Source organism: Paucihalobacter ruber (genome assembly GCF_006494535.1).
In the GTDB taxonomy this organism is placed as follows: domain Bacteria; phylum Bacteroidota; class Bacteroidia; order Flavobacteriales; family Flavobacteriaceae; genus Paucihalobacter; species Paucihalobacter ruber.
This window is the reverse complement of record NZ_VHIQ01000002.1, coordinates 519,045-576,715: the sequence shown is the minus strand read 5'-3', so window position 1 is coordinate 576,715 and position 57,671 is coordinate 519,045. Positions and strand designations below refer to the sequence as shown.

Genomic DNA, 57,671 nt, shown 5'->3' with positions numbered 1-57,671 from the left:
CGTTTTACATAAATGATTCTAAGGTAACCTATTGTACGCTTATTTCATGCTTTGATACGAGACTCAGCTATGACAGCCAAAAGATATGTATAGGAAACTTTGGGATTTGTAATTTTATTGACACAGAATAGACGCAGCGTCTCTACAATGTAACCGTTTGATAGCAGCAGTTACAGACCTCACAGGTTTTGAAAACCTGTGAGGTCTATTTGCCAAAGAAACGTTAGCCTGCTAATAAAACTTATGGTTGAAATTTAGGAATAAAAACCCGTAAAAAGTTATCAATTAACAATTTACGGTTTTAGTACTCAAGGTGGGAATCGAACCCACACTTCCGAAGAAACTGGATTTTGAATCCAGCGCGTCTACCAATTCCGCCACTTGAGCAATTTACGTGTCTACCTCCCGATATCTATCCGGATCCGCCACTTGAGCATTTTCAGTCCGCAAAAATAATAAATAATTTAGTGCTTACAACTAAATATGTAGAGAATATACTTTAACGCATCAAATAAATTGCTAAATTTGCACCTCCTTTTTAACAAGGTCATCTTATTTTTTTTAAAGGCATGTCTCAAGAACCCACTGAAGCCAAAATATTTGGTTGTACACAAAGCACCTATCTCGCTGAAAAGATTGCAGCGGCATACGGCGTGTCTTTGGGCAATGTTATTACCTCAAGATACAGCGATGGCGAGTTTCAGCCTTCGTATGAAGAATCTATTAGAGGCACCCGAATTTTCATTATTGGATCAACACATCCGGGACCTGAAAATTTAATGGAAATGCTATTAATGATTGATGCCGCCAAACGCGCTTCAGCCAGACACATTACAGCCGTTCTGCCTTATTTTGGATGGGCCCGACAAGACCGAAAAGACAAACCCAGAGTGCCTATTGCTGCCAAACTGGTGGCTAAAATGCTGGAAGCAGCCGGGGCAACCCGCATTATCACCATGGATTTGCACGCCGATCAAATTCAGGGCTTTTTTGAAAAACCGGTAGATCATTTATTTGCATCAACTATCTTTTTACCATATCTACAACATTTAAATTTAGAAAACCTTACTGTTGCTTCTCCTGATATGGGAGGCTCCAAACGTGCCTATGCCTATGCTAAAGCACTTGAAAGCGATGTGGTGATTTGTTACAAACAGCGCGCTAAAGCCAATGTTATTTCTCATATGGAATTAATTGGCGACGTAACGGGGAAAAATGTAGTGCTTGTAGACGATATGGTTGATACAGCAGGAACACTGGCCAAAGCAGCAGATGTAATGATGGAAAGAGGTGCGCTAAGTGTAAGAGCTATTTGTACACATCCTATATTGTCGGGAAGTGCTTATGACAGAATTGAAAATTCGCAATTAGCCGAGTTAATAGTAACAGACTCTATACCATTGAAAATTCAGAGTCCAAAAATAAAGGTATTGAGCTGTGCAGATTTATTTGCAGCGGTAATGTATAACGTACATTATAACCGATCAATCAGCTCAAAATTTATCATGTAAATTAATAATTAAATATATCAAATGAAATCAATTACAATCAACGGATCTAAAAGAGAAAGCGTGGGCAAGAAAGCAACTCAAGCCTTACGTAATGCTGGACAGGTTCCTTGCGTGCTATACGGAGGAGACAAGCCAGTACATTTTGCATCACCAGAACTGGCGTTCTCAAAACTGGTTTACACACCAGACGCGCACACAGTTGTGATTGCTTTAGAAGGTGGTGAAACTTTTAACGCAGTTATGCAAGATATTCAGTTTCATCCTGTAACAGACAAAATCTTACACGTAGATTTCTACCAGCTTTTCGAAGATAAAGAAATTACCATGGATATCCCTGTACATATTATAGGTGTTTCTCGAGGTGTTTTAAATGGTGGCGTGTTACGTAAAAACAAACGCACACTTAGAGTTAAGGCTTTACCTGCTAATTTACCAGATTATGTAGAAGCAGATATTACGCCTCTAAAAATTGGTAGTAAACTTTATATTACCGAGTTGAAAAACGATGCTTTCAAATTCTTGCACCCAGACAACACTGTTGTTTGCCAAGTAAGACGTTCTAGAGCTTCTATGAATGTTGCAGATGAAGAAGATGAAGAAGAAACTGTAGCAGCTGAAACGACCGAAGAAACTTCACAAGAATAAACAAATTTTTGGTTAAAGAAAAAGCATTCTGTTTTCCGTGGCTTCGGAATAGAATGCTTTTTTTATTTTTAGCAATTAAAAACCATGTTAAGTTTCTTTAAAAACATATTTAATACAGAATCTAACTCTAATTACGAGGCATCCTTAGACATGAAAAAATTCTTAATTGTTGGTTTAGGAAATATTGGCGAAAAATATCACAATACCAGGCATAATGTTGGATTTAAAATACTTGACACACTCGCTACAAAAGAAGAATTGAGTTTTGAAACACAAAAACTAGGTGATGTATGCACCTATAAATTTAAGGGTAGAAGTTTTATTTTATTAAAACCCAGCACTTATATGAACCTAAGTGGAAAAGCCGTAAAATACTGGATGACAAAAGAAAATATTCCCTTAGAAAATGTTTTAGTCCTAACAGATGATTTAAACCTGTCCTTTGGGCAAATTAGAATTAAAACCAAAGGAAGCGACGGTGGTCACAACGGATTAAAAGACATTCAAAACACCCTTCAAACTACCAATTACAACAGATTGCGTTTTGGCATTAGCGATGCATTTAACAAAGGCAATCAGGTAGACTACGTTTTGGGTAAATGGTCCCAAGAAGAAGAAGCGGCCTTGCCTGAGAGACTCACCTTAACAGCAGAGGCCATCAAGTCATTTGGGTTGGCCGGTATTAATACTACCATGAATCACTTTAACGGTAAATAAAAAAAGCAGTCATTTGCTGTCTCTTTTAATATTTCAAGATTTATCTTATTCAATAATCATCTTTTTTATAATGGTTTTAATTCCGTCGGTTAAATTAAGCAGATAAAATCCTCCTTGTACATTTCCTAAATCTATTGTATTTCCATGTTTTAAACTGGCATCAAAGCGGTTCCTATAAAGCTGTCTGACTCTCATATCAAAAACGCTTACATTCATTTTTTAAACGTTAGTTGAATTGATTATAATGTTAAATATCCCGTTATTTGGGTTTGGATAAATATTGAAATTTGTTTCGGAAAATTCATTACCCGACAAAGCGATTCAACCACAAATTTCCAGTTCATAGGGATTAATAGCACCACTAAATCCAAAAAAAATATTGTCAGAACATTGTAAAATATGCCAATAAAAAACAAATAGAGTAAAGCGCAAGCTGTTTCATGCCATAAATGAACCCCTAATAGATTGTATTAAAATTACAGAAATCTTGAAGAATTTGAGTAAAATTGGTAAATTATCTTGAATTCACGACCTTACTTTTGTATTTAATTTAAAATACTTTACCAATTATATGGCTATTTTTACGGCATAAATTTTTAATAATCTTTTAGCTTGTTTTATTCAAAAGGTTCGGTTATTACGGTTGGTACATTTGACGGAGTTCATGTTGGACATCAAAAAATATTGAGCAAATTGATGCAGCGCGCTAGGGAACATCATTTAAAAGCGGTCGTACTAACCTTATTTCCACATCCGCGAATGGTGCTGAACAAAGACAGCGACTTAAAATTGCTACTTACCATTGAAGAACGTAAAAATCAACTTAAAAAGTTAGGTATTGACGAAGTGGTGATCATGCCATTTACAAAAACCTTCTCTAATCTATCACCTCTAGAATATGTTGAAAATATCTTATTAAACGAACTAAACACTAAATACATCATTATAGGTTATGATCATAGATTTGGTAAAAACCGAAGTGCTAATATTTTAGATTTAAAACAATTTGGAGAACAGTTTGGTTTTGAAGTTGAAGAAATATCGGCCCTAGAGGTTGAAAGTGTTGCCGTTAGCAGCACCAAAATTAGAAAAGCCCTTGCAAATGGTGATATTGAAACAGCCAACACCTATTTGGGCTATCCCTATTTTTTAACAGGTAAAGTAGTAAAAGGCCGCGGTATAGGTCGTACAATTGATTTTCCAACCGCTAATATTTCTATTGATGAAAGTTATAAGCTGATTCCAAAAAACGGCGTTTACGTTGTTAAATCAGCAATAAATAACCGTGAAGTTTTTGGAATGATGAATATTGGCACCAAACCCACAGTTGACGGTACACAGCAATCTATAGAAGTGCATTGGTTTGGAGTCAACGAGAATTTATATGATATTGTTATCAAAATAGAACTGCTTGAAAGACTAAGAGATGAGCACAAATTCGAATCTCTTGATGCACTTAAAAATCAACTCAAAACAGATCAAAAAAATGCCCTGCATTATATAAAACAACATGTTTAATTTTCTTTTTAGACATATTGATAATTCAGCCCTGATAGTTTTCAGAATTATTTTCGGGTTTTTGTGCTTTGCCGAATCCATTGGCGCCATTTTAACGGGCTGGGTTAAAACAACCCTTATTGAGCCTCAATTTACCTTTACCTTCATAGGTTTTGAATGGCTACAACCACTGCCCGGTTACTGGATGTATGCCTACTACATCGTTATGGGTATTTTTGGTTTACTCATAATGATTGGCTACAAATATAGATGGAGTGCTTTTGCCTTTGCCATCATGTGGACCTGCACTTATTTGATGCAAAAATCTTCGTACAACAACCACTATTACTTATTGAGCTTTTTTAGTTTTTTAATGGTGTTACTTCCCGCGCATCATTATGCCTCTGTTGATGCCAAACAACATCCCGAAATTAAAAACACCTCAATGCCCTACTGGGTTTGGTTGATTATTATTTTGCAACTATTTATCGTTTACACTTACGGTGCTATTGCCAAAATTTATCCCGACTGGCTCAACACCTCAGTTATGGAAATTCTTATGAAGAGTAAACAACACTACTACATTGTAGGAGATTTACTTCAAGAAAAATGGATGCATTATTTTTTAGCCTACGGCGGCATCTTATTTGACGGTTTGGTTGTTCCGTTGTTATTATGGAAACCCACAAGAAAGTTGGCCTTTGCAGCATCCATTTTCTTTCACCTGTTTAATTCGTTTGTTTTTCAAGTTGGAATTTTCCCTTATTTATCGCTCGCGTTTTGCTTGTTTTTCTTTGACTCCAAAGTCATCAATAACTTATTTATTAAGCGTAAACCATATTACGATAGAGTCGAAATCATTATTCCCAAATACGCGCCAATTTTGGTTAGCGTTTTTTCTGTTTATTTCGCTTTTCAAATTTTGCTGCCATTAAGACATCATCTTATTGAAGACAATGTGCTTTGGACCGAAGAAGGTCACCGTATGTCCTGGCGAATGATGTTACGCACAAAAGGCGGCAGCACCATTTACAAAGTGGTAGATAAAGCTACTAATGAGGTCATACAAATCAATTTAAACGATTATCTCACCAAGAAACAACAGCGCGGTGCTACAACCAAACCCGATTTTATCTGGCAGTTTGCGCAACGATTAAAAAAAGAATACGCCAAACAAGGTAAAGATATTCAGGTATTTGTATCGGCTTATGTGAGTGTTAACGGTAGGCCCTATAAACAACTGGTTAATCCTGAAATAGACCTTGCATCGGTGCCGTGGTCTCATTTTAAGCATAGCGATTGGTTATTACCGTCAGATTTGTAATTGAGATATGTTTTTTGATTTGTTTTAATCTTTAAGCCTTCAAAATTTTGATTAGTTTTGCACTCTTAAATGCGTTAGGGGTTGCAGCGGCATCCTTTTTTGCGACGCCTGTTTATTAATGGTTTAAACAGGGTTATTGAGCAAAAAAGATACAGCGGAAAACCCGACGCTTTGCGGCCCCAAAAATCCGCAAAGCGTAACGCCCAAAAAAATATCAAACACTATGTTACAAATAGCTGCCATCAGAAATCAGAAAGAAGCCGTCATTAAGGCGCTTGCCAAACGCAATATAGACGCCACTGAAATGGTTGAAACCGCCTTATCTTTAGACGAAAAACGCCGTGCAACCCAAACCGAATTAGACGCTATTAAAGCAGAGTCTAACAATCTTTCAAAAGATATTGGTGCGCTATTTCAATCGAAGCAGCCACAAAAAGCCAATGTTTTAAAGGAAAAAACCACGCAGCTAAAAGAGCAGTCTAAAAATTTGGAACAGGTATTAAACGATACTATTGAAGCGCTCAATGAGTTGCTTTACAAAATACCCAATGTGCCAAACGACTTGGTTCCCGAAGGCAATTCTGAAACCGATAACGAAGAAGTTTACCTCGAAGGTGCCATTCCTGATTTGGGCGACAACGCACTACCGCATTGGGAATTGGCTAAAAAATACGACATTATTGATTTTGAATTGGGCAACAAAATTACCGGTGCCGGTTTTCCGGTTTATAAAGGTAAAGGCGCCAAGCTGCAGCGTGCTTTAATTAGTTATTTTTTAGACAAAAATACGGCTGCAGGTTATACAGAATATCAGTTACCACTTTTGGTAAATGAGGCTTCGGGATTTGGAACGGGTCAGCTGCCCGATAAAGAAGGTCAAATGTATCACGTTACCGAAGATAATTTATACCTCATTCCTACCGCCGAAGTTCCTGCAACTAATATTTATCGCGATAGTTTATTAAGCGAAAAAGATTTCCCAATAAAGCTTACGGGTTACACGCCTTGCTTTAGACGCGAAGCCGGAAGTTACGGTGCACACGTTAGAGGTTTAAACCGCTTGCACCAGTTTGACAAGGTAGAGATTTTAAGAATTGAACATCCTGATAACTCTTATAATGCTTTAAACGAAATGGTTGAACATGTAAAAGGCATTTTACAAGAATTACAATTACCCTACCGAATCTTGCGTTTGTGTGGTGGTGATTTAGGCTTTACCTCTGCACTCACTTACGATTTTGAAGTGTATTCTACAGCTCAGGAACGCTGGTTAGAAATTTCTTCGGTGTCTAATTTTGAAACCTTTCAGGCCAACCGATTAAAACTTAGGTTTAAAAATAGCTCCGGTAAAACTGAACTGGCACACACTTTAAACGGAAGCTCACTGGCATTACCTAGAGTACTGGCCGGAATTTTGGAAAATTACCAAACAGACAGCGGCATTAAAATACCGGAAGTATTAATTCCTTATACCGGATTTTCCGAAATTAAAATGTAAGTTTTTTCATAAAAAAGCACTACAAATGTTAAATTATAGTGCTTTTAATCGTTTTTTTGTGTTTTACATCGGTTTATTTGTGAGTTTTTATGATATTTAAACTCCCAAACCGACTTAACCTACGGTGTTATGAAAAATATTAAAAGACTTTTTTTGCTTGTTGCATTGGTAGTAATGGTGAGCAAGGTGTTCTTCTAAAAAATTTACAGCAAAATAATTTCATTATTTATAAATAATGATTGATAGCACATTTATTTTGGCTGATAAAAGGCCCAAACATAGATTTGGGCTTTTTTTATAAAAATATTCACACTCAGTGCAGCGTTGTTTATTTATATTTACGTGTTACACTCAATAAACTCCTATGTTACGCCATATAATATTGATACTTTTTACCCTATTCGGTTTGAGCACTGCTATGGCGCAGAGTGAAGCTTTGGCAGAAGATTATTTCAATCGCGGTGAATTTGAAAAAGCACTCATCACCTACGAAAAGCTGTACACCACAGAACGCGGTGCGTCAAAGTACTTATTTAAAATAGTAGAAACGCTTCAACAAATGGAGCGCTACGGCGAAGCTAAAGATAAATTAAACGAAATACTATCACGGTTTTACAGTCCAACCTACGCCATAGAAATGGGCTACAACTATCAACTTATGGATAGTTTGCAACTGGCCAACGAATATTATGAGTCGGCTATACAATATATTGAAGAGAAACCCAATTTTACCTACACTGTTGCCCGTAGTTTTGAAGACAAAGCTTTGATTGATAATGCTATAAGGGTTTACAAGCGGGGAATGGAACTTCAACCGGAAAAAAATTATAACATGCAACTAGCAAGACTTTACGGCGATATTGGCGATGTTGAGTCTATGTTTAGTAATTACTTGGATTACATTGAGGTAAATCCGTCGTTTATCTACAACGCCAAACGAGCCTTTAATGACTTTTTAAGTGAAGACAGTAACGGACCCAATAATTTGATGTTAAGAAAACAACTGCTCAAAAAATTACAAACCTCACCAGACCCGTTTTGGTATGAATTACTGAGCTGGCAGTATATACAGGAAAAAGACTATAAAAAATCATTCCTGCAAGAAAAAGCACTCTACATGCGCTTTCCTGAAAGTTTGGACCGATTAACTGAACTTGCCGTGATTGCCTTAGACGACCACGATTACAACGTAAGTAAAGAAATATTTACCTACGTTCTTCAACAGGCACAAGATATAGACACCCAGTTGCTGGCGCATCAATATCTTTTAGACATTGGTTTAGAAAATGCCACTAAAAAAGATTACAACAACCTCCAAACTAAATATCTAGACCTTTTTGAGCGATATGGTAAAACCCCACAAACATTGGCCTTGCAATTGTCTTATGCCAGATTTTTAGCTTTTAATCTGCAAGAAACACAAGAGGCCACCGGTTTTTTAAAAAACACCTTAACGCTAAATTTAGCACCGTTTCAAGAAAACACTGTTAAAATGCTGATGGCCGATATTTTAGTAATTCAGGAGAAATTTAATGAGGCGCTCATCTATTACACTCAAATTCAAAATAACCTTAAAAACAGTACTCTGGCGCAGGAAGCCAGATTTAAAGTTGCTAAAACCAGTTTTTATAAAGGTGATTTTGAATGGGCAGAATCTCAACTCAAAATTTTAAAAGCGGCGACCTCACAGCTTATAGCTAATGATGCGGTAGAGCTAAAATTGCTTATTTCAGATAATAAGTACGAAGATTCAACCCTAACTGCTTTAAAATTATATAGTAAAGCCGATTTACTTGCTTTTAAAAACAACAACATTGAGGCTATAGCAATTCTCGATAAAATTTTAAGCGATCACCGTGGTGAAAGCATCATAGACGAGGCTCTTTACAAACAAGCGCTGCTTTTGGAAAAAGAAAAACAATACGAAAAAGCCATTGCCAACTATCAGGAAATACTAAAAGACTACCGAGACGAAATCCTGGCAGACGACGCCTATTTTAGGCTGGCCGAGATTTATAACTATATCTATAACGACACACAATTAGCTAAAGAACACTACGAAGCCATCATCTTTAACCATCAGGATAGCATTTATTTTGTTGAAGCCCGTAAGAAATTTAGGCAATTAAGAGGTGATGATGTTAATTGATATTTTTTTCTCACAGATAACACAGATTAGCACAGATTTTTTTGTTGTTTAAATCTAAAGATAATTCGTGATAATCCGTGAAATCCGTGTCTTTATAGTAATTTTTAAAACGCTAAGCAAAGAACGTAAAGGAAACCAATTCCTAAAATCATACACATAAATATTTTATCCCGCTAAAATCGAATAAGTTAGCAGAAGTTTTACGCAGAATTTTTACGGTATTATTCGTGCTAATCCGTGTAATCCGTGTCTGAGCACATCACCCCGTTTTTTCGCAAACCACAATAATTAATCTTATCTTCGCTTCAAAACAACAGTTATGTACATATATAACGTTACCATCAGCGTTGATAACTCCATTCACACCGAATGGCTTAACTGGATTAAAATGCACATACCCCAGGTATTATCTACCGGTTGGTTTACTGAGGCTAAGCTCATCAAGGTTTTAATCGATGGGGATTCCGGTGTTACCTATTCTGTTCAATATCGCGCGAAATCACGGGAAGATTTAGACAATTACTATAAAAAAGACGCCACCAGGCTTCAGCAGGAAAGTATTAAACTATTTGCCGATAAAGTATTGGCTTTTAGAACCGAATTACAGGTAATTGACGAATACAGCGTGAATTTTAACTAACAACAAGTCTGCTATCTTGAAAAATAACCAACAGGTAAAAGCCAAAAAACATCTGGGTCAGCATTTTTTAACCGACACCAACATTGCTCAAAAAATAGCTGATAGCCTAGATTATAATGCCACCGAAAAGATCCTCGAAATTGGTCCGGGAATGGGTGTTCTCACACAATTTTTATTGGAACGCGCCAAAGAAACCTATGTTATAGAAATTGATCCCGAATCGGTAGATTATCTCAAAACCCATTTTACCAGTTTAGCAAACCATATCATTCCCGAAGATTTTTTAAAATTCGATTTAAACCGGGTATTCAATGGTGCGTCTTTCTCAATCATAGGTAATTTCCCTTACAATATTTCGACTCAAATCGTATTTAAAACCTTAGAAATGCGAGCGCAAATTCCACAGTTTGCCGGTATGTTTCAAAAAGAAGTCGCACTGCGTATTTGTGCCAAAGAAGGCAGCAAAGTTTACGGCATACTTTCGGTATTAACCCAAGCTTTTTACAAGGCCGAATATTTATTTACAGTGCCGCCAAGTGTTTTCAATCCGCCCCCAAAAGTAGATTCGGGTGTATTGCGTCTTACCAGAAAAACGCCTTATCAATTGGAATGTGATGAAGCCTTACTGTTTAAAGTGGTAAAAACCGCTTTTAATCAACGAAGAAAAACCCTTCGCAACAGTTTAAAAAGTTTTAACCTAAGCGATAATTTAAAAGCAAATACTATCTTTGACCAACGACCCGAGCAATTAAGCGTGTCGCAATTTATCAACTTAACACAACTATTGTCTAACGACACTTAAAACCAAGTGTTTTGGAAGAATTAAATAATAATATACAGTTTAAAATCACCGAGGAACTTTTAGAACTGGTTCAAGAGCTTATTGAAACCCAAGACGATAAAGCACTTAAACACCTTCTAAAAGATTACCATTATGCCGACGTTGCCGAAATACTCAACGATCTGGAGCTCGAAGATGCACTGTATGTTATTAAGTTGCTCGATTCTGAAACCACTTCGGATATTCTTACCGAGTTAGACGAAGACATTCGAGAAAAAGTACTTCAAAATTTGTCGGCTAAAGAAATTGCCGAAGAAATTCAAGAGCTCGACACCGACGACGCCGCCGATATTATTGCCGAACTTCCTATAAGCAGACAGCACGAAGTAATTTCAAAAATTGAAGACGAAGACCACAAAGCCGAAATTCAGGAATTACTTACCTATGACGAAGATACGGCCGGCGGACTCATGGCCAAAGAGTTGGTAAAAGTTTACGAAACCTGGACGGTTGCCGGTTGTTTACGTCGTATTCGCGGGCAGGCAGAAAATGTGACTCGCGTACATTCGGTTTACGTTGTTGATAAAAAAAACAAGCTTATTGGAAGACTGTCACTAAAAGATTTAATCACCGCCAAAAGCGACCAGAAAATTGCAGACATCTACATATCAACCGTAGATTCTGTATATGTAGACGAAGATGTTGAAGAGGTAGCTAAAATAATGGCCAAATACGATTTGGAAGCAATTCCGGTAGTAGACCGAAACAAAACCCTTCTTGGCAGGATTACCATTGACGATATTATTGATGTTATTAAAGAGGAAGCTGACAAAGATTACCAATTAGCAGCAGGTATTTCGCAAGATGTTGAAGCAGACGACAGTATTTTACAACTCACCAGAGCGAGAATTCCTTGGTTGGCACTGGGTTTGCTTGGTGGTATTGGTGCTTTCTTAATTATGGAAGGGTTTCAGGAGTCTTTTTCAAAATATGCTGTTTTGTTTTTTTTCACTCCGTTAATTGCAGCCATGGCGGGAAATGTTGGTGTACAATCCAGCGCCATTATCGTACAGGGTTTGGCAAACGACGATGTTAAAGGCAGTATTAACAGCAGGTTGATTAAGGAAATGCTTTTAGCAGCACTCAATGGTGCTATTCTAGCCTTGTTTTTGTTCTTGTTTGTGTTTTTTTACAATGGGGATCTGTTAACTGCCATTGCCATATCGGTGTCTCTTGTTGCAGTGATTGTAGTTGCCGGACTGGTAGGTACGTTTGTACCGTTATTTCTAGACAAACGCGGTATTGATCCGGCCATAGCAACCGGACCGTTTATTACCACCAGTAACGATATTTTTGGGATTCTAATTTACTTTTTAATAGCTAAACTTATTTTGGGGTTTTAACCTATTCAATCTTTGATCATTTAGATAAGTGCATTTTGTTGTTATTCGTTAAAATTGAATTAAAACTTAACATTAACAACTTCTTATTTAATTTTTAATAAATATATTTAAATAATGTCATTTCTTATTTAAATTATATGATGTTTTTTTAAATAAGCTGTATCTTTGTTTAAAGGAAATCAAAAAAATGAAAAATCATCAATCGGGAAATTTTCAAAATCAAGGATACTACAAAAGCTTCCAACCTTCGCTCATCAACAGACAATGGCTGATGGACGATATGGAAATTCTGCAATTATTGTCTAAGGCCGACAGGCAACTTGGCAGGTTAGATATGTACTCAGAATACATTCCAAATATTGAGATGTACATTAGCATGCACGTCATAAAAGAGGCCACACAAAGCAGTAAAATTGAAGGTACGCAAACCAAAATTGAAGAAGCCTTTTTAGAGAAAGAAGATATAGTTTTAGAAAAAAGAGATGACTGGGAAGAGGTTCAAAATTACATTCAGGCCATGAATACTGCTATTAAATTATTAGAGCAACTTCCATTTTCAAATAGATTGATAAAAGAAACACATAAAATTCTATTGCAAGGGGTTAGAGGGCAACATAAACAACCCGGACATTTTAGAACCAGCCAAAATTGGATTGGAGGTGCTACAATTAACGATGCTATATTTATACCACCTATATATGCATCTTTGCCGGAACTAATGAGCGATTTAGAGAAATTTGCCAATAATCAGGAAAATTATTTACCTGATTTGATAAAAATTGCCCTTATACATTATCAATTTGAAACTATCCATCCATTTTTAGATGGTAATGGCAGGGTTGGCAGGCTACTTATCACTTTGTATTTGGTAGATAAATCTATTCTTAAAAAGCCTGTATTATATCTATCAGATTTTTTTGAACGCAACAGGCAATTGTATTATGACAACTTAATGAATGTGAGAACCAAAAATGATTTAAAACAATGGTTGAAATTTTTTCTGGTAGGTGTTATAGAAACTTCACAAAACGGAATTTTAACTTTTGATGCCGTGTTAAAACTTAAAAAAGACATAGAAGAAAAAATTCAGAACGCCAATAGTAGAAATAAACACTTGCTTAACATCATGGAATTTTTATACCAAAAACCCGTGATAAACGCCTCAAAAATAGTAGAAATCACAAATGTTTCTCAACCAACTGCTTATAAAATTTTAGACGAAATGGTTAATATGGAAATACTTAACGAAATTACAGGTGGCAAGAGAGGAAAAGTGTATGTTTTTGATGCTTATGTTAAACTCTTTAGCTAACTAAAACTGTTTTATATGAAAGTGCTTCACCTCGATACCAATCACCAATTACTCATTAAACAACTTAGCGACCTAGGCTTTGTAAACGACAAAGATTATACCTCATCAAAAGAAGCTATTGAAGCAAAAATTGCACATTATGATGGTATTGTCATTAGAAGTCGATTCACCATAGACAAAGTTTTTTTAAACGCAGCCACTAATCTAAAATTTATTGCCAGGGTTGGTGCCGGATTGGAAAATATAGATACAGATATCGCACGGCAAAAAGGCGTAAAACTTATTGCTGCACCCGAAGGTAACCGAAATGCAGTAGCCGAGCACGCTTTGGGAATGTTGCTGGCGCTATTCAACAAGCTCAATCAGGCCAACAGCGAAGTTAAACAAGGCATTTGGCGACGCGAAGCCAACCGCGGTGTAGAATTAGACGGTAAAACCGTTGGTATTATTGGTTATGGCAACACCGGAAAAGCCTTTGCCAAAAAATTACTCGGCTTTGATGTAGATGTACTGTGTTATGATATTCTCGAAAATGTCGGCGATGAAAATGCCCAACAGGTATCTCTCGAAACACTTCAACTAAAAAGTGATGTGGTGAGCCTTCACACGCCACAAAGGCCACAAACACTTGGAATGATTGACGCCACTTTAATCAATGCTTTTGCAAAGCCATTCTGGTTTCTTAATACCGCCCGCGGAAAAAGTGTTGTCACTAAAGATTTGGTAGCGGCTTTAAAAAACGGCAAAATCTTAGGCGCCGGTTTAGATGTGTTGGAATATGAAAAAGCATCTTTCGAAGATATGTTTACTTCTATAATGCCCGAAGCCTTCCAGTACCTCATTAAAGCCAACAACGTACTTTTAACGCCACATGTAGCCGGCTGGACTACCGAAAGTCATATAAAACTGGCACAAACCATTGTTGATAAAATAAAAGCTGAATTTGCATAAAACAGCAAATACAACGTTATTCAAAGTTGCCTAAAAAAGTCCAGTTATACAAGTTAACCATCTGTTTATATATTATTTAAATCAATTATGTAAAAAATGGAGCTAATTTTATTAAATTTACTACTCTAACCATTAAACAATCAAAATTATGTCTGACGAAAACAAACCCTTAGACGACGCCAAAGAATCTGCTAAAGAATTTGCTGAAGAAGCCAAAGAAACTGCCAGAGAGTTCACTGATAGTGCCAGAGAAACATTTCAATCTACCGATAATAAAAAAATATTGGCTGGTATTTTAGCTATTTTGCTTGGGACTTTTGGTGTGCACAAGTTTATACTTGGATACAACAAAGAAGGCTTTATAATGTTGGCTATAGCACTTGTTGGTTTTTTAACGACTTGTTTAGTAATAGGAGCCTTTATACTATGGATTCCAGGCATTATTGGATTAATTGAAGGTATTATTTATCTTACAAAATCTGATGAAGAATTTTACAACACCTACCAAGCCGGGAAGAAGCCTTGGTTTTAGTAGTTGATTAAGCTTACAGAAACATTTATAACCTATAATAAAAAGCCCTTTTTAAGAAAAACCAAATTGGTTAAGTTTTTTTGAAAGGGCTTTTACATTTGTAGTATCTAATTTTATTATTACTTACTCTTCAACCTCCAACCCAAAATCAAAAGGTAAACGATCACCCAAACGCTGGCTGCCCATTATACCTGTAAATAGTAAGTTTGGGATGGGTGCATAATTACGATAGGCGTTAACTACAAAATAATTAACAAATTTATTATTTATTAAAATCTAAAATCTAAACCTAATAAAATAAACCGAGGTAATATTTGATAAGACTGAGTAGACGCACTTATATCTGAAATAAAAACCTCGTTGAAAGTACGATTATTTAATAAGTTTTTGCCGGTTAAGCTCAAGGTTACATCCCTACTTTTGAATTTATATTTGGTTTCAAAGTCAATAAAAGTGTATGATTTATTGGAATCTAAATTTCCAAAATAAAAATGTTCGGTTTTTAATGACGAATTAAGCTGGTCAGAAAAATTAAAATTAAGATCTATAAAACTAACATTATTGGTATTATTAAAACGTGTGGTGGTGTTTATAATAAAGGTATCCCACTTAGAACCCAAATGATAATTAAACAATCCGTCAAAAGCAGACCGTAGTTCAAAGCCGTAGCTATAATTTTCGCTATTTACCTGACGGAGCTCTTCACTGTTTACGCTGTTTTTAAAATTAGATTTTGTGTAGGTTAATAGTACCTTAAAATTACTTTGTAAGAATTCAAAATACCGATCTGTTGTTCCATTAAACATCAACATCTCGCGGTCTTTAACTACAATTGTATTAGACAATGTATAATTAGGCGTAACTACCGAGTTGGTTGAGAAAAAATCATGATTTTTAATATACATGGCATTAAAATTCGCGAAGAACTTATTGGTCCATTTCCCCAAAGTGTAATTAAGTGTCCATGCACTTGCAGAGATTTGATCAAAACGTTCTAAACCCTTATTAAATCCTCTGTAATTTGTAAGCACAAAATTTTCAAAAGCGTTTATTAAACTTGTGTTCGTAATATTATTTTGAAATCTTAGATTTAAATTATTGTTATCGTCAAACTTATAGCCTAAACTTATTGAAGGATTTATATAAAACGACGTCGTCTGGTCGTCTGTAAGTGTTGACTCAAAATTATTTATTATCTGATGAAAATCTAGATTCGCAATTATAGAAAAAGATTTAAAATTGGCTTTATATTTTGAGGTTGCATAAAAATCACCTGTACGATATTTGAGGTTATTACTGTAATCTGGTGGTTGATTTATAGAATTATTCTCTTCAATTAAGTTAAATTGACTTTTTAATCGGTCTTCACGATACGCATATCCTGCTTTAACCTCGAAAAGATTGTTATTATTGGCTCTACTTAAATAATGAGTTTCAAAACCCGCAAATTGCATCGTATTATTGCTGTTTTGAGCTACAGCAGAGGCATCTGAATCCGGAAAAAGTTCTTGAAACAAAAAATTATCTGCAGTATAAGTTTGAGGTCTATCTTCATAAAGATAGCGAGCCGAACTCACCAAAACCTTACTTTTTGAGAGTTTATTGGTGAAAATTGTTTTGGCATCAAACCTTTCATTGTTCTGGTTTAAAGTTTCATTTATAAGAAGGTCATTAAAATTTAAATTAGTGTTCACATCTTTATTGCCATTTTGATAAACGAAGTCTGCTTTCAGACTAGATTTACTTGTTAAATCGATATCAAAATCTAACTTCCCTTCACCTCTAAACAGCTTTTTAAATAGGTTGCTGCTTTCGGTATTTGTGAAATTTATTTCATTGATTTCAAAATTTTGAGTACTATTTTGAATGAATTGATTCTCATCCCAATTAAAAAGTGCGCTTGTTTTTAATTTTACCCTCTTACTCAAATTGAAAATTGTATTCAATGATGTGAGTTCTGCATTATTAAAATTATACCGATTTTCAGAGAGCTGCAGATTAAACCCATCTAAAAATATTAGTTCATTGCTTTGCTCAAAATCTCCTACACTCCCAACACTGGCCGTGTTGGATGCATCTACAATAAATCTGTCCTGTCCACCTATGTTATTGCCAATATTATTCAAATTCGCTAAAAAATAGTGCTTGGCTTTTTTGCCAAACCTCATTAAATTTCCTCGAGTTTCATAGCGACTTTCACCCGTGATGTCATGCATAAGACTTAAATTACCAAACCAATCAATTTTTCTATCTTCCTTAAGTATGAGATTTAAGGCCACCTTATTACTATCTTCTATATCTTTTAATAATTTATTGTTGGAATATTTTTGATACAGTTCTATCTTTTCAACCACATCGGCGTTTAGGTTTTTAGTGAGTAATTTATAGCCTTTATCAAAAAAATCATCGCCTTCTACCATCACCTTTGATATTTCTTGATTTCCAACTTTTATAGTACCATCAGCACTTACAGTCAATCCGGGAATTTGCTTTAATAATTCTTCTACAACAGTTTCGTTACCCTTGGTAAATGCGCTAGCCCTAAATATAATAGTGTCTTTTTTCACCACAATTGGCCTATCGGCTTGAACGATGACCTCGTTAAGTTCTGTGACTTGGTTTAATAAAACCATATTTTTTATAATATCTGTATATGCAATCTTTATAAATTCTGAGTAAGGTTTATAGGACAAGGCCTTAAATTCAACATAGTAATGGCCTGCATTTTTTAGAGCTATGCGGTATTTACCACCTAAATCTGAAGTTGTATATTTTACAATATTTTGATTCGTCGAATCTTTTACAATAATATTTACAAAAGGAATGGGATTTTGTAGGCTATCTGTAATTACCCCTTTAATGGCTTGACCAAATAAAAAATTACCTGTCAATAATAACAATGACAGGTAACATTTTTTAAGAAATTTGATTTTAATTGACAAACTGTTACTATCTAATTAGTTTCCCATTCGTAAATTAATTCTAGACCTTTACGTTCAATAGTGCTGCTTTCAATTCTGTGCTCCTTCGGCATTTTAGACATCATTAACTTTTCTCTCGATTTTCTGTCTTCTGCTTTTGATTCTATATACGCTCTCAAGATGATGAGATTATATTTTGAATAATCAAAATCTGTTAAAACAATTTGTTCTTCAACCGGATATAATATATCGGTTGCATACCAAGTATATAAATTATCGACGTCTGCTGCTTCCAAAATTAAACCGGGTAGGCCATGAAGTTTCCAAGGCCCGGCCGAAATCGGGATTTCTGTGGTATACCATGCAATAAACGTTCTACCTCTAAAATTTACAACAGCCTTATTACACTTAAAATTATTAATGGTCTTAACTTCATTTAAAAGTTGCCAATCCAATTTGACTGTAGTATCGTCTAAAATAACAGGCTTACCTTCGTGTAATAAATTTTGACGCATTGTTTGTTTGCCCCTATCTATTATTAATGTACTACTATTACCGGAATTAACAATTTTAGGAGCTATTATCCTATTATCGCCTTCCGAAACTATTGGATTATTTAAATTAGCTTTTTGTTTATCATCAATAGTTTTTACATAATGAGACATCACATAATTGGCAAAAAGGTCTGTTTTAAAGGTAATTTGCCTGTTATTTGTAAAAGTAAAAGTCTCTTCATAACTTACTCTTAAGGTTTCTTGAGAGAACACAGAGGTAACCACGAACAATAAACAATTAATAAGTAATTTAGCCATATTTTTAAATTATCTAATCTCGTAGATACTGTGCAATGTAAATATTATAATACGATTGAACCCTCATCGCACACTCTGTAGCAGGAGTAATACCAAAAACTTCTATCACTTAATTAAGATACACTTATAAAAGTTAAAGATATAAACAATCATTGTTTTTTCGTGATTCAAACAATTTAAACTTTAATCGTGTAATTCTCTCCAAAATTCAGAACAAAAGTTACTATCTAATTAGTTTCCCATTCATAAGTTAATTCTATACCAGCTCTTTTGGTTACAGAGCTAATAATTGTATAATCTTTATTCATTTTAGAATTTCGCATTTTATCGTCATTTTTTCTTTCCCTTTCTACAAGTTCGATATAATCCTTAAGTGTTATTTTTATTTTGTCATGCGTCTCAGGCTCCGCAATGGATACTTTTTCCAAATAAGGAAATTGAATTGATTTTGATACCCAACTAAAAGTTTTACTTTCATCGTAAATTTCTAAAATAAGACCTGGTAATCCTGAAAACTTCCACGGTCCTGAACTAATTGGAATGTCTGTAGTAAACCAAGCAGTATAGTTTCTGCCTCTAAAATTAACTTCCGCCTTATTACATAAAAAGCTTCCAACTAACTTCGTTTCTTTTAAAACAATCCAATTGAAATCCTGTTTCCTTTCCTCAATTCTATAAATTTTATCTTTTATATTAGATGTGTGATAGAGTGTTTTATCTTTTGAATTTTGATAAACATACACATCTTTTGAGTTTGATATATTATTAAAGATTTTAATCGTATTGTTACTGTCTTCTTCTTCATTTTCAGGACTATATTTATAATTATCATGTCTTGAATAAACTACATATAAAGATGAATTATTATTTGCAATCAAGGAAGCATCAATGTTAAATGTAGTATTTGCTCCAAAATGACTTACAAAATGATAATTAACATATATGGTGTTATCAATATTTTGACCGAAACAAATACATTCACAAATAAGTAAAAGAAATAATATATATTTATTCATAAAATTAAAGTGCTAAAAGAAAATTTCTAAATGCAACATAATCCCTTGCCCTAGCTCTGCATTGTTCGATGTTGTCAACCAGTCCCAAATTAACTCTTTCTTGTGTAACCCATCTTTCTCCCGTATACGGATTATAATGATAAATATCTAATGTAACAACACAAACACTTTCAAATTCAACCACTTTAGTATGACTTTTCGCAAATGAACCGAAACAAATAATTGATATAAAAGATATTAAAAATAAATTTTTCGTAATAAAAATAATTAAAAGTTAACTTCATTGTGAAGTCAACCCATTAAACTGAATTACCTTTAGAAGTTTTAGTAGAAGATTTTGTTAGAAGTTTTATAAAAAAACTCACGCCAGTTCTGTTGCAACAATTGTAAATGCCAATAGAGGATAGATCTTCTACAACTATCATTTAAAGGGATTTACAGTGTAAATATATATATATATACTTAAATTGCAAATTATGTAATTAAAAAATTTGAAAATTATTTTTCCGGAATTCTTCAAAATTTTCTTGGAAACCGTGATATTATTGAGAAACTTCTAAAAACAGAAAACAAAACTTTAACATTTTGATTTAGAATACTATCTAGACTCAATAATTATTTTATTAAATAAAAATCCTAATTTAGTCTTCAACCTCCAACCCAAAATCAAAAGGTAAACTATCGCCCAAACGCTGGTTGCCCATTACACCTGTGAATAGTAAATTTGCAATGGGTGCATAATTCCCGTAAGCGTCAATTACAAAGTAATCGGCTGTTAATTGTATGCCCGATTGGTGTTTCTTATCATAAAGTACACTCAATCGCTTATCAAACGTTACCTGCTTTAGATTAGAATCTGAAACATCTGTTATTTTGAATGCCTCGTAAGGATTGACTTTAAATTTATTACGAAATATTTGAAATTGCTCTTCCTCTAATTGTTGGTGGTACAAAGCTCTTATAAAATGTTGTACTGAACCTTTAAAGGTTTTCTGTCTAAATTTATTAAGCTTTTTCGCATCAACTTTGCCAATAGATTTGTAATAAGTGGTGCCCGTATAAATTACAGACTTGACATTGAAAAGATCTTGCTTCTCGTCTACATATTTATAAGCAATTTCAAAATCGATAATATCGTACAAAATTTCGTATTGAAGATTGTTATTAATCACCTTCACCGGATTTTTAGCGGTAGCGGTAAGCGTCTTGGAAGGTTTATGATACCTCAAAATAATATCGCCTTCATTGAGTATTTTACACGATCTGCCGTTAGCCGAGGTTCCTAAAAACTCCTTTTTAAATTGTTTTAATTTTTGCTTTCTAGTTAGACCGTCGTTATCGGTTAACAAAACTTCATCTAAAACATCGGTTTGTTCTTTTAGTTTAATTTGAAGCTGCTGAAGGTTTCTGTAATTGGCAATGATTTGTTTTTCATAACCCAAAAAAGACACCACTAAAACCGACTGAACCGCATCGGTATAATCAATTGAAAATTGGCCATTGGCGTTGGTTGTAGTGCCTATAGTTGTGTTGTCAAAGTAAACGGTGGCGCTTTCAATAGGTTCTAAGGTATTGGCATCAACCACAACACCTTTTAATGTTTGTGCATACGAAGACATAGCGATAAATGGAACAATCAGGCTAAAAAGATACCATCTATTTTTCACTGTTTTCGGTAAATTTGCGTTCCAGTTCGGCCTGGAATTCTTCCATCACCGGGCGAACGGTACTTTCGGGTAAATCGGCAATTTTAATGTACATCAAACCATCAACAGAGTTGTTAAACAACGGATCTACATTAAAAGCCACCAGCTTGGCATTTTGCTTGATGTATTTTTTAAGTAACACCGGTAAGCGTAAAGCTCCGGGTTCTACTTCGTCTATAATTTTATCGAACTTATTTAAATCGGCTTCGGTAGCATCAAAAACAAAGTCCTTATCGGCGTCTTTTAGCTTTACCTTGAATTCCTTCTTAGGATGCACATATTGCGCCACGTAAGGATCGTAATAATGAGATTTCATAAACTCAATCATCAAACTCTTCGAGAAATTTGAAAACTGATTACTTATACTAACGCCTCCAATTAAAAACTTGTGTTCCGGATGTCTTAAGGTTGTATGCACAATTCCTTTCCAAAGTAAAAATAAAGGCATTGGTTTTTGCTGGTATTCTTTAATGATAAATGCGCGACCCATTTCAATAGATTCGCTCATCATTTTGTACAATTCGGGTTCAAACCTAAATAAATCCTGAAGGTAAAAGCCGTCTATGCCATAACGTGCAAAAATCTGCGAACCCAGACCCATTCTATAAGCACCGGCGAGGCATTGCGCCTCATTATCCCATAAAAATAAATGATGGTAATAAGTGTCAAAAGTGTCTAAATCAATATCTTTATTGGTGCCTTCGCCTACTTCTCGAAAGGTAATTTCACGAAGTCTACCAATTTCACGTAAGATGTAAGGAATTTCTTTTGCCTGAGCTAAAAAGACTTCGTAATTTTTACTAACCAGTAATCGTAATTCTTGTTGCCGTAGTGTTTCAACCTCTTTTGACATCAACTCCTTACTTACAGGTTGTACCACTTTTTTTGGTGGCTTTTGAACCTTTAGGGATGACTGAATATTTTTAAGAATTTTATCCTTAGGTTCAAAAACGTTGGAAAGCATGTAGGTTTTTCTTCTTAAAAATTCTGAAAGCTGCGCAATGTCTTCATGCTCATTTTGCTCGGCAACGCTAATAGGTCTGCCAATTCTCACCTTAATGACGCGCCTTTTTTGGGTAAGCAATTCAGATGGTAATTTGGCCGTTCGCAGGGTGTCGCTAATTTTAGATAACCTGTAAAACAATTTGCTGTTTTTAGCGTGAAAATAAATTGGCACCACCGGAACCTGCGCTTTTTTAATAAGTTTAATAGCAGCTTCTTCCCAAGGCTTGTCTACCATTAATTTGCCGTCGCGATAGGTAGAGACTTCGCCTGCCGGAAAGATTCCCAGCGGATGACGGTTTTGTAAATGCGACAATGCACTCTTAAAACCTGCAACACTGCTTTTAACGTCTTTACGGTCTTCAAACGGATTTACAGGCATGATGTAAGGTGCCATTGGCTCAATGCGATGCAATAAAAAATTGGCGATAATCTTAAAATCGTCTCGCTGTTCCAACATTAATTTTAAGAGTAAGATACCATCAATACCACCAAGCGGATGATTAGAAACCGTGATGTAAGCACCGTCTTTTGGCAAACGTTTTAAATCTTCGTCAGGAATTTCGAATCTTATATGAAACTCTTCCAAAATACCATTTAAAAACGGTAATCCCGATAAGTGCTTGTTGCGAAGATAAATTTTATTAATGGTTGAAATCTTTAATAACTTCATCAAAATCCATCCAAAAAAGGTTCCTAAAAAGCCATATTTGTTAGCATTAATGGCAATTGCAATTTCTTTGGCACTAACTAAACCTTTATTGTTTTGGGTTTCCATCTTCACAAATGTAGTGAATTGTTTATTTGGTTACTATTTGAACGGTTTCTTGCAACAATTGTTTCAACAACACAGTTTTGCCCGCTTCAACAGATTTTACAGCTTGGTCTGTATAATGTCTAATGGTATACAGCGAAACGTTTTCGAAATGTTCTACTTTAAACTTAGCTTTTAAGTGTTGTAACAGTTTTTCGAGGTTATTGTAGATGTTGTCTACACAAACCGAAAAACTAATGGCAGAATTTTGAATCACATCTACCTTCATTTTGTACTGATGCAACAATTTGAAGATTTCGCTGATATTTTCTTCCACTATATATGAAAAATCTAAAGACGACATACTTATCAATACCTGATTTTTCTTCACGATATAACACGGCACCTCGGGCTCTATACCGATACCTTTGCCCACTTTGGTGCCGGGATTTTCGGGACTTATAAACGATTTTACGTATAGCGGAATTTCTTTTCCCTGTAAAGGCTGAAGCGTTTTTGGGTGAATCACCGATGCGCCATAAAAGGCCAACTCAATAGCCTCGCGATAAGAAATGCTATTAAGCAGTTGCGCATTCTCGAAATAACGCGGATCGGCATTTAAAACTCCCGGAACATCTTTCCAAATGGTAACGCTTTCAGCATTGAGGCAGTAGGCAAAAATAGCGGCCGTGTAATCACTGCCTTCTCTACCTAAAGTGGTGGTAAAATTGTTGTCGTCACTACCTAGAAAACCTTGGGTAATATTGAGTGTTTTGGTATTGATTGTTTCAGAAATTTGTTGTTGCGTCACGTACCAATTGACGTTGGCCCGACGGTAATAATTATCGGTTTTAATCAATTCTCGTACATCAATCCACTGGTTATTGAAACCCCTTTCGTTTAGGTATGCACTAACGATAGTGGTAGAAACAAGCTCGCCAAAACCAATCACTTGGTCATAAACAAAATTATAATCGGGTGACTTGTTACGCTTAAAAAAGCCTGCCAATTCTTCAAACCATTCGTTTACTTTTTTAAAAACGGCATGCTGTTCGTTTTTAAACAAATCAAGAAGAATTTCGTTGTGATACTTTTTTACATCCTGAATAGAACTTTGTAGTTCGCTTTGCTTATTGAAGTAATTATTAATAACCACTTCTAAGGCATTGGTGGTTTTACCCATAGCCGAAACCACAATCAACGTATTGTTGTGCCCAACCGTTTCGAGCACTTTTACCAAATTCATGACACCGGCGGCATCCTTAACCGAAGCACCACCAAATTTAAATACACGCATGTTAGTTCTTAAATTTATAATTGTTAATACCGTTTTGGTCTAAATGTACCACACGCCAGGTTTCCAAAATATTGGCGCCTTTTTGTTTATAGAATTCTATGGCATTGGTATTCCAGTCGAGTACTTCCCAACTAATGCGTTTAACCCCTAATTCTTTACCATAAGCAACCACTTTGTCTAGCAGTGCTGCACCAATCCCTTGTGCGCGATAATTTTGGTTGACGATTAAATCTTCGAGATGTAAAACCGTTCCTTTCCAGGTTGAAAAACGCGTAAAAACCAAAGCCATACCAACTATCTTGGAGTCTATTTCGGCTACAAAGCATTTAAATTCGGGATTGGTTCCAAATCCGGCGTTGATGAGATAATCTTCGGTCACCTCGACGGCGTTGGGCTCTTTTTCAAAAATAGCGAGCTCGGTAATGAGCGCTAAAACGGCTTTCATATCGGTTTTTACAGCTGGTCTAATGGTCATTTCTACAAGGATTTTTAAGCCCACAAAGATAACGGAAACTTAACAATAAAAATGAGATATTTCATCTTACGAAAACGTTGTAGTTTGCTAAATTATACGATATTTGTAGCGAAATATAACTGAGCGTATGCAACAAACACATAAAACTCTTGGCGAATTTATTATAGAAAACCAATCTGCTTTTAAATACACCTCGGGTGAACTTTCCAGACTTATCAACTCAATCAGATTAGCAGCCAAAGTGGTGAACCACGAAGTTAACAAAGCAGGTTTAGTAGACATTTTAGGTGCCGCCGGCGATACCAATATACAAGGCGAAGATCAGCAAAAACTAGATGTTTACGCCAATAAATTGTTTATTCAAACCCTTACCAATCGAAATATTGTTTGCGGTATTGCCAGCGAAGAGGAAGACAGTTTTATCAGCATTAACAGCCAAGACGAACAACATCAAAACAAATACATTGTTCTTATCGACCCATTAGACGGCTCGTCAAACATTGATGTAAATGTTTCGGTTGGCACCATATTTTCGGTTTACAGACGTGTAACACCGCTTGGCACAGCGGTTACTTTAGAAGATTTTCTTCAAAAAGGGAGTCAGCAAGTAGCAGCCGGTTATGTTATTTACGGTACCTCAACCATGCTGGTGTATACAACGGGTTGTGGTGTGAACGGTTTTACTTTAAATCCGGCTATTGGTTCGTTTTACCTGTCGCATCCCAACATGCAATTTCCTGAAACCGGTAAAATATACTCAGTAAACGAAGGCAATTATATTCATTTTCCGCAGGGCATTAAAAATTATATTAAATATTGCCAGATGGAAGAAGGCGACAGACCGTACACTTCAAGATATATCGGTTCTTTAGTGTCTGATTTTCATAGAAATATGATTAAAGGCGGCATTTATTTATATCCTAAAAGTTCAAAAGCCGGTAGTGGTAAATTACGCTTGCTATACGAATGTAACCCCATGGCATTTTTAGCCGAGCAAGCCAATGGCAAAGCCAGCGACGGTTTTACCAGAATTTTAGACATTGAGCCAACCGAGTTGCATCAGCGCGTGCCTTTTATTTGTGGCAGTAGAAAGATGGTTGAAAAAGCGGAGGAGTTTATGCTAAAGTATTCCTAAAGAAGCTTTTTTCAGTTTTATAAAATAAACTTCATAAAATGCTTAATTTTGCACCTCAAATTACAGAAATTGAGTATTCATTCAATCTCGAAGTATTACGAACGGAGTGCCGAAGTGGCATCTCTGCAAAATGCTATTACCAATTCTGAAACTTCTGCGCTCTCAAGAGTACATTTAAAAGGTGCTATTGGCTCATTGTTATCCTTTATTATTGCCGAAAGTTTTAAAAGGAGTCAAAAACCTTTTCTACTCATTTTTAACGACAAAGAAGAAGCCGCCTATTACCTGAACGACCTGGAAATCATGCTAAATGATAACGACGTATTGTTTTATCCGGGAAGTTACCGCAGACCCTATCAAATAGAAGAAACCGACAATGCCAATGTACTGTTGCGCGCCGAAGTACTCAACCGTATCAACTCGCGTAAAAAACCAGCCTTAATAGTAACTTATCCCGATGCCCTATTTGAAAAGGTAGTTACCAAAAAAGAACTGGAGAAAAACACCTTAAAATTAGCAGTTGGTGAAAAAATAAGTATCGACTTTTTAAACGAAACCTTGTTTGAATACAAGTTTAAACGCGTAGACTTTGTTACAGAACCCGGCGATTTCTCGGTTCGCGGTGGTATTGTTGATGTGTTTTCTTATTCGCATGATGAGCCCTACCGCATTGAGTTTTTTGGTGACGAAGTAGACAGCATTCGCAGTTTTGACGTAGAAACGCAGCTTTCTACTAACAAACTCAAAAAAGTGAGTATTTTGCCCAATGTTGCCAACAAATTTTTGCAAGAAAAACGCGAGAGTTTTTTACAGTACGTTAGTTCTCAAACCTGTGTTTTTATCAAAGATGCAGCGATGATGTTCGATAGAATCGACGATTTTTTCAACAAAGCAATTGTAAATTTTAAGGCACTGTCTTCTGAAATTAAACACGCTACCCCTGAAGAATTATTTTGCAATGCCGACGCATTAAAACAAGAGTTATTACAGTTTAACCTCATCGAGTTTGGTAACAGCCATTATTTTAAAACTCATCAGGACATACAGATTAAAGCCGGGCCACAGCCGGCCTTTAACAAGCAGTTTAACTTGTTGGTTGAAGATTTAAATAGTCTGCATCAAGACGGTTTTACCAATTTTATCACCTGTATTAGCGAGCAACAAGCCAGGCGTTTTCACGATATTTTTGATGATATAGGTGAAGTAGTTCACTACAAAACCGAAGTGACCACACTTCACAAGGGGTTTATAGACTACCAGCAAAAGATTGCCGTTTACACCGATCACGAAATTTTTGATCGCTACCATAAATTTCACCTTAAAAACGGGTATGCCAAAAAACAAGCCATTACCCTTAAGGAGCTGACTAATTTAGAAATTGGCGATTATGTAACTCATATAGACCACGGGATTGGTAAGTTTGGTGGCCTGCAAAAAATAGATGTCGAAGGCAACAAACAAGAAGCCATTAAACTTATTTATGGCGACCGCGATATTTTATATCTCAGCATTCACTCTTTACACAAAATAAGCAAGTTTAACGGTAAAGATGGCAAGCCACCAAAAATATATAAATTGGGCAGCTCGGCCTGGAAAGCCCTCAAGCAAAAAACAAAAACCAGGGTTAAAGAAATTGCCTTTAACCTCATCAAGCTTTACGCCAAACGAAAGCTTAAAAAAGGTTTTCAATACGCACCGGATAGCTACCTTCAGCACGAGTTGGAAGCCTCATTTATATATGAAGACACACCAGACCAAATCAAGGCAACCGCCGATGTAAAAGCCGACATGGAAAGCGAGCGCCCAATGGACCGCTTGGTATGTGGTGATGTGGGTTTTGGCAAAACCGAAGTGGCTATAAGAGCTGCTTTTAAAGCGGTTGACAATAACAAACAAGTGGCCGTTTTAGTACCAACCACCATTTTAGCATACCAGCATTACCGAACTTTTTCTGAACGACTAAAAGATTTGCCCGTTACGGTAAATTATCTCAACCGCTTTAGAACCGCCAAAGAACGCAAGCAAACACTTGATGATCTTGAAAAAGGAAAAGTAGATATCATCATAGGAACGCACCAGTTGGTAAATACAGCCGTTAAATTTAAAGATTTAGGCCTGCTTGTTGTAGACGAAGAACAAAAGTTTGGCGTAGCGGTTAAAGAAAAACTTAAAACACTTAAAGAAAACGTAGACGTGCTTACCTTAACGGCTACGCCAATACCCAGAACCTTGCAATTTAGTCTTATGGCTGCCAGAGATTTATCTGTTATTAATACGGCACCGCCAAACAGGTATCCTATTGAAAGTAAAGTTGTAAGATTTAGTGAGTCTGTTATTAGAGATGCCGTAAGTTATGAGTTGGAACGTGGCGGACAAGTATTTTTTATTCACAACCGCATTGAAAACATAAAAGAAGTTGCCGGCATGTTACAACGATTGGTGCCAAACGCCAAAATTGGTATTGGCCACGGACAAATGGAAGGCAAAAAACTAGAGCAACTCATGCTGGCCTTTGTAAATGGGGAGTTTGACGTATTGGTAAGTACAACCATTGTTGAAAGCGGCTTAGACGTACCCAACGCCAACACCATTTTTATTAATAACGCCAATAATTTTGGACTAAGCGATTTACATCAAATGCGAGGTCGGGTTGGTCGAAGTAATAAAAAAGCCTTTTGTTACTTTATTACACCCGAATACAGTGCCATGACCAACGATGCCCGAAAACGCATTACCGCCTTGGAACAATTTACAGCCTTGGGCAGCGGTTTTAATATAGCCATGAAAGACCTTGAAATTCGTGGTGCGGGCGACTTATTAGGCGGTGAGCAAAGCGGATTCATCAATGAAATTGGTTTTGAAACCTATCAGAAAATTTTAGCAGAAGCCATTGACGAGCTCAAAGAAAACGAATTTAAAGACCTCTACAAAGACGATTCAACTACCAAACAATACGTAAAAGACGTTACCATAGATACCAATTTTGAATTACTGTTTCCTGATGACTATGTTAACAACATCACCGAACGTCTTAATCTCTATACCAAGCTCAACGAATTAAAAACCAACCAAGAACTTCAAAATTTTGAAGATGAATTAATAGACAGATTTGGGCCACTGCCAACACAAGTTGAAGATTTGCTCAACAGTGTTAAGATAAAGTGGATTGCCGCTAATATTGGTCTTGAAAAAGTAGTAATGAAAGATAAAAAGCTTATTGGTTATTTTATTCAAGACCAGCAAAGCAGTTTTTACCAAAGTGCCGCCTTTACCAAATTACTTAACTTTGTGCAACAACACGCCAATATTTGTAAAATGAAACAAAAACAAACCAGAGCAGGTATGCGTTTACTAATTACTTTTGAGCCTGTAAAAAATGTAAATCAAGCTTTGAGTTTGTTATCGCCATTAATGGCAGAATAATTGATGCTATTGTTATGAATCTGTAATTTATAAAGATGATGAAACACTTTCAGTTATTGATATTTTTTCTTTCTACAACCTTCGGGTTTGCCCAATTTACTATTTCAGGAACTTTTTCGCCTGCCGAAGATTTTACCTATGCCTTCTTATACAAATCCAGTCCCGATGGTGCATCGTACGTAGACCGTGCCCAAACCAATGCAGAAGGAAACTTCAGTATTACATTAGACAGCACCGCAACACCCGGTATGTATAAAATTGTTTATGCCATACCACCCGAAGATCACAACTTTGATATTATTGTAAACACTCAAGAAGATATACATTTTAATTTCAGTTTTGACGATGGCATTACTTTTACCGAATCTAAAGAAAATAAAATCTGGGCTAATTACGTAAACGCCATTCAAGAGGTGAACATGACCATCAGTAATTTTTACCAGTCTGAAAGTAAAAACAAGTCCGAATACCAAGCCATATTTAAGTCGCTTAAAGAAACTCACGAAGCATTTTTGGAAGACGCAAACGGTTTGCTGGTAACCGCTTTTATTAAAGCCAATGAGCCTTATTTCCCAAAGGATTTTGAAGATGCCACGACCTATTCAAATCATTTAAAAGAAAATTATTTAAAACATGTGGATTTTAGTAGTGAGTTGTTACAAAGTTCCGACTTTCTAACAGACCGCGTTAATGCTTATATGTTTGATATGGTTGACAAACCAAACGCAGACAACTACAAACAACTACTGTTTGAGGTTGACGAATTGATTGGTAATAATTCTCATTTTAAATCTATTGTCTACACCAACATCTGGCAACGATTTGTAACTAACAACCAAACTGAAATGGCCATTTACATTACAGACCGATACTTATTAGATTTAGCCGAAAAAGAACAAAATGAACCTTTAAAAAATGCGTTGTTAGCCTATAAAAATACAAGTATTGGTGCTAAAGCTGTTGATTTTGAAATTCCTTTAAGTCAAACAACTCTTCACAATTTAAATTCGGCCAAAAATTATTTGCTTATTTTTTGGAGCAGCAGTTGCAGCCATTGTTTAAAAGAATTGCCGGTAGTAAAAGCAATGCTTGAAAACCAGCCGGATATTCAGGTAATAGCTGTTGGTTTGGAAGAAGATTTAGAACAATGGGAAAGCGAACGCCAAAAATACCCCGAATTTATGCATGCCATTCAACTCAACAAATGGGATGGCGATTTGGTCAAGGCCTACGATATTAAAAGTACACCTACCCTTTTTCTATTAAACGCCAATAAGATAATAATAGAAAAGCCCAACGACGCCGAAGCTTTAAAAGAAATTTTAGGATTATAAATTAATTTTTTAATTCGGTCACATCTACGGCAATGTAGTTGGTTTCCCCAACCCATGGCATAGACTTATATCGTTCTTTATAAGCTACCTTTACGCGTTTGCCTTCCAAAGCGTTCAACTTGGCAACTACCTCATCACTAATAATTGAAAAATCCCAGATATTACCTTCAAGCCCTTCAACATTAGAAGTTCTCAATCCACCCATATTGAGTTGTGCTTCGTTTGTTTTAAAAAACACGCCTTTCTTGGTAACCTTAATTAGCTGGCCAGAGCGTGTACCTTCAGAATAGGTCCATGAACTTACCCATAAATATCCGGCGAAACCTACAACGGCAATGAGTATAACGATGGTTAAAAATTTTTTCATTAGTAAGATTGATTTTAGTTGTATAAATATAAAAAAAACGCCCGGTTAACAAACAGTTTTCCCGAGCGTTTAGAAACTAAATAACCAACCAACATTTAGTTTCGTTTTGATTGTCTTGGATTGGGTTTTTTATCGACCATTTGTGTTCTCATCTTGGGGTTGTTGGTTGAGACCTCAGCTTTACCCATCGTTGATCCATCTCTTAAATATTGTATGTAGCCTCTACCAACAAACTCGTAAACAGTGCCGGATGCATTGTGATACAATTGTATTCTGGCATCGTTTATAACGCTAAGTTCAAAAAATTCATTGTTGAAAAAATCATAATCTAATGTTAATCTTTTGAGGTAGAAGTTACCTGGTATATTTCCAACACCGTAAACACCGGTATAATCCCAAAAGATAAGGTTGGTATTTGAAATACCGAAGTCTCTCGAGCTTCTAAAGGAATTATCATTTCCACCCGACAAAAACTGCAGGTAATTTTCGTTATCAAATTCGTTTAAAGCCCCGAAGTTACTTGTGTACACTTTTTCCCAAGCGTTATATTCCTGAAGGAAATAATGAATATTATCATAGAAAATAAAGTCGTAATCAAAATTTGAACGCTGAAAACCTTTCAAAAAATACGAGGTATCGTTAAACGGATTATATAACTCAATCGTATTGTTATTAATGATATACACATCAAATGTTTGAAAACCGTCCACGTCGTGATATACATCAAGAATGTTATCGTAGGCATTGTAATCGCCAACTGCAATTCCGAAACCGTTACCTTGAGAACCAAAGCCAACCAGGTTGTTATTGGCAAACAACATACCGTTTCTAAACGATAAGGTAAATGCTATTTGTAAAAATGGGGTTTGTCCATAACCAAGGGTTTGATTGATATCCACGTACCATAGCTCGTATGAATTGAGCACCTGATTTAAAGATAATTGAGGGGCTGTATCTACAATTATAATGTCTTCTCTGTAACAAGAGGTAAACATGGTTGCTGTTAAGGCAAAAACCGAAAGTAATTTTAGTGCTCTCATAACTCAAGGATTTATGGGTTCATAATTTGAAGTTTTCAAATGCCGTGCCAAAACTTAAGTTGAAGACCTTAGCGTGCTTGGTTCAATTTATTTTTGATTACTTTTGAATAGCTAAAACATCCATTAAAAAAATGAGTCAATCCCTTAAATATGCCGTTTTTGGCGCCGGTAGCTGGGCAACCGCCATAGTTAAAATGCTTTGCGAAAATCTCGACGAGGTTGGTTGGTACATGCGCAGCGTTTACACCAAAGAACATTTGTTAAGAGAAAAACACAATCCTAATTATTTGAGTTCGGTAGAATTCAAGACCGAGCAGTTAAAACTCAGTAACGATATTAACGAGATGGCCGCCTATGCCGATGTACTCATCTTTGTAATTCCATCGGCTTTTATGCATAGTGAGCTTGAAAAATTAACGGTTGATATTTCAAAAAAAACCATTGTTTCTGCGGTAAAAGGTATTATTCCTGAATCAGGGTTATTGGTAGGCGAACATTTTCATGACATTTACAACATTCCTTTTGAAAACATTGCGGTGATTGCCGGTCCGTGCCACGCCGAAGAAGTTGCATTAGAACGTTTGTCTTATCTTACAATTTCGTGTGCCGACGCCAAAAAAGCACAGGAAATTGCCAGTAAATTGTCTAACAGCTATATCAAAACCAAAATAAGCGATGATATTATTGGCACCGAATACGCTGCCATGCTTAAAAACATTTACGCCATTGCCGCAGGTATAGCTCATGGTTTGGGCTATGGCGATAACTTTCAAAGTGTGTTGATGAGTAACGCCATTAGAGAAATGAAGCGTTTTATCAAGAAGATGCACAAGATGAAACGCAATATTAACAACTCGGCTTATCTGGGCGATTTGTTGGTAACCGGTTACTCTACCTTTTCAAGAAACCGCATGTTTGGTAATATGATTGGTAAAGGGTATACCGTAAAATCGGCCATGATGGAAATGAATATGGTGGCCGAAGGTTACTATGCGACCAAAAGCGCCCATTTGCTCAACGAAAAAAATAACAAAAAAACCAGATTACCCATCATCAATGCGGTTTACGCTGTTTTATATGAAGGTAAAGACCCAAAGAAAGTGTTTGCTAAGTTGGTAGACCAATTAGACTAATAGTTGTATAAATTATAATCATTAAAATGAAGAGTCTAAGCAGTTGCTTGGCTTCATGCATTGGTGCTGTTATCTAGTTTGTTGTCGCCTTTTTTAGATAATTTTCTTATTTGCTTTATAGTTAACGTACTGCCATCATGGCTCCATCCAGGCTGACCAAAGGCGTACATAAATTTATGGCGCCAGTTTCTGGATTTTTTCATATCTACCCAAATGTTTTGGTATTCATGTGTTAAGATGGTCCATATATTGTGAGAGTTTGGTGGTGTTGTTACACCGTATTCTATGTCGATAGTTTCGTCGAGTTCCTTCCAAGTGCCAAACATTCTATCAAAGATATTAAGGATCCCACCATGGTTTTTGTCCATATACTCAATGTTTTTGGAATGGTGTACCTGGTGCATGGTATGAGTATTAATGAATTTTTCTATAAACCCCATTTTAGAGATATACTTGGTATGTAGTTGAAATTGCCACAATGCCTCAATTCCAAGACAAACAATAAGCATTTCCGGCGGAAAACCTAACATTACAATCCACACATAAAAAAAAGGTTTGTAAACAATAGTGAACCATCCGTTGCGCACAGCCGTTCCCAAATTAAAATTATCGGAAGAATGGTGCACAATATGGGCTGCCCAAAAAAATCGTACCATATGATTTTGCCTGTGGAACCAGTAATATGCAAAGTCGTCTAGTAGCATACAAAGAATCCAAACATACCACGCATAGCCAAAAGACTCCCAGCCAAAAATATTGCTTCTAACACCATCAACCATTGGATTGAACAGTTCGTAAACATAAGAAAAAATCAAGATTGCAGAAACAGTTTTAGTTAATGCGGCAATAACAGCGGAACCTACGCCAATAGTAAGACTGGCGGTAAGGTCTTTCCATTTGTAAAGATCTTTATTGTTGGTATGTTTACTGTAGGTAAGTTCTAGTAAAATCAGTCCTAAAAAGCAAGGAACCCCGTACACTAAAGGGTTTGTAAAATCCATGTAATCTATTGTTTAGTTTTGGTGATTTTTATCAAAAAAATCATAAGCGCATAAGGTACAGTTCTTAAATTCAATGCTGTTACATTTAAGAATAAATTACAATAAAATTTCAACGTTAAAGGCCAATTTCACCTAAAGCATAGATTTCTGTTTTATAGGTTTTGAAGATGCGGCTTCTAAATAGAATGATTTAAATTAATTTAAATAACTTGATATTAAACTCACAGGTCTTGATCCCGAAGCATAGGGACTGTAAGGTTTTTTAATGATAAAACATATCGTGCAATTTAAATCCAGCCCTTTCAGGGTTCGAAACCCTGAAAGGGCTTAATAACACCTGTTTTCAAATTAATATATCATCCAAATTTTTTAAGATGTCCACTAATCAACTTAATCCCATGATGTTAAAATTTAAATTTTAACATTTCACTTTGGAGTCAAGCACAGCAAGACTTTCAAGGCATTTATAGTTTTAATTCTACCGTTTTTTGAAAATTATTTTTTTGAAAAATTTGTAATTTATTAATATATATATTTACAGTGTAAATCCCTCTTGCAGTTAGTCTTAGAAGTCCTAACCTATTTTGGTATTTACACCTGTTGCAACACAACCGGCGCCGGTTTTTTTTCTTAAAACTTCTAAACAGACTTCTAGCATTTTTTAATGACTTCTTTTTTATAAATTTTAAATATTTACAACTATCAACTTATTGCTAATAGATATTACATAATGATCAAATATTTTGAATAGTTAAAAGACGAAAATTATTAAATTTTTGGTGTTTCCAAAACATGAAAATTTAATAAGGAAATCAAATATTTTTAAAGTCATTTATTATCAGATATTTTTTTCATTTGAAAATATTTCTAACACATTATTCAAACTAAAAAAAAAATCCATGAATATTCTAAAATCATTCAGACAACCTTATTTATCTATATTTTTATCATCTATAATTTTGTTGGTTTCCTGCTCAAGTGATGATAATCACCTTAAAAATGTAATGACCCCTGAACAGTTATTAATACATTTGAAAAATGATAACGATTTTAATCTACTAGTATCAAAAAATACTGCGTTTTCAAATCTCTTATTTAATACCTTAAAAACCTCTCAATTGAAATTAGACAACGATTCCAATAGAGAAGTAGATTTAAACAATTTAATGATTGAACTAGATATTTTGGGTGATTACATCGCTTATTCCATGGAAATTAATGTTCATTTACAAAATATTAAAAGTAAGTACCCAAATTTAGCTATCTTAACAGAAGATAATATACTCAACGTTTATAATAATTTGTCTACGCAAGACCCAAATTCCAGACTTCCCCAAAGATTACTTGTTGATTGTGATGCTCAATTTCAGTCAGACATGCAGGTAATTCATGATCAGTACGACACAGCTGTTAGTATATGCACAATTGCTACTCTTTTAACTCTTGCTCTAGCTTCACCATGTTTTATTGCCGCAGTGGGGAATGCAACTTTTCAAACTGCTGTTGCAATTGATAGGCACACTCTTTGTACCAGAAACCAAAATAATAATTAACTTGTCATATCATGACCAATGAAATGTACATATTTACAATAGTGACTTTATTAAGTCTTTATTATTATTACCAACATTATGTTATAAATAAAGGAATTATAAGTAAAATAAAATTTGGTAAAATACTTTATATTAGTAACATTATTTTGGCTGTTTATTTGATTTATACAATCTCATTTAATTCAATTAATGTATATAGTCTTTGGTTTATATCTCCATTACTAATAATTGGTTTTTGGTATAGTTATCAATTTTATAAAATAAAAAATTCGTTTTTCGACTACCTGTATTTAGGTATAACATTACTATTAGTTTTGGTTGTTTTTTATAGCCTTAATTGAATCAGACTGCATAGTCTCAAGAATTAATACCCTACACACGTAATAAAACCCTTTTAGACAATAATTTCTACAAGGGTTTTTATCAGCTCATTTGCTGGCACAGGTGCCTCCTATCAAGTTGGGGCTGGTGAAGGTTGTTACAGTGGAACTCCTGTGGGTTGCGGTCATTTTGGGGAAGTTTATTATGATTCATCAGGTAATCTCGAATTTATTGACTACTGTGAAACATCAGGAGCTGCAGCACAAGCCTATTGTTGTTAAACCGAAAAATTATTGAAATATGAAAAATTTAATTTTACTCATGTTTATTGTTTCTCTTGCCTCGTGTGAAAATAGCGAGCCAACAATAAATGAAATTGATTCTACATCTAAAGAATTGCTTACTCAATTAAATCCCTTTGCTCCGAGTTATCATCCTATTCTTATGGCATTACATAGTGATGATATAAATTATTTGTACGATTTTTACAATAATAAATTAAATCAGTACAGAGATGAAGAGTTTTTTAAAGTTGGAAAGGTTCAAATAATTGGTAAACTGATTAAGGAAAAAGAATTTCTCTTGAAAACTAACCAAAATGCTTACCAACTTATTTTAAACGACATATTTGATGATCAATTACCGAGCCCATCACTAATAGAAAATGTAATTAAAATAATTGAAAATGATGAGCGTTTATCTAGTCAAGTAGACGTTAAAGGCGTCCTTAATAAAAACAGAGAATTCATAAAAACTATGACCAAAAATTTAAAAAAGATTAGAAAGTCTGAATACCAGCCTAATCCTGCGACTGAAACAGATCTAAGATTTTTAGGCTTTGAGGAGTATATTTCCAAATATGTTGATTTAAATTAATTATGAATATCTTATTTATAACCTCACAGGTTTCGATAACCTGTGAGGTTTTTTAATGATAAAACATATCCTACAATTTAAATCCAGCCCTTTCAGGGTTCGAAACCCTGAAAGGGCTTAATAACACCTGTTTTCAAATTAATATATCATCCAAATTTTTTAAGATGTCCACTAATCAACTTAATCCCATGATGTTAAAATTTAAATTTTAACATTTCACTTTGGAGTCAAGAACAGCAAGACTTTCAAGGCATTTATAGTTTTAATTCTACCGTTTTTTGAAAATTATTTTTTTGAAAAATTTGTAATTTATTAATATATATATTTACAGTGTAAATCCCTCTTGCAGTTAGTCTTAGAAGTCCTAACCTATTTTGGTATTTACACCTGTTGCAACACAACCGGCGCCGGTTTTTTTTCTTAAAACTTCTAAACAGACTTCTAGCATTTTTTAATGACTTCTAGAGCAAATCTTCTAAACGTTTATGTTTAATTAGTTAATCCATGAAAATCTTGGATGACAAAAAATTTAAATAATGAAAAATTATAATTTATTAATATTCAAATTATTACTGGTCACAGTATTATTAACCAATTCATGCTCAACTGAAAATGAAGTAACCGAAATAACTAATGAAGATACAGCTTTAATGCGGACAGAAGAGGCTGAAGATTGCACTGTAGACGAGGTAAAAGTAAAGTTTGTAGGAAAATTACATAGAGGAGAAAGATGGAGCGAAAGTAATAATGTAGCACCTTGTACCCAAAGTTTTGGGATATGCAACTTCAAATTTAAGGAGGTTACAGTTAAAGTTAAATGTAAATCATCATTAAATAAATTCATCGAAAATTACGAAGTATTAAAAGGTGATGAGGAGACTACATTTCTATCTTTTGCACCTACAACAAGTCCGTTAGTTATAAGACTTTCCTTTTTAGAACCCCCAAAAAATTATCAGTCAGGTGTATTTATTTCTAAAGATGATGATGATGTTTTAATTCCTTCAGAAATATCAACTCCTCTTGGATTCTCAAAATCATTATTTATATTAGCAGATGACTATATATTCCAAACAAATAATGATTATCCTTATGGCTATGTCGATTTAAACGTCTATGAAAAATAAATTTAAAATATTTTTAATTGTGATTTTGGTATTAGGAATCTTAGTCTCCTGTCAACCAATTTTTAAATTAGTTACAGGAGTTAAAAACCCGAAAGTTTACGTAAGTAACCAAGACCGGATTGAGTATTACAACCCGTGGATTGAAAATAAGGAAGCCGCAATATTGATTAAAACTATAGAAAACCAGAAGTCATTTGTATCTGTGTTTCAAGCTTTAGAAGAGGTGTCATTCCCAATTTTTATTATAGAAGACATTCAAAATAAAAAGTCTTACACCGTAAATTGTTATGAGGATTTTGATTACACAGTAGAATTACTTGATCAAAAAAAACTTGATAAACTTAAAGAGACACAATTGCCTATATTAAAACTTGTTGACAGTTTATCTAATAATTTTATAACCAAAGAGACTTTTAATAAATCGAAGACTACAAAACAAGATGGCTATCATATCCGTATTGTACACGGTACATTTTTAGGCAAAAAATTAAGGAAACGTATTTCTGGTGTTTTCAATAGTTTAGACCCAATTTCATCAATCACCATATTAGATTTGAGTATTGACGAAGATTCAAAAAATGACTAAAATTTTAAACCTCACTGGTTTTTGAAACCTGTGAGGTTTTTTTTAATGAAAATCTATCTTACAATTTATTAAACTAGCTTTTAAAGGACTTAAAACAACTTATATTACAAATTAATATAACCCGCATTTTTGGAGAATTTCCCCAATATTCTTAATACCAATGCGTTAAAATTAAATTTTAACATTTCACTTTGGAGTCAAGCACAGCAAGACTTTCAAGGCATTTATAGTTTTAATTCTACCGTTTTTTGAAAAATATTTTTTTGAAAAATTTGTAATTTATTAATATATATATATATATATTTACAGTGTAAATCCCTCTTGCAGTTAGTCTTAGAAGTCCTAACCTATTTTGGTATTTACACCTGTTGCAACACAACCGGCGCCGGTTTTTTTTCTTAAAACTTCTAAACAGACTTCTAGCATTTTTTAATGACTTCTAAAAAATTGTGTTTAATTTAATACTTTGTAAATGCAAAAAGTCTATTATTTTAAAAACATGCTATGGGTATTATTAATATTTGTGGCATTACTAATTACTTTTCAGGCTTGCGAGCGAGATAACATTCTGCTCGAGCCGGTAAACAAACAAAATATAAAAACAGTTACAAAAGCCGATGCCTTTTATCATCTTCAAAATAATATAACTATGAATAGATCTGGCACATCATTTGTTACCGAGATAGATGATGCTGTTGTATATGACAGTCTTATCAATTCAGATGAGATGCTTGCTACCATTGCTGTGCAAACACAGTTTGTGAATGCTAATAGCAGAATTTTAATGATTGAAATTAACGACACTATTCAAACTGCTGTTTATAATATGTTCTCTAAAAATAATTTCGAAACCGATACTTTTTACGGTGATGTTTTAATTACTGATTTAGATGGAAACATTTTAAACGCTCTAAAAGTTGAGGATGGTTATTATGTAGCTCAATATTTACTGCCCGAAAATTTTAGTGTGAGTAGCAATGTTTATTCTCGTTCAGGTGGTTGCCAAGAGTGTCCGGAATTTGTTGATTGTAACATGTGTGGTGAACTTGGTGAAGTAGTTGTAACTTCTACAAAAAAGATAAAAGTAAACGTTATTTACTGTTATTTTTGTTTACTCTCACAAGGAGATCAACCCGAAAACGAATCTATTGATGCCGAATGGAGCGGCCCGGGCGGCAGTAATAACTCAGACCCTAATGCTTGCCCAACAGGCTATATAAGAGATGATAATAACAATTGTGTGCCACAATGTCCCGAGGGTGAAGAATGGGTTGAATCTTTACAACAATGTGCACCTAAATGCGATAGCGGATTTGTAAGAGACGTACAAGGCAATTGTGTGAAAAAGCCTTGTGAAGGTGATCCTGTTTTAAATCCTGAGATAGCCTCATCAGGCTTGTCTGGAAAACGGGGAGGTACTTTTGGATGTACAAGAGTAGATGCATCTACGAGTTGTGAAGGTAGAGCCGGCGAAAAAAAACATGATGGATTAGATGTAAAAAGCGACTTAAATAGTAGTCTATTTTCAATGTACTCAGGTACAGTAACAAATGTGAGAAATTCTTTTGAAGCTGGAGAATATAGAAAAAATTCTTATGGTAACTTCATTACTATAACATCAAATATTAACGGTACTACCTATAACATAAAATATAATCATCTTAATAGTGTATTTGTTGAAATAGGGCAAACAATTGGAGTGGGGCAAATCATTGGATTAACCGGCAATACTGGTAATGCTGCTCAAAAAGGAATTATTCCTCATATTCATATTCAAATATATAACTCGAATTACACTCAAAGTTTGGATCCAGAAGATTTTCTTCTAACAAAATTTGACGAAAACCAAAACCCAATAGAAAATGACTGCAATTAACATAAAAACAGGAATTATATCAATAATTTGTTATTTAACATTTTTAAATTGTAATGGACAAATTAATGCTATAAGTAAGAACGATATTACGGTTAATAATAATATCATATTAGGAATGAGTACAGAAAATTTCACCACATTGTTTGGCATACCAGTTTCAATCAAAAATGAATATTTTGAAATATCTGATAAAAATGCCTTAGTTTACCAATATGATGGTGGTACATTTTGGTTCGTTGATGATTCTTTACATTACTTTAGGATTTATAGTAGCGCATTCAGTGTTTTTAACAACGGTATTACTGTAAACCAAAATATAAATGCGACGGAATTATTGTTCCCATTAAGTTTTCTCAATAAATCAAATAATGCTTTAATTATTAATATAATAGAATACGATCGTTTTATTACAATAGAATATAATGATTTTAATTGGATAACGTCAATTGAGGTAAATAGTTATTAATTGGTTTTATGTTGATACCGAAACCAAAGTTTTACAACCAAATAAAATGGTTCAAAATAAGAAATCATCGTTTGACTACCTTTATTCATATGTATTTCTCTTTATTCTTTTAAATTTTTATCTTGACGGTATTAGGCTGTAATATATAGAATTAACACCCTGTTTATGTAATCAAACACATTTAGAAAATAACCATTTAAAGGGGTTTTTAAACAGGCTATATAAGAAATGAGAATAACAATTGTGTGCCACAATGTCCCGAGGGTGAAGAATGGGTTGAATCGTTGCAACAAATTGTCTCTGAATGTGATAGCGGATTTGAAAGAGATATACAAGGCAATTAAATGAAAAACCAAAGAAAAGCATTTCTGGTGTTTTCAATAGTTTAGACCCAATTTCATCAATTACCATATTAGATTTGAGTATTGACGAAGATTCAAAACATGATTAAAATTTTAAACCTCACAGGTTTTTGAAACCTGTGAGGTTTTTATTGATATTCACTCTGCCAAAACCCCTTTAGCCGTTAATAAAGGAACAGCCCTTAGCGAGTGCGGTTTTACCGTATTCGCTTTTAATACAAAGTTGCGGTGGTACATACTACCATCTTTAAAAAAGCTAACGCTGTAAGTGTTATTAATGGCTAACAAATCTTCTTGAAGCCATTCTATTTTAGCATAACTTTTGGCAGGTAGCAGTTTTATTTGGTGTCTGGTTTGTGCGGTACTTTTATGGTCTTTAAACCCTTTGGTAACTATAATTACTATTTCAAGTGGTTCGGGTAGGTTGTTGATGAGGTAGATGTTCCAGTCTAAAGCCTTAAACTCAGGATGCAATTCTTGAACCGCGGCAATGTGCACATCTTTAACTTCGGGGATTTGGATGTCTTTTTTCATGGCCTCCTCTAACTCCTCCAAAGGAGGAGAACACTAATTATGGTTGTTTTGTTCAATATTTGTTAGAGAGAAAAATTAAAACGCACTTTTAAACTGCTCCAGAAAACGCACATCGTTTTCGCTGAGCAATCTAATATCGCTAATTTGGTGCAACAGTAGAGCAATGCGATCTATACCCATACCAAAGGCAAATCCGGAATAGGTTTTTGAATCGATACCGCAATTTTCCAACACATTCGGGTCTACCATACCACAACCCATAATTTCGAGCCAGCCGGTTCCTTTGGTCATTTTATAATCAGTTTCGGTTTCTAATCCCCAATACACATCTACTTCGGCACTGGGCTCAGTAAACGGAAAATACGAAGGACGCAACCTGATTTTAGACTTACCAAACATCTCGGTAGTGAAATATTGAAGGGTTTGTTTTAAATCGGCAAAGCTCACATTTTTATCAATATACAAGCCTTCTACCTGATGGAAAAAACAATGCGAACGCGCCGAAATAGCTTCGTTTCGATATACTCTGCCAGGCGAAATGGTTCTAATAGGTGGTTTGTTGCTTTCCATATAACGCACTTGCACTGAACTGGTGTGGGTACGCAACAAAATATCGGGGTTGGTTTGAATAAAAAAGGTGTCCTGCATATCGCGTGCCGGATGGTATTCGGGCAAGTTTAATGCCGTAAAATTGTGCCAGTCGTCTTCAATTTCCGGACCTTCGCTTACATTAAATCCAATTCTAGAAAAGATGTCGATAATTTGATTTTTTACAATAGAAATTGGGTGTCTCGCACCTATGGCAATAGGTTCGCCGGGACGAGATAAATCGCCGTATATTCCTTTGGCCAACTGCTGATTTTCTAAAACGGCTTTAAGAGCATTCACCTTTTCTTCGGCTGCATTTTTTAAGGCGTTTACTGCCAGACCAAAATCTTTTTTCTGTTCGTTAGGTACACTTTTAAAGGCTGCAAAAAACTGATTGAGCAATCCTTTTTTACCAAGGTATTCTATACGAAATGCTTCTATTTCCTGTGCTGAAGTAGATTGAAACTGCGCTACTTTTTCTATATGCTCTTTGATTTGATCTATCATAACCTAACGTTTTATTCAAAAATCCTAATCTTTTGAATTGGAGTGCAAATTTAGTTTTTTTTACGAAACCTGTGTTAGCGATTGAGCAATTGTTGTCCCCAACAAGTTGGGTAGAAAGTGCGACCCGAAAGGTATTAGGGGTAACACCGCGATTAATCGATGTATTCGGTTTCTAAAAAATAGTTAACAATGGCTTCTTTCATGAGAATGCTTTGTTCTCCCGATTTTAGAAACGGCAATTGCTCTTTTACTTTATAATGAGGCCAGCCTTCGTTATCAATATAATCAAAATCATAAAAACCATAAGGTTCGAGTAAGCGGCAAATGGCAATGTGCATGAGCTCTAACTTCTGGTCTTTGGTAAATTGCCTGTGCGGTTGTTGTAGCTCCTGGAGTCCGATTAAATATATAATGGCATCGAGGTCTAAGGTGTCGCCCTCGGCAAATTGTTGCGATAATTTTGAAACCACTTGTTCCCAACGTTCTTTTAGTATTTGATCTCTAGACATAACAACTGCGCTAACTCTCGAATTTTTAGATTGGCAAAGTTAAGTTATATTTACTGAAAATAATGAACATGGCGGTAATTGATATTGTTTTGGGCGTGCTGTTATTATTTGGTTTGGTGCGCGGACTCATGAAAGGGCTTTTTGTTGAAATTGCTTCTTTATTAGCTTTAATTTTTGGTATTTACGGCGCAATTCATTTTAGTAATTACGCTGCAGAATTGCTGTCTTCAAAATTTGACTGGGATGAACAGTATATCAAAATTGCCGCATTTGCCATAACCTTTGTAATCATTGTTCTTGTAATTAGTTTAGTAGGAAAAGCCTTAACCAAACTGGCTGATTTTGCAGCATTGGGTTGGATCAATAAGTTACTTGGTGCCGTGTTTGGGTTGCTTAAAATGGCATTAATATGCAGTGTGATTTTAATTGTTTTAGACCGAATGAATATTGATGTAGCGCCAAACCAAGACGATGAGACTAGCGTGCTATATCAACCGGTTTACAACCTGGCCAATCAACTATTTCCCCAAGTATTGCCAGAACTTGAAGACCTGTTACCTTCTAATGAAGAAGTTTAATACTTTTCCTGCCAGCTAAAATAGCTATGGTAGATGTCCTGCTGATTGTGACGCACGTATGCCAGAAATGCCAATGCTACTGGTGACAAAGTCTTGCTTTGCAACCAAATCAATTTCCATTCTGATATAAGCGGTAAGCCTTTTACCGGTACAATTTTTAAATCTTTTTGTTCGAGCTCGTTTTTAATTCCCAATAAAGACACAATAGAAACACCTATATCCGCTACAACAGCTTGAATAATAGCTTCGTGCGTTGACAATTCTAACTGAATTTTAGGCTTGATGTTTAAGTCTTTAAAAAATTCCTGCATTGTAAATCTGGTTCCTGAACCTTCTTCTCTAAAAATAAGCGGCAAATCGTTTAATTGATTAATGTTGAGTTTAGATTTAGAGATATGCCGGCTATTGTAGGCCGAAACCAAATGCAGTTTATTGCCCATAATGGCTTGTTGATGTACTTTTAAATGTTGCGGACTTACGGTTACCAGCGAAAAATCTACCAAATTATCTTCAAGATCTTTAATAACCTGCGTTTTATTAGAAACATCTAACATTAATTCTACATTAGGATGCTTTTGCAAAAAACCCTTCAAAAAATAAGGCATTACATAATTACCGGTAGACACCACCGAAATACTGAGTTTCCCGGTAAGCAAACCCTTAAAAGCCTCGGTTTTGTAGTTAATTGAAGACACTTGATTAAGTATGTCCTGAGCCACATTGTAAATTTCTTTACCAAACTCGGTGATATAAAGTTGTCTGCCAATCACATCGTATAAAGGTATATCAAATTGATCTTGAAAGTTTTTAAGCTGAATAGATGCCGCAGGTTGCGTCATATTAAGCGCCTCAGCAGCTTTTGTGATGCTCTTAAAATGCGCAACTTCTGAAAAAACCTTGAGTTGGTGTAATGTAAAATTCATAAATATATTTTATACAAGCAATAACAAAGTTAAATAAAAACTTATGATTAAAGGCATTTACATTTGCACGAATTTTAAATGTTTTAAATGAATATCGATATTCTTATTAGCAATATTACCAATCCGGTACTATTGTTCTTTTTATTGGGGATTATTGCAACCGCTTTAAAAAGCGATTTGAAAATTCCTGAAAATTCCTCCAAATTTATATCGCTGTACTTACTGTTTGCCATTGGATTTAAAGGCGGTCAAGAATTGTCGCACAGCGATTTTAACAGTGAAATTTTTAACTCCATCGTGTTTGCCATTGTCTTATCGTCTTTGGTGCCTATTTATACATTTTTTATTCTTAAAAAACGAATCGGCGTGCCTAATGCCGGTGCCATTGCTGCAGCGTATGGTTCTGTAAGTGCCGTAACATTTGTAACGGCAGTATCATTTTTAGAACAACAAAGCATTGATTTTGGTGGACATATGGTAGCCATCATGGCCATTATGGAGGTGCCGGCAATTATTATTGGTGTGATCTTAATAATGCTATTTGACAATGAAAAAAAGAACGATATTTCTATTGGTAGCTTGGTAAAACACTCCTTAACAGGTGGTAGTGTTTTAATGTTATTAGGAAGTTTAATTATTGGTTTAATTGCAGATGCCGAACAAGCCCGAGGTATTGAGCCTTTCACAACCGATATATTTAAAGGATTTTTGTCGTTATTTCTGCTTGAAATGGGAATGGTAACAGCCAAACGCATCAAAGGCTTTAGAAAACACGGGGTGTTCTTGTTTTTATTCGGAATTGTAATACCTATAGTAAACGGAATATTTGTGGCGTATTTTAGCCAGTTTATTATGGAAAGTTCGGGCAATAGATTGTTACTGGCCATTTTAGCAGCCAGTGCATCGTACATTGCAGTACCTGCTACTATGAAATTAGCCGAACCAAGAGCCGATGCCGGTCTTTACATCCCTATGGCTTTGGGTATTACCTTCCCGTTTAATATTACCCTGGGAATGCCTTTATATTTTGCAATAATTGAATTGGGCTAGTCTAAATCTAAAACAAATATATCGTCTAAAGCTTCAGTATTAGACATAGACACCTTTAAATCTTTGATGATACCATTATCTAAACCATAGACCCAACCGTGAATTTTTAAACCTTTATTATTTTTCCATGCCTTTTGAACAATAGAAGTTTTAGCTAAATCCAATACCTGTGCTTTCACATTGAGTTCAACAAGTAAATCCAATCTCTCCTTCTCTGTTTCCAATGCATTTATTTCTTGCCTATATTCTTTATAGACTTCTTTAATATTTCTAATCCATTTATTGATGAGACCTAAATCTTTATTCTGCATAGCAGCTTGTACCCCGCCACAGCCATAATGACCACAAACAATAATATGCTTCACACTCAAATGATTAACCGCGTAATCTAAAACACTTAGCATGTTTAAATCAGTATGCACCACCATATTGGCTATATTTCGATGTACAAATATTTCACCGGGTTTGGTCCCGGTAATTTCGTTGGCAGGCACACGACTATCAGCACAACCTATCCAAAGTACCGGTGGTTTTTGAAGTTTGGATAACTTGTTAAAAAAATCGGCGTCTTCATTAATCTTGCCCTCAGACCACTTCTTGTTGTTGTCGAGTAGTCCTTTATAAAATATATTTGACATGATAATAATATTTAAGTTAGAGTTCTTTATTTAATTTGATTAATACATTATTCCACGGCAATATGCGCTTCGTTCTTTTCAAGTTTCATCAAATCGATAAAACTCGTAGGATTTTCAAAGACACCGCGTTCAGATTTAACCACAATATTTATATTTTTAATCTTGGCATGAATACTAAAATCTTCAAGTATTTCAATAACGTCATAATCTAAGTATTTGGTTTTTCTTATATCTATTTCTATTGCTGAATCTTTCGGAATGTCATTAAGTGCCTGTTGAACTGCTGCTTTATTTAAAAACGTCACCTCTTCAGCAAGTACCATCTTAACTATGTGTTTATCGGCACTTTCCTTCTTGTGTAAAAACATAGAGTTTTGAAAACTCTTTAGCAACACTACAAAAATACCAATGGTTAAACCGGTGAAAATGCCCCAAAGCAAATCTTTTCCAACAATAACCACAACGGTAATTATAAATGGTAAAAACTGCGTCCAACCTCTATCCCAGAACTTTTTAAATAATGCTGGTTTGGCCAATTTGTAACCAACAATTATTAACACCGAAGCTAGTACAGCATTAGGTATATGATTTAATAATATCGGGATTGAAATAACAGCAATTAAAAGTAAAAATCCATGAATTATTGCCGACATTTTTGATTTAGCGTTAGACTGAACGTTTGCAGAGCTTCGCACAATTACCTGAGTAATAGGTAAACCACCTATCAAGCCTGATGCCATATTACCAATACCTTGAGCAAATAACTCTCTATTGGTGGGTGTTATATTCTTTTCAGGGTCTAATTTATCGGTTGCCTCAACACTTAAAAGCGTTTCTAAACTTGCTACCAAAGCTATTGTAAATGCTACTGTATAAATAGCAGGATTGCTCAAATAAGAGAAATCGGGAAAAGATAAAAATCCTGCATACTCCGATAAACTTTCGGCCACCGGAACCCGAACCAATTGACTGCCCGTAATTTCAAGCGATGTATTATCAAATATTAATTTCAAAATTGTACACACCAACACTGCAACAATTGGGCCTTGAACAAGTTTAAAGATTTTGTGTTTAGGCCCTAAAACTTTATCCCAAAGCATGATTATGGCCAACCCAATGGCGCCAATAATGAGAGGCCCAATTGAAATTGATTTGAACATATTGAATAAAGCCACAAAAGTAGAATCTCCATTGGCAGCCGCATCATAACCAAACAAATGCGGGATTTGTTTCAAGATTATAAAGATCCCTATACCTGTTAGCATTCCAACAATCACGCTGTTTGGAAAAAAGTAACCTATAACACCAAACCTGAGTACCCCAAATAAAATTTGAATAACGCCGGCTAAAACAACAGCCAGCAGAAAGGCCTCGAAGCTTCCAAGTTCGGCAATTGCTACTGCCACAATAGCCGCCAACCCTGCTGCAGGGCCCGAAACACCTATTTTTGAACCGCTTAATGTACCTACAATTACACCGCCAATGATACCGGCGATAAGGCCTGAAAGCGGCGGCGCATCTGATGCTAAGGCAATGCCCAAACAAAGTGGTAAGGCTACAAAAAATACTACAATACTGGCAGGAAAATCGTTTTTAAATGTTTTAAACATAACGTAAAATGTGCTCCAAAAAGGAGCAATGATAAAATGATTGAATTAAGATAATAGGTTTGACTGGACTAAAACAAAAATTCGGGAGGTGGAGAAAAGGTTGTTAATAGTATCGTCTCGATATGAAGCTCTTTATAGAAAAGACTGTTGTTACTTGGATTTTTACCTTCAAATGAAAAATAAGCACTAGTTTCTTTAAATATTTGTTTGATATCAATTTTGGAAATGGTTTCTTGTTCTTCTTCACTCATTTGAAAACATACTGAAGTGTCGAGGTCTAAGTTAAAAGCATATACTAGTGTAGGCGTTGCAATAAACGACATAAATACAAAAACCAAAATTACTGAAGACAACTTACTTTTCATTACCTAAACAATAGCTTTGTAAAGATAACATTTGTAATTGAATGCTCAAGCTTTTGTATAATAAATCGGCGTTAAAGCACTTTTATTGTTTCTGAAGGAATCCAGCCTTTTTGGCCGTCGGCTATTTCAATATGACTCCAACCCGATAAATTGTCTATAATTTTTACCTTGGTGCCTTCATGAAGTCTAAAGAGGTTGTTACTACTTGAATTGGGTTCGCTTTTAATATCGATAGATTTTGAAAAAACAATGGCTTCGTCAAATTTATCATCAATGCTTTGCTTTTGAAAAGCCATAAATAAAGAAAACATGGCCACTATAATACCAACAAAACTACCAATAAAAGTGGCGCGTTTAAAATTTGTGTTTGCCGAAAAATAATAGAGCAAAAATAAAACAACAAATACTACTATCGCTGCAACCGCAATTTTAGACCAATTATCAAAGCTAAAAGTATCCACCAAATTACTGTAGATTCTATTAAAACCAACTTGAGGTGTTGCCGCAATTTCATCGATGGTCATATTTTGTGCAAAGCCTAGGTTATTGATAATATCTGTATCGCCGGGTTTAAGCTTTAAGGCTTTTTCGTAATAATAGATACTTGAAGGAATGTTATTAGATTTGTAGTAAGCATTGGCTAGATTAAAATATACTTCGGGAGAGTGTTCTCCATTGCTGATAATTCTTTCGTAATTTTCAATAGCCAATTCAAATTCGCCTTCATTATAATAGTTATTCGCCCCCTCAAATAACTGTGAGTTTTGAGGTTGGTAATTATTAGTATTTAGTAGAAACAAAAATCCTAAAACAATAAAAAAACCGGTATAAATTAACTTTCTAGCCATATTACCTAATTTGTTTATCTATTGCAGATATAGCAGTAGCAGCATTATCGTAATCTTGCTGCATCATAACGTTGGTGACCGGTGCATATCGCGCCAATTCACAACTTTCAAGTACATTCAAAAAGCTGTTTACAGTTTCGTTACTTACTTCTCTTTCTGTTAAGAGCGATTCTATTTTATCTTTAGTAAACTCGCTGGTTTCAATGCCCAATTTTGCCTTTAAATAATTGTGTAAGGCTCTTTCGAGCGCTTCGTAAAATACTTCTTTGTTGCCAAGCGATTTTTTAGCACTTCCGAGGAATTTTTTAGCCAACCTGTCGGCAGCTCGTCGTTTGTTTCCAGATTCGTCAGCAAGATAGGTTTCGCGTCTTCTTCTAAAAACCATGGCCAGGGGAATTGCCAAAAGTGGGGCAATTAATGAAGCCCAGAACACTTTAGATCTAAAAAAATAAGATTTTTCTAGGGGCTCTAATTTGGTTGTGGTTTTGATGTAGGCGAACGCATTACTGGCAACAACGGGTTGTTTTAAATTAGGGGTTGCGGGAGTTGCTGTTATTGGGTTATTAGGATCTTCAAGAACATCTATCAACATTTCATTAGATGTAATTGTTTTATACTGCTCTGTTTTAGGATCGAAATAAGAAAAAGATATACCGGGTATTGGATACTTGCCTTTGAATTGTGGCACAATGGTATAGTTTTCTATTCTTGTACCGTACATGCCGTCTAAGGCCGTATTAACCTGATCATTTTTAACAGGATCGTATACTTCTAATGCACTTGGAAATTTTGGTTTGGGCAACTCAAACAGTTTCAAGTTTCCCTTTCCGGAAACTTCAACAGTCAATTGCAAAGACTCTGTGGCATTCAACTGGTTTTTTGATGTTGAAACCACCAAATCAAAATCGCCCACAGCGCCTGTAAAATTTTCGGGTTTACCTTGCTCAGGCAGAGGCTTTACCTTAATGGTTCTGCCACCTGCGGTAACACGCTGGTTGACCTGAGTCATCATGCGGCCGCCAAAAAAGTCGCGACGGTTGGTGGGTACTTCAACGGTAACATCCAAGCTTAAGGGTTCAATCTTTAATTCGCCCGATTTTTGAGGATACAAGACCGTTTTTCGCAATTCTACAAAGCGATACTCTTCCCCATTAAACTGACCATTTTGAACTGAAATGTTTTTAATTGGAATATTTTGGCTCCAAAAGTCTGAATACTTCGGATTATCGATTTCACGCCAGTTGCTCACGCCTGTTGAAGGCGATACATACAACTTATAAACCACCGTTACAGGCTCGTTTAGATACGGACTTGTTTTTGAAACTTCAGCTACCAAATGAATGTTTTGCGATGCTACATAATCAGGATCATTGGGATCTTTGGGCAATTCTACAGCCGGCGTGACCTCAACATTTACAGGAAAAGTTTTATAAACTTCGCCATCAATTTCAATCACTGCCTGTTTTATGGTGAATTTCCCAACTCTTTTAGGTGCCAGAAAATAAGAATATGTTTTTTTGAAAGATCGCTTACCATTAATCCAGGTATTACTCACCGATGTGTTGGGACCACCAACCACTGTGAAATCTGAAAAATCGGGTGGCACAAAATTGTCACCATCCTGATTCATCTCAAAATCAATACGCAACCGTTCATTAACGCCTAGTTTGTTTTTACTGAGTTTGGCTTCAAACTGCACTTGGGCAGAAATTGAAACCGAAATCAATAGTAAAATAAGTGTTATGTGAGTTTTCAAATTCATAATTCTTCAATCGGCATTACATCTGTTTCTTAGTATAAAGCTTACAACTGTTTACCAATCTTTCTCGTTTTTAACCTTTGCACCTTTTTGTTTTTCGGCATTTATTTTTTCCTGAACCTTTGATTCTTTATCGTTTAAAGCTTCGAGCAAATTTCTTATCTGCTGATTATTTAATGTACCGGGTCTAGGCTTTGGTTGTTCTTGTTGTTTTTCTTGTTGATCTCCTTTATCGTTTTGGTCTTTATCATCTTTAGGCTTACCTTCTTCATCTTCTTTATCGTCACCATCTTTTTTATCTTCATCGCCCTGGTTATTTTGATCATCGTTTTCGTCGCCTTCCTGATCTTTTTTATCCTGGTCTTGTTGCTCCTGATCTTTCTGGTCTTTCTCGTCTTTTTTGTCTTCGCTGTCTTCATCGTCTTTATCGCCCGCATCTTGTTCGTTTTTGGCACATTCTTTAGCCATGGCTAAATTGTAGCGGGTTTCATCATCGGAGGGATTATTTCTCAAAGCATTTTTGTAGGCTTCAACGGCATCTTTGCAGCGTTCATTTTTCATTAAAATATTACCTATATTGTGAAATGCTCTGTGCTTCTCTTCCTTTGAAGTAGCATCGTTAGCTGCTTGTTGATTGCGATAAAGCGATTCTTCTAAATTACCTTCTTTATAATAGCCATATCCCAAATTATATGTGGCCGCAGCCTTGTTGGGTTGTTTCGAAATAGCCTTTCTGTATGCCATTTCTGCCTTTATAAAATCTTCATTGCTTAGGTTTTCATTACCTTCAATTACATATAAACTAGCTTTATTTTGCTTATTTATCAATTCTTTATCTACATCATTTTGAGCACTTAAAACAAAAGGTGCCAACCAAATGATGCATAAGCCAACAAATTTGTTTAAGTTAAATGTGTTCATACAGATCTTTTAAATTTAATTACGAAGTTATAAAACCCTTATTTTTTATTAGTTAAAACTATTTTAAATGTTTGATTTAAATGTTTTCATTAAACAAATTGAGTTTTCTTAACCAGGCTGTTTTTCTTTCTAATAAGAAAATATCAATAAACAATAGTGCAAAACCTATGCCTAAAAACCACTGAAACTGGTCTTTAAAATCGGCTACTTGTTGCGATTCGAATTCGGTTTTTTCAATGTTGTCAAATACTTCTTTTAACGATTCTACCACCGATGCTGTGTTTCTTCCATTGAGATAAATTCCGTTACCACTTGCTGCTATGGCTTTTAAATTCTCTTCATCTAATTTAGTGATAACGGTTTCACCATTCTGATCTGTTTTATAATTGAGAACTACACCATTTCTTTTAATGGGGATTGGTCCGCCTTTAACATCACCAACACCAATGGTGATGATTTTAATACCGTCGTTAACCGCCTTGTTAGCGGCTTCTGCTGCAGAAATCTCACCGTGATCTTCACCATCTGAAATAATAATAAGTACCTTATTGGTTTGTCCGCTGTCGGAAAAATAACCTCTGGAGAGCTCAATAGCTTCGCTTATAGCAGTTCCTTGCGAAGAAATCATATCGGTATTTAAACCTTGTAAAAAAAGTTTCCCCGCGGCGTAATCCGTTGTAATAGGCAGCTGCGGAAATGCCTTACCGGCATAAGCTATAATTCCTATTCTATCGCTAACCAGACTATTGATAATTTGCGATACCAGTTGTCTGGATTTTTCAAGTCTGTTTGGCGCAATATCTTCGGCTAGCATACTTTTTGATACATCAACTGCAAAAACAATATCGATACCTTCGCTTCTTACGGTTTCTAATTTTGTCCCAATTTTAGGATTAATAAGTGCTATAATTATAAAAGCAATAGCAAAAGCAAGTGCCATAAACTTCAGGATAGACTTAAATAAAGACCTGTTAGGACTTAGTTTATCGAGTAATCGGGCTTCGGCAAATTTCTTTTGCCTTTTAGATTTCCAAATAGTAAATAACATGAACACCAAGCCCATTATTGGAATAATGGCAAAGGCGGTAATCCATATTTTTTCTTCGAGTTGAAACATCTAATAATCTTTTTAAATAAAACTTCTAAAAACGGTATGTCTTAATAAAAATTCAAAAATAATCAGGCACAAAGCGGCAATAGCGTAAGGCCTGAATTTTTCTTCATAATTGTAAAATTTGCGTTCTTCAATTTCTGTGGTCTCCAGCTCGTTGATTTCGTCGTAAATATCACTAAGCGATTGGTTATCTGTGGCTCTAAAGTATTTGCCTCCTGTATCGTTGGCAATTTTTGTCAATAGATCATCGTCTATTTCCACCTGAACACGCTCGTAAACAAAGCTCCCGTCTTGTCTAATTGCTACGGGCGATAATGCCATACCATTGGTACCAATACCAACACCATAAACTTTTATTCCAAATTCCAGTGCGAGCTCTGTAGCAATAGTCGGATCTATTTCGCCTGTATTGTTAACCCCATCCGTCAATAAAATAACTACTTTACTTTTTGCATTGCTATCTTTAAGTCTGTTAACTGCTGTTGCCAAACCCATGCCAATAGCTGTTCCGCCTTCAACAATACCTGTATATTTAATATCGGAAATGGCCGATAGAACAATACTCTTATCACTGGTTAGGGGTGTTTTGGTATAGCTCTCGCCTGCGTATTCTACAATACCTATTCGGTCGTTTGGTCGTTGTTTAACAAAATCTGACGCTACCTCTTTTAATGCCTCTAGTCTATTCGGCTTTAAATCTTTGGCCAACATACTGGCCGAGATATCTACAGCAATCATAATATCAATACCTTCGGTTTTCTTCGTTTTTGTACTCACATCAACGGTTTGAGGTCTCGCTAGCGCAATAATTAATAGCCCTAAGGCTGCTAACCTTAATACAAACATTAAATGTCTTAAAACTGGCCAAACCGACTTCGATGTTTTAAAGCCCTTTATAGTTGATATTTTAATTTCGGCTGTTTGCTTTTTGTGTTTAAAAATGTACCAGGCCACAGCAGGCAGCAACAGTAGCAACAACCAAAACATTTCTTTATGTAAAAATTCTATTCCTTCAAACATTTATTCAGATTTTGGTTGCAATTCTTTAGGTTGAAGTTCAATTGATTTAATAATTTTATCGGCAATATCGTCGGCATAGGTATCGTTAGCGCCCCAAACAAGAATGATTTGTTGAATAACCTTATCCTCTGCCGAAAAACTTAGCATCACATATTTACCATCAATAAAATTATTGCTTGATCCTTTTGGCACTTTTAATGTTCCGTACGTTTTTAAACCTTCGGCGCCATTGGGAGTTTTAAACATTTCGTTAAGGGTAATGATATCGGTTATCCCTCTGGCTTCTAATGTTTGCAAACTACCTTCAACAGCAGTACTTAAATCGAAATTCTCTACTTTTTCTTTTAAATTGGTAGTTACCAATGCTATGGTAAATTTATCTTTAAGTTCGTAGCCATAGGAGGTTACCTGCATTTTTTCTTTCAACTCTTCCGGCACCGGTGCATCCATTCGCATTAACACCTGTGGCGTAGAAATTGAGATTGGCGGCATACCGTATTCACTATCAACCCATTCACCTTCAAGAAGTTCTAACGAAGAGTTTTGAAACACCACATCTTTTATGTAAACAAAGCCATACTTTAAGCCTAGGCCTACAATGGTAGCTATCAATAAAAATATAGCGATTGCCGAGGTTATCACTATCTTTTTTCGCTTGGCTTTTTGCTCTTGAGCTTTTCTGTAGGCTTCGTCTAAGAGCTTTTCTTCTTCGGAAGGTTCTGGCAAAAGTTTATTGACTTCGTCAAGAATAAAGTGCGTTTCCTTTAAATCGGCTTCTGCGATGACCATTTCAGGCTGTTGCTTGGCAAACTTGGCTAAATCGGCACGTTTAAAAATGGTGTCGATTTGGGTGATGATTTCTTTTTTAAGCGAAAACTCATTGGCCTCAGAGAGTAATTCTAAACGCTCGATGAGTTGTGCCGTTGTACTTTCAAGTGCTTTATCATAAACCTTTTCATCGATAAAACTTCTGATGATTCTGGTGAGTTCAGAGTAATACTCTTTTGATTTGTCTTCAATAAGATACCTGCTGTTTTCAAGGTTTTTTAGTTCAGCTTTAGCTCTTTCAAATGGTGGTAATTGTGCTATTCTTTCGGCTTCGGTTAGTGGTTTTTTTCGCCATACAAACCAGTAAATTAAAAATGCAATAATAGCCAACGCAGAAAGGATAATAATAATGATTGGCCACCAATTTTTTTGGGGTTTTTGAACTTCTAAAATTGGTTTAATGTCGAAAAGTTTCTGCTTAGTGGTATCTACAAGTACATCTTGTATATACACATAAAGCGAATCTGAGAAAAACGGTTGCTCGTTAATGAGTATTTTTTGCCTTGGTATTTGATACCATCCGGAGTCAAAACTTGTGAGTCCGTATTTTTTGATTAGTTGAAATTTATCGTCCTTTTTTACGGTATCTGTGTTATAAAACTCGATAACTTCAAAGGGTAAAAATGTTTGACTTTCAGGAAAAACGACTTGTTTGGTGGTATCGGTTTCAACTTCAATTTTATAAACCACTTCGCCACCAATCTTAATTCTGGTGGTATCTACCGACGTTCTTACTTGAGCCGACAACTGAAAAGAAGCGAATAAACACAGTGCCAACAAAATAGTGATTTTGTGTCTTAAAGTTACTTTATCAATATGTATAAACAATTGCTTCATAAATAATTAACCTCTTCTTTTAAAATAGCCTAACAACTTGGTAACATAACTTTCATCTACCCGGCAATCAATAGTGCCTGCCCCGGATTTGGCAAAACTATCTTTAAAATAAGCAACGCTGTTATTGTGAAATTTGGCATATTCCAAACGCACTTTTTTTGAACCCGTGTCAACCATCATTAACTCACCGGATTCTTCGTCTACCATTGGAACCAATCCTAAATTTGGGATTTGTTCTTCACGCTCATCGTAAATCCTAATTCCGGTGAGGTCGTGTTTCTTTGCAACGATTTTTAAGGTTTGTTTGTAATTGTCTGCAATAAAATCTGACAGCAAAAATACAATGGCTTTTTTCTTCATCACATTTGACAAAAACTTAAGCGCTTGTTCTATATCGGTTTTTTGACTTTTAGGTTCAAATTCCAGTAATTCTCTGATAATTCGAAGCACGTGATATCTGCCTTTTTTTGGCGGAATGTAAAGTTCTATTTGATCTGAAAATAAAATAAGGCCAATTTTATCATTGTTTTGTGTTGCTGAAAATGCAAGTGTTGCGGCAATTTCGGTAGCAATTTCGTCTTTAAAACTATTTTTTGTTCCGAATAATTTACTTGCCGAAACATCTACCATCAACATCATGGTAAGTTCTCGTTCTTCTTCAAATACTTTAATGTAAGGTTCGTTGTAGCGCGCCGTAACATTCCAGTCAATATTTCTAACATCATCGCCAAACTGGTATTGCCTAACCTCACTAAAAGTCATACCACGCCCTTTGAAGGTAGAGTGATACTCACCACCAAAAATATGATCAGACAAGCGTCTGGTCTTTATTTCTATTTTTCTTACTTTTTTAAGTAGCGATTTGGTATCCATATTCTTATTCCTGCGAAAGCAGGAATCTTTTAATTTTTGATTAAAATGTTTTGTCTAAATTTTGTGAGAATTCAATCAAGAGTTTCTATTCTTCAAATACCTTTTATTAAGTGTTTAATTTAAAAAAACTGAAATAACAAGATTGATTTATAATTTCACCATGAGGTTTCTGCTTTCGCAGGAACTATAATGGGTTAAGGCACTTCAATTTGATTTACAATTTTATTGATGATATCAACAGTAGTGACGTTTTCAGCTTCAGCTTCGTAAGTAATTCCTATTCTATGTCGCAGCACATCGTGAACCACGGCACGCACATCTTCAGGGATTACATAACCACGTCTTCTTATAAAGGCGTAACACTTGGCAGCAGTTGCTAAATTGATGCTACCACGAGGAGACGAACCAAACGATATTAAAGGTTTTAAATCGGGTAAACCATATTTTTCGGGATATCGGGTAGCAAAAATAATATCGAGGATATATTTTTCAATTTTTTCATCCATATAAACCTCTCTTACGGCTTGTTGTGCCTTTAAAATCTGATCGGTTGAAATAACAGGGTTCACAGTGTCGAAAGCACCTTTTAAATTGGCTCTTACAATAAGTTGTTCTTCGTTTAATTT

At 35.2% G+C, this 57,671-nt stretch carries 51 protein-coding genes and 1 tRNA gene (1 of these 52 only partly in view); 25 read left to right on the top strand and 27 right to left on the bottom strand.

Annotation, left to right across the window (positions count from 1 at the left end):
- Positions 1–305: 305 nt before the first annotated feature.
- Positions 306–387, bottom strand: a tRNA-Leu gene (locus FJ651_RS06145).
- Positions 388–569: 182 nt separating this feature from the next.
- Here FJ651_RS06145 and FJ651_RS06140 point away from each other — a divergent pair.
- The 3 genes from FJ651_RS06140 (at position 570) to pth (ending at position 2,873) form a co-directional block, all read left to right on the top strand.
- Entirely contained in the window at positions 570–1,511 is a 942-nt protein-coding gene (locus FJ651_RS06140; protein ID WP_140989575.1) for a ribose-phosphate pyrophosphokinase, read from the top strand.
- Between the two features lie 21 nt (positions 1,512–1,532).
- Entirely contained in the window at positions 1,533–2,156 is a 624-nt protein-coding gene (locus FJ651_RS06135) for a 50S ribosomal protein L25/general stress protein Ctc (RefSeq protein ID WP_140989574.1), read from the top strand.
- Positions 2,157–2,240: 84 nt separating this feature from the next.
- Entirely contained in the window at positions 2,241–2,873 is a 633-nt protein-coding gene (gene pth, locus FJ651_RS06130; RefSeq protein ID WP_140989573.1) for an aminoacyl-tRNA hydrolase, read from the top strand.
- A 45-nt stretch (positions 2,874–2,918) separates the two neighbouring features.
- Here pth and FJ651_RS06125 read toward each other — a convergent pair whose 3' ends face one another.
- Positions 2,919–3,089, bottom strand: coding sequence for a T9SS type A sorting domain-containing protein (locus FJ651_RS06125; protein WP_140989572.1), 171 nt, complete (start codon positions 3,087–3,089; stop codon positions 2,919–2,921).
- 396 nt (positions 3,090–3,485) lie between these two features.
- On the opposite strand from FJ651_RS06125, the gene FJ651_RS06120 reads away from it, so the two are divergent.
- The 10 genes from FJ651_RS06120 to FJ651_RS06075 all read left to right on the top strand — a co-directional run bounded on the left by FJ651_RS06120 (position 3,486) and on the right by FJ651_RS06075 (position 14,960).
- Positions 3,486–4,391 (top strand): bifunctional riboflavin kinase/FAD synthetase, encoded by a 906-nt coding sequence (locus FJ651_RS06120; RefSeq protein WP_140989571.1) that lies wholly within the window; start codon positions 3,486–3,488, stop codon positions 4,389–4,391.
- Positions 4,384–5,694: an HTTM domain-containing protein gene (locus FJ651_RS06115; protein ID WP_140989570.1), complete on the top strand. Its 1,311-nt coding sequence runs from the start codon at positions 4,384–4,386 to the stop codon at positions 5,692–5,694. Before FJ651_RS06120 ends, FJ651_RS06115 begins: the two co-directional genes overlap by 8 nt.
- Positions 5,695–5,917: 223 nt before the next feature.
- Complete coding sequence (serS, locus tag FJ651_RS06110) at positions 5,918–7,192, top strand: serine--tRNA ligase (RefSeq protein ID WP_140989611.1); 1,275 nt, start codon at positions 5,918–5,920, stop codon at positions 7,190–7,192.
- Between the two features lie 364 nt (positions 7,193–7,556).
- On the top strand, positions 7,557–9,341 hold the full coding sequence (locus FJ651_RS06105; RefSeq protein WP_246085317.1) for a tetratricopeptide repeat protein: 1,785 nt from the start codon (positions 7,557–7,559) through the stop codon (positions 9,339–9,341).
- A gap of 319 nt (positions 9,342–9,660) precedes the next feature.
- On the top strand, positions 9,661–9,981 hold the full coding sequence (locus tag FJ651_RS06100; RefSeq protein WP_140989569.1) for a DUF4286 family protein: 321 nt from the start codon (positions 9,661–9,663) through the stop codon (positions 9,979–9,981).
- A 16-nt stretch (positions 9,982–9,997) separates the two neighbouring features.
- Positions 9,998–10,783 (top strand): 16S rRNA (adenine(1518)-N(6)/adenine(1519)-N(6))-dimethyltransferase RsmA, encoded by a 786-nt coding sequence (gene rsmA, locus FJ651_RS06095; protein WP_140989568.1) that lies wholly within the window; start codon positions 9,998–10,000, stop codon positions 10,781–10,783.
- Between the two features lie 11 nt (positions 10,784–10,794).
- Positions 10,795–12,165, top strand: a complete 1,371-nt coding sequence (gene mgtE, locus FJ651_RS06090) for a magnesium transporter (protein WP_246085316.1) — start codon at positions 10,795–10,797, stop codon at positions 12,163–12,165.
- Positions 12,166–12,352: 187 nt separating this feature from the next.
- Positions 12,353–13,477, top strand: coding sequence for a Fic family protein (locus FJ651_RS06085; protein WP_140989567.1), 1,125 nt, complete (start codon positions 12,353–12,355; stop codon positions 13,475–13,477).
- A gap of 15 nt (positions 13,478–13,492) precedes the next feature.
- A complete protein-coding gene (locus FJ651_RS06080) occupies positions 13,493–14,428 on the top strand; it encodes a 2-hydroxyacid dehydrogenase (RefSeq protein WP_140989566.1) in 936 nt (311 codons plus the stop codon).
- Positions 14,429–14,576: 148 nt separating this feature from the next.
- Positions 14,577–14,960, top strand: coding sequence for a TM2 domain-containing protein (locus tag FJ651_RS06075; protein WP_140989565.1), 384 nt, complete (start codon positions 14,577–14,579; stop codon positions 14,958–14,960).
- Between the two features lie 269 nt (positions 14,961–15,229).
- Here FJ651_RS06075 and FJ651_RS06070 read toward each other — a convergent pair whose 3' ends face one another.
- The 7 genes from FJ651_RS06070 to FJ651_RS06040 all read right to left on the bottom strand — a co-directional run bounded on the left by FJ651_RS06070 (position 15,230) and on the right by FJ651_RS06040 (position 24,943).
- Positions 15,230–17,860, bottom strand: coding sequence for a carboxypeptidase-like regulatory domain-containing protein (locus FJ651_RS06070; protein WP_216746091.1), 2,631 nt, complete (start codon positions 17,858–17,860; stop codon positions 15,230–15,232).
- Positions 17,861–17,913: 53 nt separating this feature from the next.
- Complete coding sequence (locus tag FJ651_RS06065; protein WP_140989563.1) at positions 17,914–18,693, bottom strand: GLPGLI family protein; 780 nt, start codon at positions 18,691–18,693, stop codon at positions 17,914–17,916.
- A gap of 227 nt (positions 18,694–18,920) precedes the next feature.
- Positions 18,921–19,709 (bottom strand): GLPGLI family protein, encoded by a 789-nt coding sequence (locus FJ651_RS06060; RefSeq protein WP_140989562.1) that lies wholly within the window; start codon positions 19,707–19,709, stop codon positions 18,921–18,923.
- A gap of 641 nt (positions 19,710–20,350) precedes the next feature.
- Positions 20,351–21,328, bottom strand: a complete 978-nt coding sequence (locus FJ651_RS06055) for a carboxypeptidase-like regulatory domain-containing protein (protein WP_216746090.1) — start codon at positions 21,326–21,328, stop codon at positions 20,351–20,353.
- Between the two features lie 37 nt (positions 21,329–21,365).
- Positions 21,366–23,195 carry a GNAT family N-acyltransferase gene (locus FJ651_RS06050; RefSeq protein WP_140989560.1) on the bottom strand — a complete coding sequence of 610 codons (1,830 nt, stop codon included), beginning with the start codon at positions 23,193–23,195 and terminating at the stop codon, positions 21,366–21,368.
- Between the two features lie 22 nt (positions 23,196–23,217).
- The gene (locus FJ651_RS06045) at positions 23,218–24,468 is read right to left on the bottom strand and encodes an aspartate kinase (protein WP_140989559.1); all 1,251 of its coding nucleotides are present in this window, start codon (positions 24,466–24,468) and stop codon (positions 23,218–23,220) included.
- A gap of 1 nt (position 24,469) precedes the next feature.
- Entirely contained in the window at positions 24,470–24,943 is a 474-nt protein-coding gene (locus FJ651_RS06040) for a GNAT family N-acetyltransferase (RefSeq protein WP_140989558.1), read from the bottom strand.
- A 127-nt stretch (positions 24,944–25,070) separates the two neighbouring features.
- On the opposite strand from FJ651_RS06040, the gene fbp reads away from it, so the two are divergent.
- The 3 genes from fbp to FJ651_RS06025 all read left to right on the top strand — a co-directional run bounded on the left by fbp (position 25,071) and on the right by FJ651_RS06025 (position 30,835).
- Entirely contained in the window at positions 25,071–26,078 is a 1,008-nt protein-coding gene (gene fbp / locus FJ651_RS06035; RefSeq protein ID WP_140989557.1) for a class 1 fructose-bisphosphatase, read from the top strand.
- A 69-nt stretch (positions 26,079–26,147) separates the two neighbouring features.
- A complete protein-coding gene (gene mfd, locus FJ651_RS06030; protein ID WP_140989556.1) occupies positions 26,148–29,501 on the top strand; it encodes a transcription-repair coupling factor in 3,354 nt (1,117 codons plus the stop codon).
- Between the two features lie 35 nt (positions 29,502–29,536).
- Complete coding sequence (locus tag FJ651_RS06025; protein WP_140989555.1) at positions 29,537–30,835, top strand: TlpA family protein disulfide reductase; 1,299 nt, start codon at positions 29,537–29,539, stop codon at positions 30,833–30,835.
- 1 nt (position 30,836) lies between these two features.
- On the opposite strand, the gene FJ651_RS06020 is transcribed toward FJ651_RS06025, so the two are convergent.
- Complete coding sequence (locus FJ651_RS06020) at positions 30,837–31,202, bottom strand: 6-phosphogluconate dehydrogenase (RefSeq protein ID WP_140989554.1); 366 nt, start codon at positions 31,200–31,202, stop codon at positions 30,837–30,839.
- Between the two features lie 95 nt (positions 31,203–31,297).
- A complete protein-coding gene (locus tag FJ651_RS06015; RefSeq protein ID WP_140989553.1) occupies positions 31,298–32,242 on the bottom strand; it encodes a nicotinic acid mononucleotide adenyltransferase in 945 nt (314 codons plus the stop codon).
- Between the two features lie 131 nt (positions 32,243–32,373).
- Between FJ651_RS06015 and FJ651_RS06010 the strand changes: the two genes are divergently transcribed.
- On the top strand, positions 32,374–33,375 hold the full coding sequence (locus tag FJ651_RS06010; protein WP_140989552.1) for an NAD(P)H-dependent glycerol-3-phosphate dehydrogenase: 1,002 nt from the start codon (positions 32,374–32,376) through the stop codon (positions 33,373–33,375).
- Between the two features lie 53 nt (positions 33,376–33,428).
- On the opposite strand, the gene FJ651_RS06005 is transcribed toward FJ651_RS06010, so the two are convergent.
- Positions 33,429–34,376 carry a sterol desaturase family protein gene (locus tag FJ651_RS06005; RefSeq protein ID WP_140989551.1) on the bottom strand — a complete coding sequence of 316 codons (948 nt, stop codon included), beginning with the start codon at positions 34,374–34,376 and terminating at the stop codon, positions 33,429–33,431.
- An 899-nt stretch (positions 34,377–35,275) separates the two neighbouring features.
- Here FJ651_RS06005 and FJ651_RS06000 point away from each other — a divergent pair.
- The 6 genes from FJ651_RS06000 to FJ651_RS05975 all read left to right on the top strand — a co-directional run bounded on the left by FJ651_RS06000 (position 35,276) and on the right by FJ651_RS05975 (position 41,181).
- A complete protein-coding gene (locus FJ651_RS06000; protein WP_140989550.1) occupies positions 35,276–35,929 on the top strand; it encodes a hypothetical protein in 654 nt (217 codons plus the stop codon).
- A gap of 621 nt (positions 35,930–36,550) precedes the next feature.
- Positions 36,551–37,126: a hypothetical protein gene (locus FJ651_RS05995; RefSeq protein ID WP_140989549.1), complete on the top strand. Its 576-nt coding sequence runs from the start codon at positions 36,551–36,553 to the stop codon at positions 37,124–37,126.
- A 536-nt stretch (positions 37,127–37,662) separates the two neighbouring features.
- Positions 37,663–38,253, top strand: coding sequence for a hypothetical protein (locus FJ651_RS05990; RefSeq protein WP_140989548.1), 591 nt, complete (start codon positions 37,663–37,665; stop codon positions 38,251–38,253).
- On the top strand, positions 38,243–38,839 hold the full coding sequence (locus FJ651_RS05985) for a hypothetical protein (RefSeq protein ID WP_140989547.1): 597 nt from the start codon (positions 38,243–38,245) through the stop codon (positions 38,837–38,839). The genes FJ651_RS05990 and FJ651_RS05985 overlap by 11 nt, the downstream gene beginning before the upstream one ends.
- A gap of 472 nt (positions 38,840–39,311) precedes the next feature.
- Positions 39,312–40,715 (top strand): M23 family metallopeptidase, encoded by a 1,404-nt coding sequence (locus FJ651_RS05980; RefSeq protein WP_140989546.1) that lies wholly within the window; start codon positions 39,312–39,314, stop codon positions 40,713–40,715.
- Positions 40,702–41,181 (top strand): hypothetical protein, encoded by a 480-nt coding sequence (locus FJ651_RS05975; protein ID WP_140989545.1) that lies wholly within the window; start codon positions 40,702–40,704, stop codon positions 41,179–41,181. Before FJ651_RS05980 ends, FJ651_RS05975 begins: the two co-directional genes overlap by 14 nt.
- A 500-nt stretch (positions 41,182–41,681) precedes the next feature.
- On the opposite strand, the gene FJ651_RS05970 is transcribed toward FJ651_RS05975, so the two are convergent.
- The 3 genes from FJ651_RS05970 to FJ651_RS05960 form a co-directional block, all read right to left on the bottom strand.
- A complete protein-coding gene (locus FJ651_RS05970) occupies positions 41,682–42,077 on the bottom strand; it encodes a hypothetical protein (protein ID WP_140989544.1) in 396 nt (131 codons plus the stop codon).
- Between the two features lie 75 nt (positions 42,078–42,152).
- Entirely contained in the window at positions 42,153–43,172 is a 1,020-nt protein-coding gene (locus FJ651_RS05965) for a phenylalanine--tRNA ligase subunit alpha (protein WP_140989543.1), read from the bottom strand.
- A 152-nt stretch (positions 43,173–43,324) separates the two neighbouring features.
- Entirely contained in the window at positions 43,325–43,681 is a 357-nt protein-coding gene (locus FJ651_RS05960) for a hypothetical protein (RefSeq protein ID WP_140989542.1), read from the bottom strand.
- A 62-nt stretch (positions 43,682–43,743) separates the two neighbouring features.
- Between FJ651_RS05960 and FJ651_RS05955 the strand changes: the two genes are divergently transcribed.
- Entirely contained in the window at positions 43,744–44,259 is a 516-nt protein-coding gene (locus FJ651_RS05955) for a CvpA family protein (protein ID WP_317130880.1), read from the top strand.
- Here the strand turns inward: FJ651_RS05955 and FJ651_RS05950 are convergent.
- The gene (locus FJ651_RS05950) at positions 44,256–45,182 is read right to left on the bottom strand and encodes a LysR family transcriptional regulator (RefSeq protein ID WP_140989540.1); all 927 of its coding nucleotides are present in this window, start codon (positions 45,180–45,182) and stop codon (positions 44,256–44,258) included. The genes FJ651_RS05955 and FJ651_RS05950 overlap by 4 nt on opposite strands.
- Positions 45,183–45,269: 87 nt before the next feature.
- On the opposite strand from FJ651_RS05950, the gene FJ651_RS05945 reads away from it, so the two are divergent.
- A complete protein-coding gene (locus tag FJ651_RS05945) occupies positions 45,270–46,232 on the top strand; it encodes a sodium-dependent bicarbonate transport family permease (protein WP_140989539.1) in 963 nt (320 codons plus the stop codon).
- On the opposite strand, the gene can is transcribed toward FJ651_RS05945, so the two are convergent.
- From can to FJ651_RS05890, 11 genes are all read right to left on the bottom strand, one after another.
- A complete protein-coding gene (gene can, locus FJ651_RS05940) occupies positions 46,229–46,870 on the bottom strand; it encodes a carbonate dehydratase (RefSeq protein ID WP_140989538.1) in 642 nt (213 codons plus the stop codon). The genes FJ651_RS05945 and can overlap by 4 nt on opposite strands.
- A 47-nt stretch (positions 46,871–46,917) precedes the next feature.
- On the bottom strand, positions 46,918–48,480 hold the full coding sequence (locus tag FJ651_RS05935) for a SulP family inorganic anion transporter (protein ID WP_140989537.1): 1,563 nt from the start codon (positions 48,478–48,480) through the stop codon (positions 46,918–46,920).
- A 68-nt stretch (positions 48,481–48,548) separates the two neighbouring features.
- Positions 48,549–48,845 carry a hypothetical protein gene (locus FJ651_RS05930; RefSeq protein ID WP_140989536.1) on the bottom strand — a complete coding sequence of 99 codons (297 nt, stop codon included), beginning with the start codon at positions 48,843–48,845 and terminating at the stop codon, positions 48,549–48,551.
- Positions 48,846–48,916: 71 nt separating this feature from the next.
- A complete protein-coding gene (locus FJ651_RS05925; protein WP_140989535.1) occupies positions 48,917–49,693 on the bottom strand; it encodes a tetratricopeptide repeat protein in 777 nt (258 codons plus the stop codon).
- Position 49,694: 1 nt separating this feature from the next.
- On the bottom strand, positions 49,695–51,455 hold the full coding sequence (locus FJ651_RS05920; protein WP_140989534.1) for a BatD family protein: 1,761 nt from the start codon (positions 51,453–51,455) through the stop codon (positions 49,695–49,697).
- Between the two features lie 51 nt (positions 51,456–51,506).
- On the bottom strand, positions 51,507–52,373 hold the full coding sequence (locus FJ651_RS05915; protein ID WP_246085315.1) for a tetratricopeptide repeat protein: 867 nt from the start codon (positions 52,371–52,373) through the stop codon (positions 51,507–51,509).
- Positions 52,374–52,449: 76 nt separating this feature from the next.
- Positions 52,450–53,490, bottom strand: a complete 1,041-nt coding sequence (locus FJ651_RS05910) for a VWA domain-containing protein (RefSeq protein ID WP_140989533.1) — start codon at positions 53,488–53,490, stop codon at positions 52,450–52,452.
- Positions 53,491–53,502: 12 nt separating this feature from the next.
- The gene (locus FJ651_RS05905; protein ID WP_140989532.1) at positions 53,503–54,507 is read right to left on the bottom strand and encodes a vWA domain-containing protein; all 1,005 of its coding nucleotides are present in this window, start codon (positions 54,505–54,507) and stop codon (positions 53,503–53,505) included.
- Positions 54,508–56,172 carry a hypothetical protein gene (locus tag FJ651_RS05900; protein ID WP_246085314.1) on the bottom strand — a complete coding sequence of 555 codons (1,665 nt, stop codon included), beginning with the start codon at positions 56,170–56,172 and terminating at the stop codon, positions 54,508–54,510.
- 6 nt (positions 56,173–56,178) lie between these two features.
- Positions 56,179–57,045 carry a DUF58 domain-containing protein gene (locus tag FJ651_RS05895; RefSeq protein WP_140989531.1) on the bottom strand — a complete coding sequence of 289 codons (867 nt, stop codon included), beginning with the start codon at positions 57,043–57,045 and terminating at the stop codon, positions 56,179–56,181.
- 194 nt (positions 57,046–57,239) lie between these two features.
- On the bottom strand, positions 57,240–57,671 hold the end of the coding sequence (locus FJ651_RS05890) for an AAA family ATPase (protein WP_140989530.1). 570 nt of this gene lie beyond the right edge of the window; the window shows 432 of its 1,002 coding nt (coding positions 571–1,002); its start codon lies off the right edge, out of view; its stop codon occupies positions 57,240–57,242.

Bases quoted from the DNA above. Each gene is read 5' to 3' on its own strand.
- FJ651_RS06140 (WP_140989575.1), top strand. From the start codon at position 570: ATGTCTCAAGAACCCACTGAAGCCAAAATATTTGGTTGTACACAAAGC.
- FJ651_RS06135 (WP_140989574.1), top strand. From the start codon at position 1,533: ATGAAATCAATTACAATCAACGGATCTAAAAGAGAAAGCGTGGGCAAG.
- pth (WP_140989573.1), top strand. From the start codon at position 2,241: ATGTTAAGTTTCTTTAAAAACATATTTAATACAGAATCTAACTCTAAT.
- FJ651_RS06125 (WP_140989572.1), bottom strand. From the start codon at position 3,089: ATGAATGTAAGCGTTTTTGATATGAGAGTCAGACAGCTTTATAGGAAC.
- FJ651_RS06115 (WP_140989570.1), top strand. From the start codon at position 4,384: ATGTTTAATTTTCTTTTTAGACATATTGATAATTCAGCCCTGATAGTT.
- serS (WP_140989611.1), top strand. From the start codon at position 5,918: ATGTTACAAATAGCTGCCATCAGAAATCAGAAAGAAGCCGTCATTAAG.
- FJ651_RS06105 (WP_246085317.1), top strand. From the start codon at position 7,557: ATGTTACGCCATATAATATTGATACTTTTTACCCTATTCGGTTTGAGC.
- FJ651_RS06100 (WP_140989569.1), top strand. From the start codon at position 9,661: ATGTACATATATAACGTTACCATCAGCGTTGATAACTCCATTCACACC.
- FJ651_RS06085 (WP_140989567.1), top strand. From the start codon at position 12,353: ATGAAAAATCATCAATCGGGAAATTTTCAAAATCAAGGATACTACAAA.
- FJ651_RS06080 (WP_140989566.1), top strand. From the start codon at position 13,493: ATGAAAGTGCTTCACCTCGATACCAATCACCAATTACTCATTAAACAA.
- FJ651_RS06075 (WP_140989565.1), top strand. From the start codon at position 14,577: ATGTCTGACGAAAACAAACCCTTAGACGACGCCAAAGAATCTGCTAAA.
- FJ651_RS06065 (WP_140989563.1), bottom strand. From the start codon at position 18,693: ATGGCTAAATTACTTATTAATTGTTTATTGTTCGTGGTTACCTCTGTG.
- FJ651_RS06060 (WP_140989562.1), bottom strand. From the start codon at position 19,709: ATGAATAAATATATATTATTTCTTTTACTTATTTGTGAATGTATTTGT.
- FJ651_RS06055 (WP_216746090.1), bottom strand. From the start codon at position 21,328: ATGTCTTCGTATGCACAAACATTAAAAGGTGTTGTGGTTGATGCCAAT.
- FJ651_RS06050 (WP_140989560.1), bottom strand. From the start codon at position 23,195: ATGGAAACCCAAAACAATAAAGGTTTAGTTAGTGCCAAAGAAATTGCA.
- FJ651_RS06045 (WP_140989559.1), bottom strand. From the start codon at position 24,468: ATGCGTGTATTTAAATTTGGTGGTGCTTCGGTTAAGGATGCCGCCGGT.
- FJ651_RS06040 (WP_140989558.1), bottom strand. From the start codon at position 24,943: ATGACCATTAGACCAGCTGTAAAAACCGATATGAAAGCCGTTTTAGCG.
- fbp (WP_140989557.1), top strand. From the start codon at position 25,071: ATGCAACAAACACATAAAACTCTTGGCGAATTTATTATAGAAAACCAA.
- FJ651_RS06025 (WP_140989555.1), top strand. From the start codon at position 29,537: ATGATGAAACACTTTCAGTTATTGATATTTTTTCTTTCTACAACCTTC.
- FJ651_RS06020 (WP_140989554.1), bottom strand. From the start codon at position 31,202: ATGAAAAAATTTTTAACCATCGTTATACTCATTGCCGTTGTAGGTTTC.
- FJ651_RS06015 (WP_140989553.1), bottom strand. From the start codon at position 32,242: ATGAGAGCACTAAAATTACTTTCGGTTTTTGCCTTAACAGCAACCATG.
- FJ651_RS06010 (WP_140989552.1), top strand. From the start codon at position 32,374: ATGAGTCAATCCCTTAAATATGCCGTTTTTGGCGCCGGTAGCTGGGCA.
- FJ651_RS06005 (WP_140989551.1), bottom strand. From the start codon at position 34,376: ATGGATTTTACAAACCCTTTAGTGTACGGGGTTCCTTGCTTTTTAGGA.
- FJ651_RS06000 (WP_140989550.1), top strand. From the start codon at position 35,276: ATGAATATTCTAAAATCATTCAGACAACCTTATTTATCTATATTTTTA.
- FJ651_RS05995 (WP_140989549.1), top strand. From the start codon at position 36,551: ATGAAAAATTTAATTTTACTCATGTTTATTGTTTCTCTTGCCTCGTGT.
- FJ651_RS05990 (WP_140989548.1), top strand. From the start codon at position 37,663: ATGAAAAATTATAATTTATTAATATTCAAATTATTACTGGTCACAGTA.
- FJ651_RS05985 (WP_140989547.1), top strand. From the start codon at position 38,243: ATGAAAAATAAATTTAAAATATTTTTAATTGTGATTTTGGTATTAGGA.
- FJ651_RS05980 (WP_140989546.1), top strand. From the start codon at position 39,312: ATGCAAAAAGTCTATTATTTTAAAAACATGCTATGGGTATTATTAATA.
- FJ651_RS05975 (WP_140989545.1), top strand. From the start codon at position 40,702: ATGACTGCAATTAACATAAAAACAGGAATTATATCAATAATTTGTTAT.
- FJ651_RS05970 (WP_140989544.1), bottom strand. From the start codon at position 42,077: ATGAAAAAAGACATCCAAATCCCCGAAGTTAAAGATGTGCACATTGCC.
- FJ651_RS05965 (WP_140989543.1), bottom strand. From the start codon at position 43,172: ATGATAGATCAAATCAAAGAGCATATAGAAAAAGTAGCGCAGTTTCAA.
- FJ651_RS05960 (WP_140989542.1), bottom strand. From the start codon at position 43,681: ATGTCTAGAGATCAAATACTAAAAGAACGTTGGGAACAAGTGGTTTCA.
- FJ651_RS05955 (WP_317130880.1), top strand. From the start codon at position 43,744: ATGAACATGGCGGTAATTGATATTGTTTTGGGCGTGCTGTTATTATTT.
- FJ651_RS05950 (WP_140989540.1), bottom strand. From the start codon at position 45,182: ATGAATTTTACATTACACCAACTCAAGGTTTTTTCAGAAGTTGCGCAT.
- FJ651_RS05945 (WP_140989539.1), top strand. From the start codon at position 45,270: ATGAATATCGATATTCTTATTAGCAATATTACCAATCCGGTACTATTG.
- can (WP_140989538.1), bottom strand. From the start codon at position 46,870: ATGTCAAATATATTTTATAAAGGACTACTCGACAACAACAAGAAGTGG.
- FJ651_RS05935 (WP_140989537.1), bottom strand. From the start codon at position 48,480: ATGTTTAAAACATTTAAAAACGATTTTCCTGCCAGTATTGTAGTATTT.
- FJ651_RS05930 (WP_140989536.1), bottom strand. From the start codon at position 48,845: ATGAAAAGTAAGTTGTCTTCAGTAATTTTGGTTTTTGTATTTATGTCG.
- FJ651_RS05925 (WP_140989535.1), bottom strand. From the start codon at position 49,693: ATGGCTAGAAAGTTAATTTATACCGGTTTTTTTATTGTTTTAGGATTT.
- FJ651_RS05920 (WP_140989534.1), bottom strand. From the start codon at position 51,455: ATGAATTTGAAAACTCACATAACACTTATTTTACTATTGATTTCGGTT.
- FJ651_RS05915 (WP_246085315.1), bottom strand. From the start codon at position 52,373: ATGAACACATTTAACTTAAACAAATTTGTTGGCTTATGCATCATTTGG.
- FJ651_RS05910 (WP_140989533.1), bottom strand. From the start codon at position 53,490: ATGTTTCAACTCGAAGAAAAAATATGGATTACCGCCTTTGCCATTATT.
- FJ651_RS05905 (WP_140989532.1), bottom strand. From the start codon at position 54,507: ATGTTTGAAGGAATAGAATTTTTACATAAAGAAATGTTTTGGTTGTTG.
- FJ651_RS05900 (WP_246085314.1), bottom strand. From the start codon at position 56,172: ATGAAGCAATTGTTTATACATATTGATAAAGTAACTTTAAGACACAAA.
- FJ651_RS05895 (WP_140989531.1), bottom strand. From the start codon at position 57,045: ATGGATACCAAATCGCTACTTAAAAAAGTAAGAAAAATAGAAATAAAG.